Source organism: Aquabacterium sp. OR-4 (genome assembly GCF_025290835.2).
Lineage (GTDB): Bacteria > Pseudomonadota > Gammaproteobacteria > Burkholderiales > Burkholderiaceae_C > Pseudaquabacterium.
The window spans coordinates 169,592-225,110 of the sequence record NZ_JAOCQD020000002.1 but is presented as its reverse complement, the minus strand read 5'-3'; the positions used below and the strand labels follow the sequence as shown (position 1 = coordinate 225,110).

The window sequence follows — 55,519 nt, the reverse complement described above, 5'->3', positions numbered from 1 at the left end:
TCGCGGTCGCGCAGCTCGGGCAGCGGCCGGTCGGCGGGCAGGTCCAGCCGCGTCAGCCAGGCCTCGGCCAGGCGCTGGGGCAGCCAGTCGGCCAGGGCATTGCCCAGGTGCCGGCGCGAGCTCAGCTTGGCCTGGCGCAGTTCGGCCTCGATGTCGTGCTGGGGCAGCAGGTTCACCGTGATCGGCTCGCCCGCCTGCCAGTAGCTCGAGATCTGCAGCACGGCCGGGCCGCTGAGGCCGCGATGGGTGATCAGCAGGTCTTCAACAAAGCGCCCGGCGCCCTTGCCGCGACCGGTGCCGATCTCGACCGCCAGCGACAGGCCCGACAGCGCCGAGAACGGCGCCCAGGCTGCGGCGTCGAAGCTCAGCGGCACCAGGGCCGGGCGCGGCTCGACGATGCGCAGACCGAACTGCCTGGCCAGGCGCAGGCCGAAGTCGCTGGCACCGATCTTGGGCACCGGCAGGCCGCCGGTGGCAATCACCAGCTGCGGCGCGCTGACCGGGCCGCGCTCGGTGTCGAGCTCGAAGCCGGCCGCCACCTGGCGCACGGCGGCCACGCGGCAGGGCTGCCAGCGCTCCACCGCGCCGGCGCTGCATTCGGCCAGCAGCATCTGGATGATCTGCTCGGCCGAGTCGTCGCAGAACAGCTGGCCCTTGTGCTTCTCGTGGAAGGCGATGCCGTGGCGTTTGACCAGGTCGATGAAGTCGGCCGGTGTGTAGCGCGCCAGCGCCGAGCGGCAGAAATGCGGGTTGGCCGACAGAAACTGCGCCGGCGTGGCCTCGCGGTTGGTGAAGTTGCAGCGGCCACCACCCGAGATGCGGATCTTCTCGGCCACGCGCTCGGCATGGTCGATCAGCAGCACTTTCAGGCCGCGCTGACCGGCCATGCCGGCACAGAACAGGCCGGCTGCGCCGGCCCCCAGGACGATGGCATCGGCGCGGTGCATGGGGCCGGATTATCGCGGCGCCGCGCCCGGCTGCCGGCGGCACCCAGGGTTCAGGCGCGGCGGGCCTGCGGTGCGCTCAGGCGGTTCAGCGCGGCCATCAGCAGGGCCACCTGCTGCTCCAGCGGCGCCGGCGCGGGCTGGGCACCGGCAACCACGCTCTGCACATAGGTGGCGGTGGCGGCGGCCTCGTTGCTGCGCGGCAGGATCGGCAGCTCGGCCAGCACGCCTTCCTGTGCCGGGCACGAGTACTCGGGCATCGGGCGGCCGCCCAGCCAGGTGTCCATCTTCGGGCAGCGGCGCGGGTCGGCCACCGCCTCGCCCTCGGTGCCGCGCAGCACCATGATGTCGGCCGCCGTGCGCTCGGCCAGCGCCGACATCAGCGCGCCGAACTCGGGATGGGTGTAGCTGGTGACGCGCAGCACCGGCGCGCCGTGCACCGGCTGCAGCAACTTGGCCACGGTGTGGCCCGAGTTGCGCACGCCGACCACGCGGCGCACGTCCAGCAGGCGCTGCAGGGCCGGGTGCAGCACATCGGTGGCCATGTAGGCCGGCTCGTGGCGCGCCCAGCGCTCGTGCACCGCGGCCACGCTGTCGCAGGGCGGCAGCCCCAGGGCCTGGAACACCTCGCAGCTGGTGACGCGTGCCGGGTCGGCGCGCGGGCCGTGCACCAGCACCGCCGCGCCTTCCTGCGCCAGGCGCATGGCCAGCAGCGGCACCAGGTTGGGCAGCTTGCGCGCGCCGTTGATGCTGGGGATCACCACCACCGGGCGCTCAGGGGCCAGGGCCGGGATCGGCAGCGCGCGGGCGTCGAGCGCCTGGCAGAAGCCGACCAGCTCGTCCACCGTCTCGCCCTTCATGCGCATGGCCAGCGCGAAGGCGCCCAGCTCGAGGTCGCTGACCCGGCCATCGAGCACCTGGCCGAACAGATCGCTGGCCTGCGCGGCATCCAGCGGCCGCGAGCCCTCGGGGCCGCGGCCGATTTCCTTGATGTACTGCGCAATGCTCATTGGCTTGTCTCCCGGGTCGTCCCTGCTGTCAGGAACCGCAAGTTTCGGGCCGCAATGCTGCCGTGCTTTGCGCGGCCCGGCCTGCGCAGGGTCAAGCCGTGGCGCTGGCCTGCACCGGTGTGGTCGCCACCAGGCGCTTGAGCTGCGGCACGCACGAGCCGCACTGCGTGCCGCAGCGCAGCGCGCCCTGCAGCTGGGCCAGGCGGGCGGCCGGCGCGCCCTCGCAGCGGCCCAGCACCTGCACGATCTGCGGCTCGCTGATGTTCAGGCAGGTGCACACCTGGGCGCCGCGCGCGGCCATGGCCACCGGCGGCGTGGCGCTGGGGCTGAGCAGCAGGCGGCCATAGGCCTGCACCGGCATCTGCTCGTGCAGCAGGGCCCTGACCCAGGTCTGCGAGCTGAGCTGGCCGGCCAGCACGAAGGCCTGCAGGCGCTGGTCGTCGCCATCGCGGCGCAGGGCCATGGCGCGACGCTGGCCACGCTGGCGGTCCTCGTAGCGCAGGGCGTCGGGGCAGTCGGCGCCCAGGCCGAACAGCGCCTCCAGCTCGGCCAGCTGCTCGGGGGCGGGTGCGGCCTGGGCGGCGGCGCGCAGCTGCACGCCATGGCCGCCGTGGCCAAAGGGCACCACGCTGGCAAAGGCAAAACGCGGCAGCCAGGCGGTGAGCTGCTGGCGCAGCTGCAGCGCGCGGGCCTCGTCCAGCCACGCGGCGGCCAGCAGGCGCCAGGGCAGCTCCTGCCGTTCGATGGCCACGGCGGTGTGCTTCAGCTCGGGCTGCTTGCTGCGCGGGCAGAAGGCGCTGCTGGTCAGGCCGTTGATGCCGGCCATGGCCGCGCCGCCGTCGCTGCTGCCGCCCAGCACCTCGTCGCCCCAGTGCATGGCCACATGGGCCTGGCCGGGGGCCACCGTGTCGCTGGCCTGGGCCGGCAGCAGCAGGCGGCCGCGGCGCGAGCGCAGCGCCACCAGATCGCCCGGCTGCAGCGCCAGCCGCGCCATGTCCTGCGGGTGCAGGTCGACCACCGGCTCGGGCGCATGGCCGAACAGCCGGCCCAGCGTGCCGGTGCGGCTCATGCCGTGCCACTGGTCGCGCAGGCGGCCGGTGGTCAGGCTGATCGGGTATTGCGCATCGGGCGGCTCGGCCAGCGGCACGAAGGGCGTGTCGAAGAAGCGCGCCCGGCCATCGGGCGTGGCGTAGCGGTGGTCTTCGTAGAGCCGTGCGCGGCCCTGCGTGGCGCCTTCGGGCATGGGCCACTGCTGCGGGCCCTGCTGCTCGAGCACGGCGTAACTCAGGCCGGTGATGTCGAGGTCGCGGCCGCGGGTGGATTCGCGGTGCTCGCACCACACGCGCTCGGGCGTGGGGTAGTTGAACAGGCTGGGCTGGCCGGGGCGCAGCCGGGCCTCGAGGGCCAGGGCGATGTCGCGGGCGATCACCCAGTCGTGGCGCGCCTGGCCGGGGGCCGGCACGGCCGGCTGCACGCGGCTGATGCGCCGCTCGCTGTTGGTGACGGTGCCGTCTTTCTCGCCCCAGGTGGTGGCCGGCAGCAGCCAGTCGGCATGGCGGGCGGTGGCGGTGGTGGCAAAGGCCTCCTGCACGATCACCAGCTCGGCGCGGGCCAGTGCGCGGCGCACCAGGTTCAGGTCGGGCATCGACTGCGCCGGGTTGGTGCAGGCGATCCACAGCGCCTTGATCCGGCCGTCGGCGGCAGCCTCGAACATCTCCACCGCCGACTTGCCCGGCGTGGCCGGCACCGCAGGCACGCCCCACAACGCGGCCACCTCGGCGCGGTGCTGCGGGTCGGCCAGGTCGCGGTGGGCCGACAGCAGATTGGCCAGGCCGCCCACCTCGCGCCCGCCCATGGCATTGGGCTGGCCGGTCAGGCTGAACGGGCCGGCGCCGGGCTTGCCGATCTGGCCGCTGGCCAGGTGCAGGTTGATCAGCGCGGCGTTCTTGGCCGTGCCGCTGCTGCTTTGGTTCAGGCCCTGGCAGTACAGGCTGAGCGTGCGCCCGGCACTGGCAAACCAGCGCGCGGCAGTGGCCAGATCGGCCGGGCTCACGCCGGTGAGGCGCGCGGTCTCGTCGGGCGTGAAGCCCTGCACCCGGGCCTGCAGCGCGGCAAAGCCGCTGGTGTGCTCGGCGATGTGGCGGGCGTCGGTCCAGCCCTCGCGCAGCATCAGGTGCAGCAGGCCGTGAAACAGCGCGATGTCGCTGCCCGGCAGGATCTGCAGGTGCAGGTCGGCGGCGGCCGCGGTGTCGGTGCGGCGCGGGTCAACGACGATGAGCTTCTGCTGGGGCCGGGCCTGGCGGGCGTCTTCGAGCCGGCGGAACAGGATTGGGTGCGCCCAGGCCGGGTTGGCGCCGGCGACGAACACCGTGTCGGCCAGCGCCAGGTCGTCGTAGCAGGCCGGTGGCGCATCGGCGCCCAGCGTGGCCTTGTAGCCGGCCACCGCGCTGCTCATGCACAGGCGCGAGTTGGTGTCGATGTTGTTGGTGCCCAGCAGGCCCTTGGCCAGCTTGTTGAAGACGTAGTAGTCCTCGGTGAGCAGCTGGCCCGAGACATAGATGCCGATCGCGTCGGCGCCATGCGTGTCGACGATCTGCGCCAGCTGCTGCGCGATGGCGCCGGTGGCGGTGTCCCAGTCGCTGGGCTGTGGCGCGGCGTCGCGGCTCAGGCGCTGCATCGGCTGCAGCAGGCGCGCCTGCTGCTGCACGGCGGGGCTGGCGGTGAGGTGCAGGGTGCTGCCCTTGCTGCACAGGCGGCCGAAGTTGGCCGGGTGCTCGGGGTCACCGCGCACGCCGGTGATCTGCGCGCCCTGGCGCTCGATGATGACGCCGCAGCCGACGCCGCAATAGGGGCAGGTGCTGCGGGTGCTGTGGTTGCTGCTCATGGCGGGTCTCGCGGCGGGGAAGGGGCGGCTCAGGCGCAGGCCAGGCGCTGGCCCGATGGGTCGGTGGGGGTGCCGCTAGTGGCGGTGGCGGCGGCGCTGCCTTCGGCGCCGGCCGGCAAGGCGTCCGGCGTGGCGTTCTGCATGGCGTCCGGCGTGGCCGACTGGGTGGCGGCCACGACGCCGGCGCTGTGCTCGCCAAAGATCAGCCAGTCGCGCAGTGCGGCGATGTTGCGGCCCTCGCGCAGCAGGCGGAAGTACCAGCTGCCGTCGGCGGTGTCGCCGTACAGGCAGGCCCCCACCAGCTTGTCGTGGCGCAGCACCAGCTTCTTGTAGACCCCGGCCGGCGGATCGTGCAGCACGATCTCCTCGAAGCCCTGCTCGGCGCTGCCGCCCATGAAGTTGCCGGCCGAGAACAGATCGATGCCGGTGACCTTGAGCTTGGTGCTGGTGTGGCTGCCGCCGTAGCGGCCGATGCCCACCTCGGCCAGGTGCGTGGCGCACACCTGGCCCTGCTCGAACAGCGGCGCCACCAGGCCGTAGGCCACGCCGCGGTGCGCGGCGCATTCGCCCACCGCGTAGATGCGCGGGTCGGTCACGGTCTGCAGTGTGTCGTTGACGCTGATGCCGCCGCGGCCGTCCTGGGCGCAGTGCAGGCCGATCGAACGCGCCAGCGCGGTGTTGGGCCGGATGCCCGCGGCCATCACCACCAGGTCGGCTGGCAGCTCGCTGCCGTCCTTGAACCGCACGGCCGCCACGCGGCCGCTGGCGTCGCCCAGCAGGGCCTGGGTGTGGGTGCCGACCCGGAACGCCAGGCCGCGCGCCTCGAGGCTGCGGCGCAGCAGGCCGGCGGCCACCTCGTCGAGCTGGCGGTCCATCAGCCACGGCGCGATGTGCACCACCGTCACCTGCATGCCGCGCAGCGCCAGGCCGTTGGCGGCCTCCAGGCCCAGCAGGCCGCCACCGATCACCACCGCATGCCGGTGGGTGCGGGCGGTGTTGATCATGGTGTGGGTGTCGGCGATGTCGCGGTAGGCGATCACGCCGGCCAGGTCGTGCCCCGGCATCGGGGGCATGAAGGGCGTGCTGCCGGTGGCGATCAGCAGGCGGTCGTAGGGCGCCTGGGTGCCGTCGTCGGCCCACACCACGCGGCGCCGGCGATCGATCTGCGTGACCTTCTTGCCCAGGTGCAGCGTGATGCCGTGCTCGGCATACCAGCTCAGCGGGTTGAGCACGATCTCGTCGAGCGTCTGCTCACCGGCCAGCACCGGCGACAGCAGGATGCGGTTGTAGTTGGGGTGCGGCTCGGCGCCGAACACGGTGATGTCGTACAGGCCGGGCGCGATCTTCAGCAGCTCTTCCAGCGTGCGCACGCCGGCCATGCCATTGCCCACCAGCACCAGCCTCAAGCGGCGGCCCGGCGCCTCGGCCAGGTCCGCCGGCGTGTCCAGCGCCACGGCGGCGGGGCGGTCGGTCTGCGGCGCGCTCATTGCCAGCCCCTGCGCGCGGTGCCGATGGCGCACGACGCGGTGTGCGCGGCGCACGAGCCGTTATGTGCGGCGCGCATGCCGGTGGCAGCGGCGCACCGGGCCGGTGCTAGCGCAGCCGGCCGATGTAGCGCATGGCGGTGGTATCGGTCGGACTCGGTGCGGCCGGCGTGGCCGCTGGCGCCGGGCTGGCCACCGGCGGAGCGTCCAGCGTCACCATCTTCAGTGCGTCCATCAGCTCCAGGCCCAGCATCAGCACCTGCTCGTCGTCGGTGTCCAGCACCTGGGTCAAGGTCTCGCGCGCAAACTGCCGGTCGGTGGCGAAGCGCACCACATCGAATGCCTTGCCGTTGCGCGCTGACAGGGTGCGCAGTCGCGCAATCTTCAGCAGCGTGCCTTGTTCCATGGCCATGTCCTTCTGCAGATCGGTGCAAGCCCCGACCGCCTGACGAGACTAGCGTCGGCATGGGCTGTGCTGGTTTCTGAAAGCCGTGTCGGTTGTGATTCATCGCACGAGCGCACGCGTGCCATGCACGTCAGGTGCGTCACAGGAAGGGTGGGGTGGGATGCCGCGGGCGGCCCGTCTTCAGGCGCTTCGGCCCCGACTTGGCGGGGCCCGGATTGGCGGACATCGGTGGCCAGCTGGGCCTTGCCGCGGTCGACCGGGGATGCCCAGGCGCCTGCGCCAGGCAGTCCGCCGGAGCGGGCGGAAATTCGGGCCAGGCCTCCGGCAGATGCCGGAACGGGTGCGTCGTCACACCGTGGCGTTGCCGAAAGTGCCGCAACATCCGTGCCACCCAGGCCGGTGCGTGGCCGCGGCGCCACTGGGCGTGTCCTATGCTTGCACTTGTTTCCACGGCGATGGGCCCCCCGTCGCGATCGATCACCTCCGATGACGCTGCTGCTCGCTGCCCCTGACCTTGCCACCGCCCAGGCCCTCGAGCCGCTGTTGCGCCCCGCCGGCCTGACGGTGTGCGGCAGCTGTGAATGCCGCAACTTGGTGCGCGAGGTCGTGCGGCTCGCACCGGAAGCGGTCGCCGTGCAGGCCGACACCCTCGACCCCGAGACCCTGGCCGCCCTGCAGCTGCTGGCGCAGACCGCGCCACGCCCGCTGCTGCTGCTGGGTCCGGACCGCCTGCCCGACGATCTGGGCCCCTTGCTGCAGGCGCAGGTGCAGGCCTGGCTGCCCGGCCCGCCGCAGCCCCAGGCCGTGGCCGATGCCCTGCGCTGGGCCAGCCTGCGCTTTGCGCAGGCCCAACGACAGCAGACCGAGCTGCAGGCCGCCGCCACGCGCCTGGACGAGCGCAAGTGGGTCGACCGCGCCAAGGGCGTGCTGATGCAGCACCAGCAGCTCAGCGAGGAGCAGGCGTTCGCGGTGCTGCGCACGGCGTCCATGCATGCCAATCTGCGCCTGGGCGAAGTCTCGCGCGGGCTGATCGAGGCCGCCCAGGCCGCCGAGGCCGTCAACCGCGCCGGCCAGTTGCGCATGCTGTCGCAGCGCCTGGTCAAGGCCCTGGCGCTGCGTGCCATCGATGTGGAGCGCCATCGCGCCGACGAGTGGCTGGCCGACAGCGTGCAGCGCGTGAAGGCGGCGCTGGAGATGCTGGCCGGCCTGGGCCTGCGCGGGCCGGCGGCCGAGCGCCTGCAGGCCGTGCAGGTGGCCTGGCCCGCGCTGGAAGCCCTGGTGGCCGACAGCGCGGTGACCAGCCATCTGGCCCAGGTGGATGCGCTGGCCGAACAGCTGCTCGACGCCGCCGATGCGCTGACCGCCGCGCTCGAACACGCCAGCGCCCGGCCGCATCTGCATGTGGTCAATGTCTGCGGCCGCCAGCGCATGCTGCCGCAGCGCCTGGCCAAGCAGGCCCTGCTGGCCGGGCAGCTGCAGGGTGCGGCGGCCGATGCGCAGGCCGGTGCCGCGGTGCAGGCCATGCACGGCTTCGAGCAGGCTCTGGTGTGGCTGGAACAGGCACCGCTGAGCACGGCCGAGATCCGCGCCGTGCAGGCCCGTGCCCGTGGCCAGTGGCAGCGCATGCTCGACGCGGTGCGCCGCGCCGCGGCGGGCATCGAGCCGCACGAGGCGGCGCGCCAGCTGGCACGCGAAAGCGAGGCCTTGCTGGCCAGCTTCGAGGAGCTCACCGCGCTCTACCAGCACAGCATGCAGGGCCTGCTGGGCTGATGGTGCGGGGCCGGGCCAGAACTGGCCGGTCAAAGGGGGCTGAAGCCCGCTTCGCGGCCCCCTATGTTGCAGCGTGACGCGCTGCTGTTCTTCACACGAAATGCCGGGCAAACGCGCAGTTGTTCCCAGCGCGGCAGGCCCGGTGCAGGGGGCCTCGCTGGGTATGATTGAAGCTAGGGGTGCAGCCACGGCTGCGCTTGTCGAAGGGGCTCCGTGCTGCCCAGAATCGATTGACCCCGCGGTACGCCCAAGCCCATCGCCTGAATCGCTCGCCATGATCGCCGCCCCCTCCGTGTCCGACCGCGCCCTGCCGGTGGTCGATGCCGCCATCACCGCCTCGGTGCTCGGCATGCAGGCCCAGGCCCTGCAGGGCATGGCCCTGCAGCAGGGCTGGCCGCTGGCGGTCAAAGCCGCCGACGACGGCCGTTATCTGATGGCCAACGCCGCCTTCGCCGCGCTGATGGGCCGGCCGGTCGATGAGGTCACCGGCCGCAGCGACGCCGAGCTGTTCGAGCCCGTTGCCGTGCCGGCCCTGCGTGCCGCCGACCAGACCGCCCTGGCCCAGGGCGGGCTGTTCACCAGCGAGCACCGTTTCGAGCATCGCGGCGAACGCCGTGATTTCAACGTGCTGCGTGTGGCCGGCCAGGGTGCCGGCCGTGCGCTGGTGATGAGCCTGTGGCAAGACCAGGCCCCCGCGCGCCAGCGCGAGCAGCAACTGGCCCAGGCGCTCGCGCAACTCGAGCAACTGCAAAACGCCAACGAGCACCTGCGCCGCGAGGCCGGCGAGCAAAGCCTGCGCGATCTGGCCAGCGGCCTCAATACCCGCGCCCATTTCGACGACCAGATGCGCCGCGAGCTCGACCTGTCGGTGCGCGAGCACCGCGAGTTCGCGCTGGTGCACATGTCGCTCGATCCGGCCGGTGCGCGCGTGGCGGCGCTGGGCGAGCGCGCCCATACCTGCATCTGCGAGGCCATGGGCCGACTGCTGCGCGGCAACACCCGTGCAATGGACGCCTCGTGCCGGCTCGACGACCGCCACTTTGCGGTGCTGTTGTCGGGCGTGGGCCTGGCCACCGCCCACTCGCGCATGGAAGGTCTGCGCCGCCAATGCGCCACGCAGATCGTGCTGCTCGATGGCGAGCGACTGGAGTTCTCGGTGTCGATGGGCGTGGCCAGCTTTCCGCACACGGCCCATGGGCCCGATGAGCTGGTGGCCGCCTGCCAGTCGGCGCTGGCCGAGGCCCGTCGCCGCGGCGGCAACACCGTGGCGCTGGCCAGCATCCGCTTCGAGCCCAGCTGAGCCTTGCCGCCGCGGCCGGCGCGCCGGCGGCGCGGGTTGGGTCGGCCGCCCTCGGCTTCAGGCCGAGAAGGCGCGCCAGGCCATGTAGCTGGCCAGGCCATACAGCAGCACCGCGAACACGCGCTTGAGCTGCGCCACGTTCATGGCATGCGCCGTGCGCGCACCCAGCGGCGCCGTGAACACGCTGGCCAGCGCCAGGGTGGCCAGCGCCGGCAGCATCACATAGCCCAGCGTGCCGGGCAGCGGCGAAGGCAGGTTCCAGCCGGCCACGATGTAGCCCGCCGTGTTGGCCAGGGCGATCGGAAAACCCAGCGCCGCGCTGGTGGCTACGGCGTTGTGCATCGGCACGTTGCACCAGGTCATGAAGGGCACCGAAACGAAGGCGCCGCCGGCACCCACCAGGCCCGACACGAAACCGATGCCGGTGCCCACGGCCGCCGTGCCCGCGGCACCGGGCATCTGGCGGCTGGGCTTGGGCTTCTTGTTGCGCAGCATCTGCGTGGCCGAAAAGCCGACGAAGGCCGCGAACACCAGCGCCAGCCAATGGCCCTTGAGCAACGCAAACACGCCGGCGCCCGCCAGCAGGCCGCCGGCCACCAGGCCCGGGGCGAACTGCCGCACCAGTGGCCAGCGCACCGCGCCGCGCTGGTGGTGGGCACGCACGCTGGAGATCGAGGTGAACAGGATGGTGGCCATGGAGGTGGCGATGGCCATCTTCACGGCCATGCCCGCGGGCACGCCACGGCCGCTGAAGATCATGGTCAGAAAGGGCACCATCAGCATGCCGCCGCCAATGCCCAGCAGGCCCGCGAGAAAGCCGGTGACGCTGCCCAGCAGCAGCAGTTCAAGCACCAGGGTGGGATCGAGCAGGGTCAGGAACGACGGCATCAAGCTTCCAGCAAGGCGTTCACGCTGGCCCATTCGGCCGGCGTGACCGGGGTGATCGACAGGCGGCTGCCGCGCTGCAGCACCTGCATCGTGGCCAGTTGCGGCAGGGCGCGCATCTCGGTCAGCGCCAGCAGCCGGGTCTTGCGCAGCAGGCGCACATCCACGCATTGCCAGCGCGGGGCCTCGGGCCTCGACTTGGGGTCGTGGTAGGGGCTGGCGGGGTCGAACTGGCTGTCGTCGGCATGCGGCGCGCTGGCCACCTCGGCCAGGCCGGCAATGCCCGGCACGGGGCAGGACGAGTGGTAGAACAACACGCCATCGCCCACGCGCATCACATCGCGCATGAAGTTGCGGGCCTGGTAGTTGCGCACGCCGATCCAGGGCACACGGTGGCCGGGGGCACGCGCCAGGTCATCGATCGAGCACTCGGCGGGCTCGCTCTTCATCAGCCAGAAGGCGCGCATCGGCAGACAGCGGGGGGGAGGGGGGTGTCCGTTGCGCACCGGGAGCCGCATTCCTGAACCCTTATGGTCAGATTCAGGTGGGCGAGGTCAGCAAGGCTTCGGGTTCATCTGACGCGAGACGATCGCACCAGCTTCGCAATTTCCAAGCCCTAGCTCAACGAGCATCGGTTCAGGGAAATCAAGCCCCCAGCAACACAACGGACGAGTCCATTCTATGCCCCGTCCGGTGGCTTGGGCGAGTGCTTGACGCAGTGCGCGGCAGGGGCAATGGCGTGCAGCAGATCACGCGGCACCGGCTTGTGCCAGGGCGCTGTGGCGCAGGCTTCAGAGCAGGTGGCCGTCGTCGCCGAGGGCAGCGTCGATGCGCCGGATCAGCGGTGCCAGATCGAGGCTGGTGTGCTCGGCCGCCGAGCCCGCTGGGCCGGGCTGCGTGGCCGGGGCCGGCGCGCTGGCGCGCTCGGCCTGCTGGTAGGCCAGGTTCAGTGCGGTGAGCACGGCAATGCGCTCGCGCGCCTTGACCTTGCCGGCATCGCGGATGGCGCTCATCTCGCGGTCGACGATGGCCACGGCGTCGAGCAGCAGGCGCTCGCCGCCGGGCGGGCAGGCCAGCATGTAGCTCTGGCCCAGGATGGTGGCTTCGATCTGCTTCATGCGCGGGTCATTCCTGGCCGCTGGCGGGCAGCGCGTCGTCGAGCGTGGCGTTGCGGGCGGCCGGCGCCACCGGCACGGCCAGCGGTTCGGGCGGCAGGCGGTCGAGCAGGGCGTCGATGCGCGCACGCGCTGCGGCCAGGCGCGAGCGCAGGCTGTCGCGCTCGGTGCTCACGCCGTCGAGCTGCTGCTGCAGCAGCGCATTGGTGCGCTTCAACTCCTCATGCCGCAGCACGAGTCGTTCGATGCGGTCGGCAAGGTCTTCGAGACTGGACATGGACGCTGGGGTCGGCCCCGGGTTCAGGGAGTGTTGCTCGATTGTAGGCGTCGTGACAGCGTCGGCTGTTAGCATTCGGCCCACGTTGGTGCTTCGGGTCGTGCGTCGTCATGGCCCGGTTAAACGGGAAGCAGGAAGGTCTGCCGTCCTCCGGACGAGACCCAACCTGCGCTGCCCCCGCAACGGTAAGCGGACGGGGTTCGTGTCTGGCCAATCGGCTGGATCGGGCCCCCGCTCCTGTGTCGCATGCCACTGGTTCTTTGATGAGCCGGGAAGGCCACAGGGGTTGTCTCCGCCAGCCCGGATACCGGCCAACGAGGGGGTGTGCCGCGCCATGCGCGGCCCACCATGACGTGCTCGGCCGCGGGGAAGCGGCCAGGCACAGGCTGCTGCATTTCCTCGTTTCACATGTCCATCTGCTTGTCGGGCCATCGGGCCCCGTTCGTTCGCCTGCGTGCAACTTCCGTGGCGGCGCTGCTGTGCCTGGCTGCTTCGGCGGCATTGGCCCAGGCCTCACCATCGTCACCTTCTTCGGCGCAATCGGTGGTGGTCACCGCGGCGCGGGCGCCGCAGGCGGCGGCCGATGTGCTGGCCGATGTGTCGGTGCTCGACCGCAACGCCATCGAGCGCAGCGGCGCCATCAACCTGGGCGACCTGCTGGTGCGCCTGCCGGGGATGGAGCTGGCGCGCAACGGCGGCAGCGGCTCGACCACCAGCGTGTTCGTGCGCGGCAGCGAGACGCGGCATGTGGCGGTGTACATCGACGGCCTGCGGGTCGACGGCCAGAGCACCGGCGGCGCGCCGTGGGAGCTGCTGCCGCTGGACCTGGTGGAGCGCGTGGAAGTGTTGCGCGGCCCGGCCGCGGCGATCTACGGCTCTGACGCCATTGCCGGTGTGGTGCAGCTGTTCACCCGCCGCGAGGCTGGAAAAACCAGTGCCAGCGCCGCGCTGACGGCCGGCAGCGAGGGCCTGCTGCGCGGCCGCGCGGCGCTGTCCGGCAAGGCTGGTGCCTTGGACGGCGCGCTGTCGGTGATGGCCGAGCAGGCCGATGGCCTTGACGCCCGCCCGAGCCGCAACCCCGACCGCGATGGCTGGCGCCGGCAGGGCGTGCAGGCCGGTGTGGGGCTGGATCTGGCGCCGGGCCAGCGCCTCGATGCCCAATGGCTGAGCGGCCGGCTGCGTGCGCAGTACGACGGCACGGCCGGTGTCGACGATGTGTCGCGCCACAGCCTGCAAGTGGCCGGTGCCGGATGGAGCGGGCGCTGGGCCGATGGCTCGGTCACCCGGGCCCAGCTGGGCGAAACCCGCAACACCTATGAAACCCAGCCGTCGTACTACCGCACCGAGACCCAGCAGCGCCACTGGCTGCTGCAGCACGATCTGGCGCTGGGCGCCAACCAGCAGCTGGGTGCGCTGCTCGAGCGCCGCGAGGACGAGCTGCTGAACCCGTCCACCCAGTACAGCCCGACGCTGGCCGGCCAGCGCCACCAGGACGCGCTGGCCCTGAGCTGGCGCGCACGCTGGGGCAGCCAGCAATGGCAGGCCCATTGGCGGCATGACCGCGACAGCGAGTTCGGCAAGAAGCCCACCGCCAGCCTGGCCTGGGGCTGGGGCTTTGCGCCGACCTGGCGCGTGGGGCTCAGCGCGGCCAGCGCCTTTCGCGCGCCCACGCTGTTTCAGCGCTTCAGCGACTACGGCAACGCCAGCCTGAAGTCCGAGACCAGCCGCAACGTCGAGGCCAGCCTGCGCTGGCAGGCCGGCGCCAGCGAGGCCAGCCTGGTGGTGTTTCGCAACCGCGTGGGCAACCTGATCGACTGGACCGGCAGCGGCGACTGCAAGTCGCGTCTGGACGACCCCACCTGGGGCGGCTGCTACAACAACGTGGGCCGCGCGCGGCTGCAGGGCGTGACCCTGGCCGGCCTCACGCGCCTGGCCGGTGTGGCGCTGAGCGCCAGCCTCGACTACCACGACCCGCGCAATCTGGACACCGACCGCCTGCTGGCGCGCCGCGCCCGGGTGACCGGCACGCTGGCCGCCGACACCACGCTGGCCGGCTGGGAGCTGGGCCTGGACTGGCGCGCCAGCGGTCAGCGCTACGACATCGACAACAAGACCCTCGCCGGCTACGGCCTGCTGGGCCTGCGCGCCGAGCATGCGCTGATGGCCGGGCTGCGCATCGAGGTGCGCGTCGACAACCTGACCGACCAGCGCTACGAGACGGCGCGCACCTACGCCAGCAGCGGGCGCACGGGGCAGGTCGGCCTGCGCTGGACGCTCTGAGGGCCACCGGGCGATGAAGACCAAGGCCGTGCTGGTGGCTGCCCCGGCCTCGGGCCAGGGCAAGACCACCGTGGCCTGCGCGCTGGCGCGGCGCTTTGCCCGCGCCGGCCAGCGTGTGCGCGCCTTCAAGTGCGGGCCCGACTTTCTCGACCCCACCTGGCTGGCGCTGGCCAGCGCGGCGCCGGTGGATTCGCTGGACCTGTGGATCAATGGCGAGGCCGACTGTGCCCAACGCCTGAACGACGCGGCACAAGCGGCCGACCTGGTGGTGGTCGAAGGCGTGATGGGCCTGTACGACGGCCAGCCCAGCGCCGCCGACCTGGCGCGCCGCTTCGGCCTGCCGGTGCTGGCGGTGGTGGATGCCGGCGCCATGGCGGGCACCTTCGGAGCCATCGTGCATGGCCTGCGGCACTGGCCGGGGCCCGGGCGTGATGCCCAGGCGGCGCCGGCGCCGCTGCCATGGGCCGGTGTGCTGGCCAACCGCGTGGGCAGCGCCCGCCACGCGGCCATGCTGGCCGAGGCACTGGCCCCGGCCGATGCCTGGCGCGGCGCGCTGCCGCGCGATGCGGCGCTGGCCCTGCCCGAGCGCCACCTGGGCCTGGCCGCGGCGGCCGAGCTGCCCGATGCGCTGGCGCGGCTGGATGCCGCGGCCGATGCACTGGCCCGCACGGCACTGGCCACGCTGGAATCCCTGCCCGACTGGCCGGGCCCCGGCAGCGTGGCCGCGCCGGCCGCGCCGCCGCGCCTGCTGGCCGGGCGGCGCATCGCGATCGCGCGCGACGCCGCGTTTGCGTTCATCTACCCGGCCAACCTGCAGGTGCTGCAGGCGCTGGGTGCCGAGCTGAGCTTCTTCTCGCCGCTGGCCGGCCAGGCCCTGCCACCCTGCGATGCGCTGTGGCTGCCAGGCGGCTACCCCGAGCTGCATGCCGCGCGCCTGGCCGCCAACGATGCGCTGCGCGACCAGGTGGCCGCGCACCTGGCGCTGGGCCGGCCGCTGTGGGCCGAGTGCGGCGGCATGATGGCCCTGGCCGAGACCCTGGTCGATGGCCAGGGCGTGGCCCACCGCCTGTGGGATCTGCTGCCCGGCACGGCCACGCTGGGCCGGCGCATTGCCGCGCTGGGGCCGCAGGCGCTGCAGATCGGCGGCCGGCAACTGCGTGGCCACAGTTTTCACTGGTCGAGCTTCGAGTCGCCGTTGCGACCCTGGGCGCATACCGTTCCCGCCCGTGTGGCGGTGGGCCGCGATGCCGGCGGTGGTGGTGGCGGTGGTGGTGGCGGTGGCGAGCCGGTGTACCAGCAGGGCAGCCTGCGTGCCAGCTGGTTCCACCCGTGGTTTGCATCGGCGCCCGAGGCGGCGGCGCAGCTGTTTCTGCCCGGGGTGCTGGCATGACGGTGGCCGGGCTTCACGGTGTGGCGCGGGCCGTGCCGCACGAGCTGATCCTGGGCGGCGCGCGCAGCGGCAAGTCGCGCCGCGCCGAGCTGTGCGCGCGGGCCTGGCTGGCGCAATCGGCACAGCACCAGGCGCTGCTGCTGGCCACCGCCTGGGCGGGTGATGCCGAGATGGCCGCCCGCATTGCGCGCCACCAGGCCGACCGCGCCGAGCGCGTGCCGGCACTGGCCACGCTGGCGGTGCCGCGTGGCCTGCCGCAGGCGCTGGCCGCGCACAGCGCGCCGCAGCGCCTGCTGGTGGTCGACTGCCTGACCCTGTGGCTCAGCCAGTGCCTGATGCCGCCACCGGGCGAGCCGCCGCAGGATCTGGCCGCCGAACACGCCGCCTTGCTGGGCGCGCTGGCCGCGGCGCCCGGGCCGGTGGTGCTGGTGTCCAATGAAATCGGCCAGGGCGTGATGCCGCTGCAGCGCGCGGTGCGCGAGGTGGTGGACGCGCTGGGTGCGCTGCACCAGGCCGTGGCCGCGCTGTGCCCGCGCGTGACGCTGATGGTGGCCGGCCTGCCGCTCACCGTGAAAAACGAGGAGACCGCGCCATGGTGATGTCCAACCGCTGGCTGCGCCGCAGCCTGCTGCTGGCCGCGCTGGCCCTGCCGGGGCTGGGCCCGCTGGCGGCCAGTGCGGCGCCGCTGGAGATCCGCGACGACCGCGGCACGGTGCACCGCCTGGCCACGCCACCGCAGCGCATCGTCACCTTGCTGCCCTCGCTGACCGAGAGCGTGTGGGCCCTGGGCGGCGGCGCGCGCCTGGTGGGCGTGGACCGTTACAGCAACTGGCCCGAGGCCATTGCCAGGCTGCCGCGCCTGGGCGGGCTGGACGATGTGCAGATCGAGGCCATTGCCGCGCTGCGGCCCGATGTGGTGCTGGCCAGCACCTCGGCGCGCTCGCTCGACCGGCTGGAGGCCCTGGGCTTCACGGTCGTGCGGCTCAAGAGCGAGACCCAGGCCGATGTGCGCCGCAGCCTGGGCCTGCTGGCCCGCCTGCTGGGCACGCCGGCCGAGGGCGAGCGGGTGTGGGCCACGATCGATGCACGCATCGTGGCCGCCGCGCAGCGTGTGCCCGCGGCGCAGCGCGGCCAGCGGGTGTATTTCGAGATTGGCGGCGGGCCGTGGGCGGCCGGCACCAGCTCGTTCATGGGCGAGCTGCTGGCGCGGCTGGGCCTGGGCAACATCGTGCCGCCGGCGATGGGGCCGTTTCCCAAGCTCAACCCCGAGTACGTGCTGCGCGAGCGGCCCGACATCGTGATGGGGCCCCGCCGCGAGGCCGACGACATGGCCTCGCGCCCCGGCTGGGCCAGCCTGGCGGCGCTGCAGCAGCGCCAGCGCTGCGCCTTCGAGACGCCGCAGTACGAGCTGCTGATCCGCCCCGGCCCGCGCATGGGCGAGGCCGCCGAGGTGCTGGCCGATTGCCTGCAGGCGCTGCCGCCGCGGCGCGGGGGCGCGCGGCCATGAGCCTGAGCCTGGCCGCCCCGGTGGCGCTGGCGCCGCGCCACGGTGCCGCGGCGCTGCGCCGCCGCCTGGTGCTGGTGCTGGCCGGGCTGGTGGCGCTGGGCCTGCTGGCCGGCCTGGTGACCGGCAGCCAGGGCTTTGCGCCGCTGGCCACCTGGGCCGAGGCGCAGGCCTGGTGGCGGGCCGATGGCTCGCCGCTGGCCGACCAGGCGGCCCTGATCCTGGGCCAGATCCGCGCGCCGCGCACGCTGGGCGCGGCCCTGGTGGGCGCGCTGCTGGGCCTGGCCGGTGCGCTGGCGCAGGGCCTGTTCCGCAACCCGCTGGCCGATCCCTACCTGCTGGGCTCGGCCGCCGGGGCCGGCCTGGCGGTGGTGCTGGTACTGGCCGCGGCCACGCTGGCCGGCAGCGCCATCAGCCTGGCCACCGCGGCCTGGCTCGAGCGCGTGGGCCTGGTGGCCGCGGCCTTCATCGGGGCCTGGCTGGGCATCGGTCTGACGCTGCTGCTGGCGCGCGGCGCCGAACAATCGCTGCGCCTGCTGCTGGCCGGCGTGGTGCTGGGCGTGCTGCTGGGCGCGGTGAGCGACCTGATCACCACCATGGCGCCCGATGCGCTGCGCGGCAAGCAGGCCTTCATGCTGGGCAGCACCAGCTTCGTGGGCTGGCAGGGCTGCACGCTGATGGCGCTGGGCCTGGCCGCGCTGCTGGCCCTGGCCACCGCCCGCGCCCGCGTGCTGGACGCCCTGACCCTGGGCGAGGACAGCGCCCGCAGCCTGGGCCTGGCGCTGGGCCGCGAGCGCCTGTGGCTGGTGCTGGCGCTGGCCGGTGCCACCGGGCTGGCGGTGTCGCAGGTGGGCCTGGTGTCCTTTGTGGGCCTGGTGGCACCGCACCTGGTGCGCCGCCATGCGCCGGGCGCCCATGCCTGGCTGCTGGGCGCCAGCGCCCTGATGGGGGCGGTGCTGCTGCTCACCGCCGATGTGCTGTCGCGCGCACTGATCGCGCCGCAGGAGCTGCCGGTGGGCGTGCTCACCGCGGTGATTGGCGGCGTCTACCTGTTCGTGCTGCTGCGGCGGCGCGCGGCCTTGCCATGAGTTGGTTGCGCTGTTCTCCGGTGCGATTCGTGCGGCGCATGGCGCGCAGGGGTGCGCAGTGAGCCTCGAGCTGCAAACCCAGGGCCTGGGCCTGGTGCTGGGCGGCCGGCCGGTGCTGCAGGACCTGAGCCTGCGCATCGGCCGCGGCTGGACGGCCATCGTCGGCCCCAACGGCGCGGGCAAGAGCTCGCTGCTGCGCGCGCTGGCCGGCCTGTTGGCACCGGCCCAGGGCCAGGTGCTGTGCGATGGCCGGCCGCTGGCCGACTGGCCACCGCGCGAGCGTGCGCGCCGCATCGCCTGGCTGGCGCAGACTGGCCCGGCCGGCGAGGCCGGCGGCGATCTCGATGTGGCCGAGACCGTGGCGCTGGGCCGCATTGCCCGCCGCGGCCTGGCCGGCCCGCGCAGCACGGCCGAACTGGCCGAAGACCAGGCCGCCATCGCCCGCGCGATGGCGCTGACCGAATGCAGCGCCTGGGCCGCGCGGCCGCTGCAGGCGCTGTCGGGCGGCGAGCGCCAGCGTGTGCTGCTGGCGCGCGTGCTGGCCACCGACGCGCCGCTGCTGCTGCTCGACGAACCCACCACCCACCTCGACGCCCCGCACCAGGTGGCGCTGGCGCGGCTGTTTCGCCGCCTGGCGCCCGACCACGGCGTGGTGACCGTGCTGCACGATCTGCCGATCGCGCTGCATGCCGACCGCGTGCTGCTGCTGGCCGGTGGCCGGCTGATGGCCGATGGCCCGCCCACCGATGCGCAGCTGCACCGCAGCCTGGAGCAGGTGTTCGAGCAGGCGGTGTCGGTGCGCCTGGTTGACGGCCGGCCCCAGGTGGCGCTGTCACTCGACACGGCCTGAGGCCACGCGCCCGCGGCCGGCTCACTCCCCCCATTCCAACCCACGCAGGAGAACCCGATGCACATCGAACCCGGACTGGTTGACCCCGGCAAGCTCTGGCTGAGCCTGGCCACCGGCAGCGCCGCGCTGGCCGGCGCGGCCACGCTGATGTGGCAGACCGTGCAGCGCGAGGGCCTGGCCGGCCCGCTGCTGCGCACGTTGCTGGGCACGGCGGCCGTGCTGGCCTTCTTCGAGCTGCTGTGGCACCAGCCGGTGGGCGTGTCGGAGCTGCACCTGATCATGGGCAGCAGCCTGCTGCTGCTGCTGGGCGCGGCGCCGGCCGCGCTGGGCCTGGCGCTGGGCCTGCTGCTCCAGGGCCTGCTGTTTGCGCCGGCCGATCTGCCGCAGTACGGCATGAACGTCACCACGCTGCTGCTGCCGCTGCTGGCCACGGCCGCGCTGGCACGCCGCATCATCCCGGCCGGCACGGCCTATGTGGACATCGGCTATGGCCAGGCGCTGCGCCTGTCGCTGGCCTTCCAGGGCGGCATCGTCGCCTGGGTGGGCTTCTGGGCCTTGTATGGCGGCGGTCTGGGGGCCGAGAACCTGGCGCAGATCGGCCGCTTCGGCGCTGCCTACCTGGGCGTGGCGCTGCTGGAGCCGCTGGTGGATCTGGGCCTGCTGGCCCTGGCGCGCACGGCGCAGCGCCTGCCGCACGCGGGCCTGCTCGAGCCGCGCGTCTACCGCGCATCCTGAGCGTCCAGATCCGCCCGGAGAACCCCGACATGCAGATCGAGACGCCACCGCTGCTGCGCGACACGCCCAAGGCCCAGGGCCAGCGGCGCGGCCTGGTGATCGTGCACACCGGCAACGGCAAGGGCAAGAGCACGGCGGCCTTCGGCCTGGCCTTGCGCGCCCATGGCCGCGGCAAGGCGGTGAAGGTGTACCAGTTCATGAAGGTGCCGTCGGCGCGCTTCGGCGAGCACCGGCTGTTCGAGCAGCTGGGCATCCCGATCGAGGGCCTGGGCGACGGCTTCAGCTGGAAGAGCCGCGATCTCGAGCACAGCGCACAGCTGGCACGCGACGGCTGGCAGCGTGCCGAGGCCAGCATCCGCGGCGGCACGCAGTTCATGGTGGTGCTGGACGAGATCATGTACCCGCTGCGCTATGGCTGGATCGCGCTGGATCAGGTGCTGGCCTGCCTGCGCGAGCGGCCGCCCCAGGTGCACGTGGTGCTCACCGGCCGCCAGGCGCCCGACGAACTGGTGGCGGCCGCCGACACCGTGACCGAGATGCTCCAGCGCAAGCACCATTTCGAGGCCGGCGTGCCGGCGCAGCGCGGCATCGAGGATTGAACGTGCTGCCCGCGCTGTCCATGCCGGCGGCCGCCCGTGCCGCCCGGCCGGCGCGCGCGCTGCCGCTGGGCCTGGCCTGGGGGCTGGTGCAGTGCCTGGCCGCCGGTGCGGTGGCCGCGGCGCCGCCGCAGCGCATCGTCACGCTGGCGCCTTCGCTCACCGAGGCGGTGTGTGCGCTCGAGCGCTGCGCTGCGCTGGTGGGCGTGGATCGCCACAGCGACTGGCCGGCCGAGGCCGCCAGCCTGCCGCGTGTGGGCGGGCTGGAAGAAGCGCACCTCGAGCAGCTGGTGGCGCTGCGGCCCGATCTGGTGCTGCTGGGTCCGCGCAGCCGGGTGGCCGATCGCCTGCAGGCGCTGGGCGTGCCGGTGCTGCTGATCGATGCCCGCACCCACGCCGATCTGCGCCGCAGCCTGCTGCGCCTGGGCGAGGCGCTGGGCCGGCCGGCGCAGGCCCAGGCGCTGGTGCAGCGCATCGACAGCGGCCTGGCCGCGGCCGCGGCGCGGGTGCCGCCGCCCTGGCGCGGCCGGCGCGTCTACCTGGAGGTGGCGCCCGGTGTGGCGGCCGGGGCCGGCAGCTTCATCGGCGAGACGCTGGCGCGCCTGGGCCTGCACAACATTGCCGCGGCCGAGCCGGGGCTGTTTCCGCGCCTGAACCCCGAGCAGGTGCTGCGCGAGCGGCCCGAGCTGCTGATCGGCCAGCGCAGCGCGCTGGCCGAGGCGGCGCAGCGCCCCGGCTGGGCCGGCATGGGTGCGCTGCGCGACGGCCGGCTGTGCCTGCTGGACGAACGCCGCATGGATTTGCTGTCGCGCCCCGGCCCGCGCCTGGCCGAGGCCGCCCACATGCTGGTTGACTGCCTGCTGGCCCTGCCCAACCCGAACTGAAGCCGGCGCCTGCACCGCCCATCCACGCGCCGCGGCGCCAACCTGTCCACGCCACCATGCTGCACAAGATTCCCGCCACCATCGTCACCGGCTTTCTCGGCGCCGGCAAAACCACGCTGCTGCGCCATCTGCTCACGCACGCCGAGGGTCGGCGCATCGCGGTCATCGTCAACGAGTTCGGTGCGCTGGGCATCGACGGTGAACTGCTGCGCGGCTGCGGCATCGGCTGCGACGAACAAGGCCAGCCCGACGGGCGCCTGATCGAGCTGGCCAACGGCTGCCTGTGCTGCACCGTGCAGGAGGAGTTCGCGCCGGTGATGGCGCAACTGGCCGAGCGCCGCGGCGAGATTGATCACCTGGTGATCGAGACCAGCGGCCTGGCCCTGCCCAAGCCGCTGGTGCAGGCCTTTCAATGGCCGGCGCTGCGCCACGCCTTCACGGTGGACGCGGTGATCACCGTGGTGGACGCCCCCGCCGTGGCCGAAGGCCGCTTTGCCGACGACCCGCAGGCCGTGGCCGCCCAGCGCCTGGCCGACGAGCAGCTCGACCATGAGTCGCCGCTGGCCGAACTGTTTGCCGACCAGCTGGCCGCCGCCGACCTGGTGGTGCTGAACAAGACCGATGCGCTGCCGGCCGGGGCCTTGCTGACCGTGCAGGCCCTGGTGCAGGCCGAGGCGCCGGCCGGCGTCAAGCTGCTGCAGGCCCAGCATGGGCGCCTGTCACCCAGCCTGCTGCTGGGCCTGGGCCATGCCACCGAAGACCTGATCGACCGCCGCCGTACCCACCACGACGACGAGGACGACCATGACCACGACGACTTTGACTCGGTGGTGCTGCGGCCCGAGGTCAGCGCACGCGAGCCGCTGCTGGCCGCCTTGCAGGCGCTGGTGGCGCGCCACGACATCTACCGCGTGAAGGGCTTCGTGGCCTTGCCCGGTGCGGCCATGCGCTGGGTGGTGCAGGGTGCCGGCCGGCGTTTTGACGCGCAGTTCGACCGCCCCTGGCGCGCCGACGAGCCGCGCCTCAGCCAGCTGGTGCTGATCGGCGCCGGGCTGGATGCCACGCGGCTGGCAACCGAGCTGGCGGCCGAACTGGCGGCTGCCGATGCGGCCGGCGATGCGGCCGGCGGTGCGGCCGGTGATGCCGCGGCGCACCCGGGCTCCCCCGCGGGCCAGGCGGCCAGGCCCCGGGCCTGACCGCCAGCCAGCGACCGCCGCCCGTACCCGCCACACCCGCCACACCCCGCCATGCACCTGCTCAACGCCCGGCCGGCCGGCTACGTCGACGACGACGGGCGCGGCGTGCTGCGCGTGGCGCAAACGCCGGCCGAGGTGGTGGTGCTGAGTGCCGCCGACACCACGCTGGCCCTGCTGGCCGCGGCGGTGGAGCGCCTGCCGGCCGATTACCCCAGCGTGTGCCTGGCCAACCTGATGTGGCTGCGCCAGAACGCCTCGGTCGACCTGTACCTGGACGATGTGCTGCGCCATGCCCGCGTGGTGGTGATCGACCACCTGGGCAGCCCGGCCGACTGGGCCTACCTGGTGGCCCAGGCCAGCGCGCTGGCGCGCCGCCGGGGCCAGTGGCTGGCCTTGTTCTCGGGTGACTTTGGCGAGGATGCGCAGCTGCTGCTGCGCGGCACCGCCGCCGCCGACGATGCGCGCTGGCTGTGGCGCTGCCTGCGCGATGGCGGCACAGCGCATGCCGAGGCCTTCTTTGCGCTCATCGGCCAGGCCGCCTTCGGCCGTGGGCCGCGACCCGAGCTGCCGCCGCCGCTGCCGCCGGCGCTGCGCTACTGGCCGGCAGGGCAGGCGCAGGCCGTGCCGGCAGCCGGGCCACCGGGTGCGCCGGTGGCCTTGCTGGTGTTCTACCGCGCGCACCTGCAGGCCGGCAACACCGCCGCGTTCGATGTGCTGCTGCAGGCCTTGCAGGCCGCCGGGCTGGCCGTGCTGGCACTGGCCGTGGACAGCCTGAAGAACCCCGCCAGCCTGGCCACGCTGCGTGCGCTGGCCGCCACGCAGCGCGTGGACATCGTGCTCAATGCCACCGCCTTTGCGCTGGCCACGCCGGGTGGCGCGGCGGCCGAGGCGCTGGCCGGTGACGCGCCGGTGCTGCAGCTGGTGGTGGCCGGCTGCGAGCTGGCGCAGTGGCAGGACGATGCGCACGGCCTGCAGCCGCGCGACCTGGCCATGCAGATGGTGCTGCCCGAGGTGGACGGGCGCATCGCCACGCGGGCCATCAGCTTCAAGGCCGCGGTGGCGCACTGCGCGCGTGCGCAGATCGATCTGGTGCGCTACGAGCCGCAGCCCGAGCGCATTGCGTGGGTGGCCGAGCTGGCGCGGCGCTGGTGCGTGCTGCGCCGCCGCCCGCCGGCGCAGCGGCGCCTGGCCCTGGTGCTGGCCAACTACCCCAACGACGACGCGCGCCTGGCCAACGGCGTGGGCCTGGACACGCCGGCGGCCACGCTGGCCATCCTGCAGGCGCTGCAGCAGGCCGGTTATGCCACCGGCGCCTTGCCGGCCGACAGCCAGGCGCTGATGCAGCAGCTGTGCCAGGGCATCACCAACGACCTGCATGCCAACGATGCGCGCCCGGCCTGGCAAAGCCTGGCCCTGGCCGACTACCAGGCGGCCTTTGCCCGCCTGCCCGAGGCCAGCCGCGAGGCGGTCAACCGGCTGTGGGGCCCGCCCGAGGCCGACCCGATGCTGCGCCAGGGCCGCTTCATGATCGCGGGGCTGCGTCTGGGCCAGGTGTTCGTGGGCATCCAGCCGGCGCGCGGGCGCGACATCGACCAGCTGGTGCGCTACCACGACGCCGATCTGGTGCCGCCGCATGCCTACCTGGCCTTCTACCTGTGGCTGCGCCAGGGCTTCGCGGTGGATGCGCTGGTGCATGTGGGCAAACACGGCAACCTCGAATGGCTGCCGGGCAAGAGCGTGGCGCTGGGCCCGGCCTGCTGGCCCGACATCGTGCTGGGGCCCTTGCCGCACCTGTACCCGTTCATCGTCAACGATCCGGGCGAGGGCTGCCAGGCCAAGCGCCGCAGCCAGGCGGTGATCATCGACCACCTGATGCCGGCGCTGACCCGCGCCGAGAGCTATGGCCCGCTGCTGCAGCTCGAGCGCAGCATGGACGAGTATTGCGAGGCCTTGTCGCTCGACCCCCGCCGCGCGCAGCGCCTGCGCGGCCAGCTGCTGGACCAGGTGCTGCACAACGGCCTGCACCGCGAGCTGGGCTTCGAGGCGCCGGCCGACGAGGCCGCGCGCGCGGCGCTGCTCAGCCGCCTGGACGCCTACCTGTGCGAGATCAAGGAGAACCAGATCCGCGACGGCCTGCACATCTTCGGCCAGTCGCCGCAGGGCCGCCAGCGCCTGGACACGCTGCGCGCCCTGGCACGCTTTGACCGCGGCAGCGGGCCGGGCGCACGCAGCCTGCTGCGCGCGCTGGCCGACGATCTGGGCGTGCTCGGCGTGCAGGGCTTCGATCCGCTGGCGCCCGACTGGGCCACGCCCTGGCAGGGTCCGCGGCCGGCCGCCTTGCTGGCGCTGGACGACGCGCCCTGGCGCCACTGCGGCCACCTGCGCGAGCGGCTCGAGCTGCTGGCCGCGCAGCTCATCGAGCGCCATGTCGGCACGCCGGGCGGTGGGCCGGCCACGGCACCCGATGCCGCGGCCTGGCCGGCCAGCGCAGCGGTGCTGCAGGCCTTGCACGACACGCTGGCGCCCACGCTCGACGCCTGCGGCGCACAAGAGCTGACGCAACTGCTGGCCGGGCTGGACGGCCGCTTCGTGCCGCCCGGGCCCAGCGGGGCGCCGTCGCGCGGGCGGCCCGACGTGCTGCCCACGGGCCGCAACTTCTACGCCGTGGACACGCGCGCCGTGCCCACGCCCACCGCCTGGGCCATGGGCCTGGCCGCGGCGCAGCGCCTGATCGAGGGCCATCTGCAGGACCACGGCCGTCCGCCCGCCTGCGTGGGCCTGTCGGTGTGGGGCACCAGCACCATGCGCACCGGCGGCGAAGACCTGGCCCAGGCCCTGGCCCTGCTGGGCGTGCGCCCGCGCTGGGCCGAGGGCAGCGGCCGCGTGGTGGATGTCGAGCTGCTGCCGGTGGCCGTGCTGGGCCGGGCGCGGGTGGATGTCACGCTGCGCATCTCGGGCTTCTTCCGCGATGCCTTTCCCAATCTGGTGGATCTGTTCGATGCCGCGGTGCGTGCGGTGGTGGCGGTGAGCGAGGCCGACGAGGGCGACCACGACAACCCGGTGCGCGCGCGGGTGCGGGCCGAGGCCGCCGCCGGGCAGGCGGCCGGCATGGACGCCGACCAGGCGCTGCGCCAGGCGCAGTGGCGCGTGTTCGGGCCGCGCCTGGGCGGCTATGGCGCCGGCCTGCAGGAGCTGATCGCCAGCCGGCGCTGGCAAGGCCAGGGCGATCTGGCGCAGGCCTGGCTGCGCGCCGGCGCCTACGCCTACGGGCTGGACGGCCACGGCCTGGGCGCCGCGCCGGCGCTGGCCCAGCGCATGGCCGGCCTGGACACCGTGCTGCACAACCAGGACAACCGCGAGCACGACATCCTCGACTCGGACGACTACTACCAGTTCCAGGGCGGCATGGCCGCTGCGGTGGCGCAGCTCTCGGGCCGTGCGCCCGCGCTTTATCACGGCGACATGAGCACCCCCGGTGCGCCGCGCGTGCGCCCGCTGCGCGAGGAGATCGCCCGCGTGCTGCGCGCCCGCGCCGTCAACCCCAAGTGGCTGGCGGGTGTGCGCCGCCATGGCTACAAGGGCGCTTTCGAGATCGCGGCCACGGTCGACTACCTGTTCGCCTTCTCGGCCACCACCGGCCTGGTGGACGACCACCAGTACGCGCTGCTGGCCGAGGCCTATGTGTACGAGGACGAGACGCGCCAATTCCTCACACGCCACAACCCGCTGGCCCTGCGCAGCGTGGGCGAGCGCCTGCTCGAGGCCATGCAGCGCGGCCTGTGGCGCGAACCTGGCACGCACCGTGAGCGGCTGCGCGCGCATCTGCAGGCGCTGGAGAACACCCTGGAGGCTTCTTGAACCACGACACCGCCCCGGCCGCGGGCTATCCGTTCACCGCCCTGGTGGGCCAGGCCGCGCTGCAGCAGGCGCTGCTGCTGGCGGCGGTGGATCCGGCCATTGGCGGCGTGCTGATCAGCGGGCCGCGCGGCACCGCCAAGAGCACCGCCGCGCGCGCGCTGGCGCCGCTGCTGCCCGGGCCCGCGCCGGGGCGGGCGGCGCCCTTTGTCGAGCTGCCGCTGGCCGCCACGCTGGAGCAGCTGGTGGGCACGCTGGATGTCGACGAGGCCCTGCGCGAGAACCGGCTGCGCTTTCGCCCCGGTCTGCTGGCGCGTGCCGATGGCGGCGTGCTGTACGTCGACGAGGTCAACCTGCTGCCCGATGCGCTGGTGGACGCGCTGCTCGACGCCGCCGCCAGCGGCGTGCACACGGTCGAGCGCGACGGGCTGTCGCAGCGCCATGCCTCGCGCCTGGTGCTGGTGGGCACGATGAACCCCGAGGAAGGCGCGTTGCGCCCGCAACTGCTCGACCGGTTTGGCCTGGCGGTGCACCTGGCCAACCCGGCGGACGCGGCGGCGCGCCTGGCCATCGTGCAGGCCCGCCTGAGCTACGAGGCCGACCCGGCGGCTGCCCAGGCGCAGCACGCCGCCGCCCAGCACCAGCTGGCCAGCGCCGTGGCAGCGGCACGCCAGCGCCTGCCCACGCTGGCCTGGCCGGCCGAGGTGCTGCAGCACGCCACCCGGCTGGCCCATGCGGCGCAGGTGGATGGTCTGCGCGCCGATCTGGTGATGCTGCGTGCCGCCCGCGCACGGGCCGCGTTGCAGCAGTGCGCCAGCGTGAGCGTGCAGGACGTGGACGCCGTGGCCGCCCTGGCCCTGGCGCACCGGCGTGGCGAGGGCGCGGCGCCGCTGCCCGCCAGCGCGCCACCGGCAGCCGGCGCGCACCCGCCAGGCGCTGCGGGCTCGCCAGGCCCCGCGTCGGCGGCGACATCAGGTGCAGCGCCATCGCCGGCACCCGGTGCAGCGGCGGGCTCAGCGGCGGCATCAGCAGCGGCTGGATCTGCGGCTGGATCAGCCGCCGCATCGGCACCGGCATCCGCCGCCGCGTCGGGCGCGGTCCAGGGCAGGCCGCCGCAAGCGTGGCCCGGCGCGGCGGGCGTGGCCTCCAGCGACGCCCATTGGGGCGCCATGCCGCCGCGCGCCACCGGCCTGGCCGATCCGGGCCCGCTGGGCCGTCTGCTGGCCGCGGGCACCGCCGGCCCAAAAGCATGAGCCACCGCCGTGCCGATCCGGGCCAGGGGTCCGGGCCGTTGGCGCGGCGGTGGCCGGCCCCCCTGGCCTTGCCCGGCCCCGGCGCGCCGCCGCCTGCCCGGTGGCCAAGCGGCAGCGGGCAGGGCGCCCTGGCGGGCATCGATTGGCCGGCCACGCTGTATGCCAAGGGCCAGGCCCGGCTGCAGCCCGCGCACTGGCGCTGGCGCCGCACGCCACCGAGGCCGCCCCGGCTGCAGCTGATCTTGCTGGACTGCTCGGGCTCGATGCACCGCCAAGGCCGTCTGGCCCTGGCCAAGGGCTGGGTGTTGCGGCTGATGGCCCAGGCCACGCGCCGTGGCGATCGGCTGGCGCTGATCCGTTTTGGCGGGCAGGGCGCCGAGTGCCTGCTGGCCCCCCAGGCGGCGCGCCGCGCCATGGCGGTGGCCGTGCGCCCGCTGGGTGGTGGCGGTGGCACACCGCTGGCCCAGGCGCTGCAGCTGGCTGCCACGCTGTGTGCCGGCCCGGCGCAGGTTCCCAGCCACACCTGGCTGCTGAGCGACGGCGGCGCCGATGGCCCGGCGCTGCCGCCGCGGCCCCCCGGCCGCCTGCTCAGCGTGGTGGATTTCGACGACCCCTGGGCGCCGACCGGCCAGGCCGCCGCCTGGGTGGCCCACTGGGGCGCCAGCTGGCTGCACGCCGGCGCGGCGACCGGCACTACCGGTTCCGGCGCGGCGGCGTCCGGCGCCACCGGTTCCGGCCCTGTTCCCGCTCCATTCCCTGTTGCCGCGCCATGACCTTGCCCGACACCCCGACCCCCGCCCCCACCGAACTGCTGGTCTGCACCACCTGCCGCCCGGCCGACTGGCCGCGCGAGGGCGACGCCGCCGGCCAGCTGCTGCACGAGGCCGTGCAGGTGGCGCTGATGGATCAAGCCCAGCCGGCGCTGCGCCTGCGCGGCATCGCCTGCCTGGCGGCCTGCGGGCGCGGCTGCACGGCGGCGCTGCAGGCGCGCGGCAAGCTCACCTACCTGTTCGGTGATCTGCCGCCCGATGACCAGAGCGCATCGCAGCTGCTGGCCGTGGCCGCCCAGCACCAGGCCGCGGCCGATGGCCTGCTGCCCTGGGGCCAGCGCCCCGAGCGCCTGAAGCGCGGCCTGCTGGCGCGTCTGGTGCCGCTGGACGAATGATGAGCCTGCCTGCCTCGGGATGGGCCCTGGCGGCCGCGGTGGCGCTGGCCGCGGCGCTGGACTGGCGTTTTGGCGAGCCGCGCAATGCCTGGCATCCGGTGGCCTGGCTGGGCACGGCGGCGGGCTGGCTGGGCCGGCGCCTGCCGGCGGCACCGGCGGGCCGGGCCATCGCCGCCGGCGGCCTGGCCTGGGCGCTGGTGGTGGCGGTGGCCGCGGCGCTGGCCGCGGCGCTGCAATGGGCGCTGTGGCAACTGCCGCCGTGGGCCGCCGTGCCGCTGCTGGCGCTGGCGCTCAAGCCGGCCTTTGCCTGGCGCATGCTGCACGACGAGGTGGCTGCGGTGGAGGCCGCCTTTGCGCATGGTGGCCTGACTGCCGCGCGTGCGCGGCTGGCCCGGCTGTGCAGCCGCGAGGTGCAGGCCCTCGACGCCGAGGGGGTGCGCGAGACCGCCATCGAGACGCTGGCCGAGAACCTCAACGATTCGCTGGTGGCGCCGCTGTTCTGGCTGGCCGTGGCCGGCCTGCCCGGGGCCTGGGCCTGGCGCGCGGTGAACACGCTGGACGCCATGTGGGGCTACCGCAGCCCGCGCTGGCAATGGGCCGGCCGCTGCGCGGCGCGCGCCGACGATCTGCTGGGCTGGCTGCCGGCGCGCCTGAGCGCCGCGCTGCTGTGGCTGGCCGGCGGCGCGCGCGGCATCGCGCCCGCGGCCCTGCGGCGCGAAGCCGCGCGCACGCCGTCGCCCAATGGCGGCTGGCCGATGGGCGCCATGGCGCTGCGCCTGGATGTGCGCCTGGGCAAGCCGGGTGTCTACACCCTGCACGCCGCCGGCCGCGCGCCGCAGGCCACCGACACCCGGCAGGCCCTGGCCCTGGGCCGGCGGGCCGCCGTGCTGGCCTTTGTGCTGGCCGGCCTGGTGCTGGCCGGCAGCGGCGTGCTGCTGGGCCATGGCTGGCCTGTGGGCTTGGGGCTGGCGGCCGGCAGCGGGTGGCTGCGATGAGTGCCGCAGGCCACGCGCTGGCGCCGCAGCACCGCGTTCACGGCGGCCCCGATGGCGGCCCGCCGCTGCGGGTGGATGCGTCCACCAATGTCAATCCGCTGGGCCCGGCGCCGGGGGCGCTGGCGGCCGTGCGCGCCGCGCCGCGCCAGCGTTACCCCGATCCGGCCTACGCCGCCTTGCGCGAGCGCCTGGCCGCGCACCAGGGCGTGGCGCCGGCGCGCATCGCGGTCAGCGCCGGCGGCAGCGAGGGCATCTTTCGGCTCACGCTGGCGGCGCGCCTGGCCGGCGTGCAGCAGGTGGCCGCACCGCAACCGGGTTATGCCGATTACGCCGCCGCGGCCCAGGCCGCCGGCCTGCCGCTGCGCCACTGGCACGACCGCGCCAGCCTGCTGGCCCTGGCCGGTGCCGAGGCCGGCACGCTGCTGTGGGTCAATGATCCGGCCAACCCGGGCGGCGCGGTCTTCGAGGCCGAGGCCTGGCAGACCCTGCAGCAGGCGCTGCGCCCCGGGCACTGGCTGGCCCTCGACCTGGCCTATGCCGCGCTGCGCCTGGGCCCGCCCGCCGAGCCCGTGGCACTGCCCGCCGCCCTGGCCGCGCAGGCCTGGCAGGTGCACACGCCCAACAAGGCCCTGGGACTGCCCGGCGTGCGCGCCGGCTGGCTGCAGGCGCCGGCCGAGGCCCTGCCGGGTGGCGGCCTGGCCGGCGCCTGGGCCCAGGTGCAGGCGCTGGCGCCCAGCTGGGTGCTGTCGGCCGAGGGCGAGGCGCTGCTGGGCGCCTGGTGCGAGCCGGCCACCCAGGCCTGGCTGGCCGGCTGCCGGCCCACGCTGGCCGCCTGGCGCGCCGCGCTGGTGGCGGCACTGCAGGCTCGCGGCTGGGCACTGGCGCCCGGCACGGCGCCCTTTGTGCTGGGCCGCCCGCCCGGCACGGCCGAGGCCGTGATGGCCGGCCTGCGCCAGCTGCGCCAGCGCGGCCTGGCGCTGCGCTGCTGCCAGTCGTTCGGACTGCCCGGCTGGGTGCGCGTGGGCCTGCGCCCGCCCGCCGAGCAGGCGCTGTGGCTGGCGGCCTGGGATGCCGAGGCGGCCGCTGCCGCCGCGCCGCCCGGCCTGGGCGCTGACGGCCGCGCCCAGCCCGGCGCCGCGGCGCCGGCATGCACGCCGGCCGGGGCCATGCCATGAGCCGCGCCAAGGCCGTGGCCGTGCTTGGCTGCACCAGCGGCGCGGGCAAGAGCTGGATCACCACCGCGCTGTGCCGCTGGTATGCGCGGCGGGGCCTCGACGTGCGGCCGTTCAAGGCGCAGAACATGAGCAACCACGCCCGCGTGGTGGTGGCCGCCGATGGCCGCCAGGCCGAGATCGGCAGCGCCCAGTACTTCCAGGCCCTGGCCGCCGGCACCGCGCCCGAGCCGCGCCACAACCCGGTGCTGCTCAAGCCCGAGGCCGACACCCGCAGCCAGGTGGTGCTGATGGGCCAGCTGCGGCCCGATCTGGCGGCCATGCCCTGGCGCGAGCGCAGTGCGCTGCTGTGGCCCACCGCCCAGGCGGCGCTGCAATCGCTGCAGGCCGAGGCCGAGCTGCTGGTGATCGAAGGCGCCGGCTCGCCGGCCGAGATCAACCTGGCCGCGCACGACTATGTGAACACCTTCACCACCGTGCAGGCCGATGCCGCCGCGCTGCTGGTGGCCGACATCGACCGCGGCGGCGCCTTTGCCCACCTGCTGGGCACCACCGAGCTGGCGGACGCCGGCGTGCGCCAGCGCCTGCGCGGCTACCTGCTGAACAAGTTTCGTGGCGACGCGGCCTTGCTGGCGCCCGCACCCGAGTTGCTGCGCCAGCGCACCGGCCTGCCGGTGCTGGGCGTGCTGCCCCTGCTGCGCCAGCACGGCCTGCCCGAGGAGGATGCGGTGCCGCTGGGCTCACCCGCCAGCACCGGCCCGCGCGTGGTGCTGCTGTCCACGCCGCATGCCAGCAACCTGGACGAGTTCGAGCCCGTGGCCCGCGCCGGCCTGCCGCTGGTGGTGGTGCGTGATGGGCCCACGCTGCGTGCCGCGCTGGCCGCGCCCGGCGCCGTGCTGGTGCTGCCCGGCAGCAAGCACACGCGGGCCGATCTGGCCTGGGTGCGGCAGCAGGGCCTGGACGCGCCGATTGCGCAACACGTGGCCGCCGGCCAGCCGCTGCTGGCCGTGTGCGGCGCACTGCAATGGCTGGGCCGGGTGGTCGATGACCCGCTGGGCCAGGAAGGCGGCACGCCGGGGCAGGACGCCGGCCTGGGCCTGCTGCCGCTGCACACCCGCTTTGCCGCGCACAAGACGCTGCGCCAGGCGCGGCACCGCCTGGGCGCGCTGCAGGGCCCGTGGGCGGCGCTGAGCGGCCTGGCGGTGCTGGGCTACGAGATCCACCTGGGCCACAGCCAGGTCGATCGCCAGGGCGCCTTGCTCGATACCCTGCTGGATGCCGCCCCCGCTTCGCCCGGCCTGGGCTGGCAGCGGGGCCCCATCCTGGCCGTCTACCTGCACGGCCTGTTCGAGAACCCGGCCGTGCTGCAGGCCTTGTTCGGCCGCGCGCCCGAGCCGCTGGCCACGGTGTTTGACCGGCTGGCCGACACGCTGGACGAGCATGTGGGCGCCGCCACGCTGATGGGCCTGCTCGAGGCCCGTTGAACGCCCGCCGAGCATCCACTGAATGTCCACCGAATGTCCACTGACCCTGCGCTGAGCTTTCGCCGAACATCCGCCGAGCCGCTTGCCTCTCAAATGCCCGCCATGCACCCGACCCCGCCCACCGACGACCTGCCCGCCGACCTGTCCGCCGACCTGTCCACCCTGTGCGCGCGCATCCAGCCGCGCGATGCCGCGGCCCAGCCCGCATTGGCCGCGCGCCTGCGCCACCGCATCGACCACCTCACCAAGCCGCTGGGCGCACTCGGCCGGCTCGAGGCGCTGATGCTGCAGATCGGCCTGCTGCAGGGCAGCGCGCAACCCGCGCTGCACGCGCCGCAGCTGCTGGTGTTTGCGGCCGACCACGGCATCGCCGCCCAAGGCGTCTCGGCCTATCCGCAGGCGGTGACGGGCCAGATGGTGGCCAATATGCGTGGCGGCGGTGCGGCCATCAATGTGCTCGCGCGCCAGCATGGCCTGGCCTGGACCCTGGTGGATGCCGGCATCGCCAGCGCGCCGCCGGCCGGGCCCGATCTGGTGGCAGCCCGCCTGGGCGCCGGCACCGATGACGCGGCCAGCGGCCCGGCACTCGGCCGAGAGCGCGCGCTGGAGGGCCTGCGCCGCGGCGCCGCGCTGGTGGCCGCGCGCCCCGGCAATGCCGTGGTGCTGGGCGAGATGGGCATTGCCAACACCTCGGCCGCCGCGCTGCTGCTGGTGGCGCTGGCCGGCACGCCGCTCGATCAGGCCGTGGGCCGCGGCACGGGCCTGGACGACGCCGGCCTGGCGCACAAGCGCGCCGTGCTGCAGCGCGCGCTGGACCGCGTGGGCATCGCGCCCGGCCGGTTCAGCCCCATCCAGGCCCTGGCCGAGTTCGGCGGCTTCGAGATCGCGATGATGGCCGGCGCCATGCTGCAGGCCGCGGCCGAGCGCCGCCTGGTGCTGGTGGATGGCTTCATCGCCGGCGCCGCGGCGCTGGTGGCGCGCGGCCTGGCGCCATCGCTCACCGACGCCTGCGTGTTCGGCCACCGCGGTGCCGAGGCCGGCCATGCCGCCATGCTGCAGGCGCTGGACGCCCAGCCGCTGCTGGATCTGGGCCTGCGCCTGGGTGAAGGCTCGGGCGCGGCGCTGGCCTGGCCGCTGGTGGCCTCGGCTGTCGAGTTGCTGGCCGGCATGGCCAGTTTCGACTCGGCGGGCGTCAGCGGCCCTGCCGAGGCCTGATCGCCGCATGTTGCAGGCCCTGGTTCACGAACTGCGGCTGATCGCCGTGGCGCTGCAGTTCCTCACCCGCGTGCCGGTGCGGCTGGCCCGCTTCGACCCCGCCTGGCTGGCGCAGTGCACACGCCACTTTCCGCTGGTGGGCGCGGGCGTGGGGGCGTTTGGTGCGGCGGCGCTGGCGCTGGCCACGGCCCTGGGCGGCAGCCCGTGGGTGGCGGCCGTGGCGGCCACGGCGGCCACGGTGTGGCTGACCGGCGGTTTTCATGAAGACGGCCTGGCCGACACCTGCGACGGCCTGGGCGGCGCCGTGAGCCGCGAGCGCGCGCTGGTGATCATGAAGGACTCGCGCCTGGGCAGTTATGGCGCGCTGGGCCTGGTGCTGGTGCTGGCCGCCAAGCTGGCGCTGCTGGCGCAGCTGACCGGCCAGCACAGCGCCATGGCCGCGGCCGCTGCCCTGGTGCTGGCGCAGGCGGCCAGCCGCGCCGGCGCCGCCACGCTGCTGGCCACGCTGACCTATGCCGGCGACCCCGAGCACGCCAAGGCCAAGCCCCTGGCCCAGCGCATCGGCGCGGCCGGCCTGGCCACGGCCTGGGGCTGGACGCTGCTGGTGGCCGTGGCGCTGGGCGGTGGCCTGGCCGCAGGCGGCGTGCCGCTGGCCTTGCCAGCGCCCATGCCCTGGCGCGCCACGCTGGCGCTGCTGGCCGTGCTGCTGGTGGCCTGGCGCATGCGCGCCTGGCTGCTGCGCCGCCTGGGCGGCTTCACCGGCGACACGCTGGGTGCCACCCAGCAGTTCGCCGAACTGGCGGTGCTGGTCGTGGCCGCGGCCCAGCCGGTGTGGATGGCATGACGGCGCCGGGCGTGGCAGGCGAGGGCGCGCCAGCCCAGGCCGCGCCAACCCAGGCCGCGCCCTCGAGCCTGTGGCTGTGGCGCCATCCCCGCCCCGAGGGCGCGGCCGGCCGCTGCATCGGCCAGACCGATCTGCCGGTGCACCCCCGCCGCGCCAAGCGCCTGGCGCACCGCATCCGCACCGCGGCGCGCCGCCACGGCCTGCCGCGCGCGGTGTGGACCTCACCGCTGCGCCGCTGCGCCGACGTGGGCCGCTGGCTGGCGCGCTGGGGCTGGCGCCACCACATCGATGCGCGCTTGATGGAACTGCACTTCGGCGCCTGGGACGGCCAGCCCTGGCGCGACATCGCCTGGAGCGAGGTGCAGGCCTGGGAGGCCGATTTCACCGGCCATGCGCCGGGCGGCGGCGAGGCGCTGGCGGCCATGGCGTTGCGCGTGGCGGCCTGGGTGCAGGCGCCAGCGCCAGGCCGACCCCCTGAAGCGCCTGGCGCCCATGGGGGCGGTGCCCTGGCCGCCACCGAACCCCGCCTCGTGGTGGCCCATGCGGGCGTGATGCAGCTGCTGCAGCGGGCTGAGCGGCCCACCGATCCTGCCGTGCGGCTGGCCACACGCCTGTGCGCTGGACTGGACGCCGCCCACTGGCCGCGCCCGCCGCGCTACGGCGAGTGCCGCCAGGCGCGATTCGGGCCGGCCTGATCGGCGCATGGCCGCCCGCGCCGACCGCTGCCCGGCCTGTCAGGGCAGCAGATCAGCCACCTGGTTCCAGGCCTCGGCCGGGATGCGGCCTTCAAACTGCGCGGCCACCGCGCCCTGGCGATCAATGATCACGGTGTGCGGCAGGCGATCCGGGCTTCGCCATGGCCCCGGCATCTGCGCCTGCCCTTGCCAGAAGCTGAACACCGAGGCCTCGCCGGGGGCCAGGATCCGGCGCGCCCGGTCATAACGTTCCGCATCGGCGGGGCTGGCATCCAGGTTGACCAGCACCAGATCGAAGGGTGCGTCCTTCCAGCCGCGGGCGTTGATCCGCAGTTCGGGCAGCTTGTCGATGCAGACCGGGCAGGTGCTGCGCCACAGCACCACCATCACCACACGGCCGCGCCGCGCCGCCAGGTCGAAGCGCCGGCCGTCCAGCGTGGCCCCGCTGAAGGGCAGGGGGCTTGCCGGTGGCGGTGCAGCACCCAGGCTGGCGCTGGCCAGCAGCAGCGTGAACAGGAGCAGAAGCGGCTTCATGCGCAATGGGTCGCGGCGGGCGCCGATTCCTTACAAGTCGCCCGCCGCGGCTTCAAGCCGGCAGCTTGCGCCCCATGTCGCACCACGCTCGCACCTGACAGACCCCGCACTTGGGCGAGCGCGCCGTGCACACATAGCGCCCGTGCAATATCAGCCAGTGGTGCGCATCGCGCCGATACGGCGCCGGCACGCGCTTGTCGAGCTGCAGCTCCACCGCCAGCGGCGTCTTGCCCGGGGCTAGCCCGGTGCGGTTGCCGACGCGGAAGATGTGTGTGTCGACCGCCATCGTGGGCTCGCCGAAGGCCACGTTGAGCACCACGTTGGCGGTCTTGCGGCCCACGCCTGGCAGGGCTTCCAGCGCCACGCGGCTGCGCGGCACCTGGCCGCCGTGCTGCTCGATCAGGATGCGGCAGGTCTGGATCAGGTGCCGGGCCTTGCTGCGGTAGAGGCCGATGGTCTTGATGTGATCGGCCAGGCGCTCCTCGCCCAGCGCCAGCAGGGCCTGCGGCGTGCTGGCCATGGGAAACAGCCGGCGCGTGGCCTTGTTGACGCTCACGTCGGTGGCCTGGGCCGACAGCAGCACGGCGGCCAGCAGCTCGAACACGCTGGTGTACTCCAGCTCGCTGGCCGGCTGCGGGTTGGCCGCGGCCAGTGTGGCGAAGAAGGGCGTGATGTCGGCAGATTTCATGAACCAGCTCAGGAGGTGGAGGTCAGTCGGGCGCGCAGCAGCGGCAGGATCTGCACGCCCACGATGCTGGCCAGGATCAGGCCGCAGCCGAGCAGGCCCACGGCGCTGAGCCGGTCGCCCAGGAACCACGCGCCAAACAAGGCGGCAAACACGGTTTCCGAGCTGAGCACGATGGCCGCGTCGGCCGGCGGCGCGTGGCGCTGGCCCACCACCTGGATGGTGAAGCCCACGCCCACCGACAGCACGCCGGTGTAGGCAATGGCGCCGGCCGCGCTGGCCAGGCCTTGCAGCGTGATCGGCTCGAGCGCCAGGCCGGCAGCGCTGGCGGCCAGGCCGCACACCAAAAATTGCCCGCAGGCCAGGCCGTAGGCGCCGCGCAGCTTGTTGGCCACCTGGCCCACCAGCAGCACATGCACGGCCCAGGGCAGGGCGCTGGCCAGCACCCACAGGTCGCCCGGGCTGAAGGCACCCAGCGAGCCCCCGGTCAGTAGCCAGGTGCCGCCCAGGCAGCCGGCGGCTGCCGGCCACACGCTCCAGTGCGGCGCCTGGCGTTGAAAAAACCAGGCCAGCAGCGGCACCAGGGGCACGTACAGCGCGGTCAGAAAGCCGGCGTTGGTGACCGTGGTGCTCATCAGGCCGATCTGCTGCATCACCACGCCGGTGCACAGCAGCGCGCCCAGCAGGGCGATCCAGCGCAGCTCGGGCACGCCCAGCGCATGGCCCTGGGCCTGCAGCGCGCGGCGCTCGCGCCAGGCCAGCGGCGCCACCACCAGCGCGCCCAGCAGAAAGCGCACGCCGGTAAAGCCGAGCGGGCCCACGCCCGCCATGCCCAGCACCTGGCCCACGAAGGCCGAGCCCCAGATCACCGCGGCCAGCAGCAGCAGCGCGTTGGCTTGAAGGCGCGACATGTCAGGCTCGCCCGGCCGCCCGGCGGGCCTGATGCGCCGCCTTGGCGGGCGGTGAATGCCATGCGTGTGGCGGCCGGTTCATCTCAGCCCTGGTCTGCCGCGCGGCGCGCGCGGGCGCGCGCCAGTGCCGCCTCGATCACCGCGCGCTTGCGGTCGATCACCACCGGGTCGGTGTGTTGGGTGTGGGCCGGCAGATCGGCCAGCTTGGCGGCGGCCTTGGCTTCCAGGCGCGCGTCGTGCTCGTGCTTGTGGCGGGCGCGGCGGGCGTTGCGCTGGGTGTAGGCGGCCTGGGCGGTGGCGGCCTCGGCCGCGCTCCAGGCCTGCCAGCCGGTGCGCTCGCCGCTGACCGGCACCAGGCGGATGCAGTCCACCGGGCAGGCCGGCACGCACAGCTCGCAGCCGGTGCAGTCGGCGTCGATCACCGTGTGCATGCGCTTGTGGGTGCCGCTGATGCAGTCGACCGGGCAGGCCTTGATGCACAGCGTGCAGCCGATGCACCAGGCCTCGTCGATCACGGCCAGCAGGCGCGGGCCTTCGGCGCCGCATTCCGCGTCCAGCGGCTGCACCGCCTGGCCGGTCAGCGCGGCCAGCCGCGCCACGCCTTCGGCACCACCGGGCGGGCAGCGGTTGATGGCCTCGCGGCCGCCGGCAATCGCCTGGGCATAGCTGCGGCAATCGGGGTAGCCGCAGCGGGTGCACTGGGTCTGCGGCAGCAGCGCGTCGATCTGCTCGGCCAATGAAGAACCCCGCTCGGTGGCGGGGTTCGGCGCGATGGCTCGCGGGGGGATGGGGGCGGTGGACTGCACCGCCCGGATTATCCGCGCGGCTTGCGCGTGGCGCGGGCCGTGGGGCGGTTGGCGGCCGGGGCCGGCGCGGTTGCCGCCGCGCGCGGGCTGCGCGTGCGGGCCGGCGCGGCAGCGGCCACCGGGGCCTCGGCGGCCACCGGGGCGGTGGGCTTGGAGGCGGTCTTGGCCGTCTTGACCGGCGTGGCCTTGCGCACCGTGATCTTGCGCGCCGGTGCCTCGGCGGCCACGGCTGCGGGGGCATCCACGGCGATGCGGTCGATCTCGTAGTCGCCGCTCAGCTCGTCGGGGGTGGGCGTGTGGTCGAGCCGGCCCTCGGGGCTGTTGAAGGTCAGGATGAAGGCCTTGATCTCCGGGTACACCTTCTCGCGCCAGCGGCGGCCCGAGAAGATGCCGTAGTGGCCGGCGCCGGCCACGTCGTAGTGGAACTGGCGGCTCTTGGGCACGCCGCTGCACAGGTCGTGCGCGGCGCGGGTCTGGCCGGCGCCCGAGATGTCGTCGAGCTCGCCTTCCACGGTGAGCAGGGCGCTGGTGGTGATGTCCTGCGGGCGCACGTAGGTGCCGTCGTCGGCCTGCCAGGTGCCGTTGACCAGGGCGAAATCCTGGAACACGGTCTTGATCGTCTCGAGGTAGTACTCGGCCGGCATGTCGAGCACGGCGTTGTACTCGTCGTAGAACTGGCGATGCGCGTCGGTCGAATCGTCATCGCCGCGGATCAGGTCCTGGAAGTAGTCGTAGTGCGCGCTCAGGTGGCGGTCGGGGTTCATCGCCACGAAGCCGGTGTGCTGCAGAAAGCCCGGGTAGACGCGCCGGCCGGCGCCAGCAAAGTTCGGCGGCACGCGGTAGATCACGTTGTTCTCGAACCACTCGAAGCTCTTGTTCATCGCCAGGTTGTTCACCGCGGTGGGCGAACGGCGGGCGTCGATCGGGCCGCCCATCATCGTCAGCGTGCGCGGCGTGAACTCGCCCTTGGTGGCCAGCAGCGACACGGCGGCCAGCACCGGCACGGTGGGCTGGCACACCGAGATCACATTGACCTCGGGGCCCAGGTGGCGGATGAAGTCCTGCACGTAGCTGACGTAGTCGTTGAGGTGGAACGGTCCCGCCTCGGCCGGCACCTGGCGCGCATCGACCCAGTCGGTGATGTACACCTTGTGGTCGCGCAGCAGCTGGCGCACGGTGTCGCGCAGCAGGGTGCTGTGGTGGCCCGACAGCGGCGCCACCACCAGCACCACCGGCTGGCTCTTCATCTTCTCAAGCACCACCGGATCGTCCGAATAGCGCTTGAAGCGGATCAGGCGGCAGAACGGCAGCACGATCGGGTACTGCTCCTGCACGGCCACGTCCACGCCGTCCACCGGCACGGTGCGGATGCCGAACTCGGGCTTCTCGTAATCCTTGGCCAGACGGTGGATCAGGTCGAAACCGGCGGCCACGCGCTGCGCCATCGGCGTGTGCGTGAAGGGCGAGAGCGGATGGTTGTAGAGCTTGGCCGAGGCGCTGGCGAACTCGGAAAACGGCGCCATCAGTGCACGCTGGGTCTCGTAGATCTGATAAAGCATGGCGGGATGGACTCCAGTCAGACGGCGGTGCGTCGGGGGCTCGGGCGAGCGCTGTCATCTTGTGCTGCAGCCCCTGAACCCGACCTGACGGCGGGTGCAAAGTTTTGTGCACTGCAGCATTGTGAATGTTACTCCGAGCATCGTGCGGCTGCATAGGCCGAGCCGGCTACGGAAAAACACGTAACTTCGCACCGCAGTTCGGCTTTCCTGTCGCCTGGGCGACAAGCCTGTGCCCAAACGACACAGCCCGGCGGGGCCGGGCTGTGCAGGGTGGCTGGCGCCGGATGTGGCGCTGCAGCAAAAAAAGGGCGTCAGTGTGGGGCAGCGGCCCCTCAGAGCACCGCGGCGATGGCGGCCACCACCTTGTCGATGTTCTGGGTGTTGAGTGCGGCCACGCAGATGCGGCCCGAATCGACGCCGTACACGCCGAACTCGCTGCGCAGGCGCTCCATCTGCGGCTTGCTCAGGCCCGAGTAGCTGAACATGCCGCGCTGGCGCACGATGAAGCCGAAATCCTGCTTTACACCGGCGGCCACCAGCTTCTCGGCCAGCAGCGTGCGCATCTGCTTGATGCGCTGGCGCATGGCGGCCAGCTCCTGCTCCCACTGCGCGCGCAGCGCAGGCGTGTCGAGCACCGTGGCCACCACCTGGGCGCCATGGGTGGGCGGGTTGCTGTAGTTGGTGCGGATGGCGATCTTGAGCTGCGACAGCACGCGGGCGGTCTCGTCCTTGCTGGCGCACACCACGCTGAGCGCACCCACGCGCTCGCCGTACAGGCTGAAGCTCTTGGAGAACGAGGTGGCGACGAAGAAGTTCTCGACGCCGCTGTCCAGGAACTGCTGGATCACCGCGCCGTCTTCGGCGATGCCGTCGCCAAAGCCCTGGTAGGCCATGTCGAGAAAGGCCACCAGGCTGCGTGCCTTGACGGTGGCGATCACCTGCGCCCACTGCGCCGGGGTGATGTCGTAGCCGGTCGGGTTGTGGCAGCAGGCATGCAGCACCACCACGGTGCCGGCGGCGGCAGCGTTCAGGTCGGCCAGCATGGCGTCGAACTTCACGCCCCGGTTGGCGGCGTCGTAGTAGCTGTAGGTGCCCACCTCGAAGCCGGCGTTGGTGAACAGCGCGCGGTGGTTCTCCCAGCTCGGGTCGCTGATCAGCACCTGGGCGGCGGGGTTCAGCTTCTTCAGGAAATCGGCGCCCACCTTCAGGCCGCCGGTGCCGCCGAGCGCCTGGATGGTGGCCACGCGGCCGTCGGCCAGCACGGCCGAATCGGCGCCGAACACCAGGCGCTGCACGGCCTTGTCATAGGCGGCGATGCCGTCGATGGGCAGGTAGCCGCGCGGCTTGGCCGCTTCGGTGAGCTGGGTTTCGGCGGCCTTCACGCAGGCCAGCAGCGGCAGCTTGCCGGCGTCGTCGAAGTACACGCCGACGCCGAGGTTGACCTTGTCGGCGCGGGTGTCGGCGGCAAATTGTTCGTTCAGACCCAGGATCGGGTCACGCGGGGCCATCTCGACGGCGGCGAAGAAGCTCATGGAGGTGTGGTTCCTGTCAGGACGGTGGCAGCAGGGAAGGGCGGTTCACGGCGGCTTGCGGCAGCGGCACCCACGTGGAATGCCGCACTGCGGTACGCTGTTGGATTGGCCGGCGCGCGCCACCCAGCGCCGCAGCCAGCCCGCGATTTTAGAGCCAGTGACCCATTTGCCCCAGGGAAACCCCGATGTCCGATCTTGCCGACCTGTCTGCCGCGGAAGATGCCTCGCCCATGCCATCGGGCGAAGGCCAGTTCGTCACGTTCCCGGGCTCGCCGTTCCAGCTGTTCCAGCCCTATCCGCCGGCCGGTGACCAGCCCGCCGCCATCGACCAGCTGTGCGAGGGCATAGCCGACGGCCTGGCCTACCAGACCCTGCTGGGCGTGACCGGCTCGGGCAAGACCTTCACGATGGCCAATGTGATCGCCCGCATGGGCCGGCCGGCCATCGTGTTTGCGCCCAACAAGACGCTGGCCGCCCAGCTGTACAGCGAGTTCCGCGAGTTCTTTCCCAAGAACGCGGTGGAGTACTTCGTCTCGTACTACGACTACTACCAGCCCGAGGCCTATGTGCCGCAGCGCGACCTGTTCATCGAGAAGGACAGCTCGATCAACGAGCACATCGAGCAGATGCGGCTGTCGGCCACCAAGAGCGTGCTGGAGCGGCGCGACACCATCATCGTGGCCTCGGTCAGCGCCATCTACGGCATCGGCAAGCCCGAGGACTACACGCAGATGCGCTTCATCGTGCGCGTGGGCGACAAGATCGGCCAGCGCGATGCCATCGCGCAGCTGATCCGCATGCAGTACAGCCGCAACGACGTCGACTTCAGCCGCGGCAGCTTCCGCGTGCGCGGTGACACCATCGACGTGTTTCCGGCCGAGCACAGCGAGCTGGCCATCCGCATCGAGCTGTTCGACGACGAGATCGAATCGCTGAGCCTGCTCGACCCGCTGACCGGCCGCATCCGCCAGAAGATTCCGCGCTTCGTCATCTACCCCAGCAGCCACTACGTGACGCCGCGCGAGCGCGTGCTGAGCGCCATCGACACCATCAAGCTCGAGCTGCGCGAGCGGCTGGATGAGCTGGTCAAGGGCGGCAAGCTGGTCGAGGCCCAGCGGCTCGAGCAGCGCACCCGCTTCGACCTCGAGATGCTGCAGGAGGTGGGCCACTGCAAGGGCATCGAGAACTACACCCGGCACCTGAGCGGCGCCAAGCCCGGTGACCCGCCACCCACCATGGTCGACTACATGCCGCGCGACGCGCTGATGTTCCTGGACGAGAGCCATGTGCTGATCGGCCAGCTGGGCGGCATGTTCAACGGCGACCGGGCGCGCAAGACGGTGCTGGTGGAGTACGGCTTTCGCCTGCCCAGCGCGCTCGACAACCGGCCGCTGAAGTTCGACGAGTTCGAGACCAAGATGCGCCAGTGCGTGTTCGTCTCGGCCACGCCGGCCGACTATGAAAAGACCCATGCCGGCGCGGTGGTGGAGCAGGTGGTGCGGCCCACCGGCCTGGTCGACCCCATCGTCGACGTGCGGCCGGCCGCGCAGCAGGTGGACGACGTGCTGCAGGAGATCCGCAACACGGTCTTGAAGGGCGAGCGGGTGCTGATCACCACGCTGACCAAGCGCATGGCCGAGCAGCTCACCGACTACCTCACCGACAACGGCGTCAAGGTGCGCTACCTGCACAGCGACATCGACACGGTCGAGCGCGTGGAGATCCTGCGCGACCTGCGCCTGGGCACCTTCGATGTGCTGGTGGGCATCAACCTGCTGCGCGAAGGCATCGACATCCCCGAGGTCAGCCTGGTGGCCATCCTCGATGCCGACAAGGAAGGCTTTCTGCGTGCCGAGCGCAGCCTGATCCAGACCATCGGCCGCGCCGCGCGCAATGCCAACGGCCGCGCCATCCTCTACGCCGACAAGATCACCGAGTCGATGCGCCGCGCGATGGACGAAACCGCCCGCCGCCGCGCCAAGCAGACCGAGTTCAATGCCGAGCACGGCATCACGCCGCGCACGGTGATGAAGCAGGTCAAGGAGCTGATCGACGGCGTGGTCTCACAGGCCGACGACAAGACCAAGGTGCAGGGCCTGATGGACGCGGTGGAGACCGAAGGCCTGAGCGAGAAAGACCTGGCCAAGCGCATCAAGGCGCTGGAAAAGCAGATGATCGAGCACGCCAAGAACCTCGAGTTCGAGAAGGCCGCCCGTGTGCGCGACCAGCTGGCGCTGCTGCGCGAGCAGGTGTTCGGTGCCGGCGGCGCACACGACGTCAACGTGGTGCCGCTGGCCAAGGCCTGAGGCGCGCGCGTTCAGCCCTTTTTGCGCTGCAGCGCATCGGGCCCGATCTGCTCGATCGGCGGCATGCCCTGCGGATAGCTGCGGTAATGCTTGTCGGCCAGCAGCGTGGGGTAGCGCTCGATGCTGAGCACGCGCTTGACGGCGCGGCGCAGCTTCAGCACGCCGCGCAGCACGGCGTTCAGGGCGGGTGAGGGCTCGGCCAACATCGCCGCGCGGCGCAACTGCGGCCGCACCAGGCAGGCCGCCGCCGGCTTGACCAGGCCACGCAGCGGCGCCGGCAGCCAGGCCGCCATGATGGCCACGGTGGCATCGGCCACGCGGCGGCAGGCCTCGTCTGGCTGGAACTCGCGCGCCTCGTAGGCCGCCACAAAGGCGTCGAAGGCCGGCTTGCTGGCCGGGATGTCGACCAGGCCCATGCGCTGGCCGATGCCGTGCCAGTAGTGGAACCAGGCCTCGCATTCGTGCGGCGTGAACGCGCGCCAGCCGAACTGCGCCATCCAGTCGATCGGAAAGTCGATGAAGGTCCACAGCACGAACAGGAAGTCTTCGTTCGGGATGCGGTAGTGGCTGTGGATGTGGTTCATGCGCGCGATGGCGCGGGCGCCGGGGTCGCCATCCCAGCCGGCTTCCATGAAGTTGGCGATCAGCAGGTTGGTGTCGTCGTAGCGTTTCTGGCCCTGGCGCGCGAACTGCGCCGTGCGGTCCAGCAGGCGCGCCACCGAGCGGCTGCCATAGGTGTGGAACAGCGCGATCTCGAGCGCCCGCGTCATGTCGAACGGAAACTCGTAGGCCGACAGCAGAAAGACGATGCGCTGGCAGTCGCGCCGGGCATCCAGCCGGGCGATCTCGCCACGCACGCCGGGGTGGTGCAGCACACCGAGCGGGCGGCGGTAGCGCGGGCCGATGTCGGCCCCCGGCACGGCGCCGGCCATCGCGCCGGCGGCATGAAAGGGGCAGCCCGGCGCGGCACCCGGGGCGGTGGTGTGCGCAGCGGCGCCGGCGGCGCTGCCGGGCTCGAGCGATGGCGAACGGGACGGACTCACCGGGGCACCTCCAGACTGCAGCGCAGCCCGATGGAGCCGGCCTGCGGGCCGCACTGTAGGCGCGCGCCAGCGGCAGCGGAATCGTCCGATCCGACGAACGCGCGCCCGGCTGTGGGCCGGGCGCGCAGCGGCGGTCAGGCCGCGTGCATCAGGTGCATCAGGTGCATCAGGTGCGGAAGATGCGCACCGCCTGCGCCACCACCTCGGCCTGGCCGTTCAGTGACGAGGCCGCGGCGGCCAGCTCTTCCACCATCGCCGCGTTCTGCTGGGTCAGGTTGTCGAGCTCCGACACCGCGCTGTTGACCTGGCTCACGCCCTTGCTCTGCTCGCTGCCGGCCTGGCTGATCTCGGCAATCAGCGCATGCACGCGCTGCACGGCGTCGGCCGTGCGGCGGGTGGATTCGCCGGTGTTGGCGGCCAGCTTGGTGCCCAGCTCGACCTTGGTGACCGCGTCCTCGACCAGCACCTTGATCTCGCGGGCGGCGGTGCTGGTGCGCTGCGCCAGCGCGCGCACCTCCGAGGCCACCACCGCAAAGCCGCGGCCGGCCTCGCCGGCGCGTGCGGCCTCGACCGCCGCGTTCAGCGCCAGGATGTTGGTCTGGAACGAGATGCCGTCGATGGTGCCGATGATCTCGCCGATGCGCTGCGAGCTGCTGCGGATCTCGTCCATGCGGCCGGCCATGTCGCGTGCGGCGTCGCCGCTGTCGGTGGCGGCGGTGGTGGCCTCCTGGGCCAGTTCGGTGGCGGCGCGTGCGGTGTCGGCGGTCTGGCGGATGGTGCCGGTGATCTCTTCCAGCGACGCGGCGGTCTGCTGCAGGTTGCTGGCCTGTGACTCGGTGCGCTGGCCCAGGTCGGCGTTGCCGCGCGAGATCTCGCCCGAGGCCAGACTGATGCCCTCGACCTCGCGCCGCACGTCACCCACGATGGCCTGCAGGTTGACGTTCAGCTGGGTCAGCCCGCGGGCCAGCTGGCCGACCTCGTCGTTGTGCTGCGAGGCCAGTTTCTGCGACAAGTCACCCGCCGACATGCGCCGGGCCACGGTGATGGCATTGCGCAGCGGCGCCAGCGCCATGTTGCGCAGCTGCCAGGCCACGGCACTGCCCAGCACCAGGGCGCCGGTCATCGAGGCCGCAACGCCCCACTGCGACAGCAGCTCGGCCAGCGTGGCCGTGCCCAGCGTGCCGGCCAGCGCGGTGAGGCTCAGCTTCATGCCCAGGCTGGGCTGGGTGATGCGGCGCACCATGCCCGGCCAGCCCGAGACGGCCAGATCGCCCTTGTGCAGCTTCAGGCCGCCACCGCCGTTGCCGCGCATGCGCTCGTACAGGCGCTCGGCGGCCTGCACCTCGGCACGCGAGGGCACGGTGCGCACCGACATGTAGCTGGTGACCGCGCCGTTCTCCAGCACCGGCGTCACATTGGCGCGCACCCAGTAGTGGTCGCCGTTCTTGCGGCGGTTCTTCACCAGCGCCGTCCAGGGCTCGCCGGCCTTCAGCGTGGCCCACATGTCGCGAAAGGCCTCGGGCGGCATGTCGGGGTGGCGGATCAGGTTGTGCGGCTGGCCCAGCAGTTCCTCACTGCTGTAGCCGCTGACCTCGATGAAGGCCGGGTTGCAGTAGCGGATGTGGCTCTGCAGATCGGTGCAGGACACCAGCGTGCTGCCTTCCGGCAGCAGGTACTCGCGTTGGGAGACGAAACCGTTGTCGCGCATGGGGGAGCCTGGGGTTGGATGGGTGACACGACCGCGGGGTTCATGCGCAGTCCGTGTTACGTTTTCGTCGATACCCCCCTGCGCTTGAAGTGGGATCTGTAGGGGAACCTTGATGCTCGCCGCGGGGAGGCCTTGGGGAAGACCCGCAGCCGCCTGGGCTATCCTCGGCCCATGTTGAAGCGCCTCTTCAAGCGTGGGCCCGAGCCGCAGTGCGCGGTCTTGATGGTCTGCATGGGTAACATCTGCCGTTCGCCGATGGCCGAGGCCGTGCTGCGCGGCAAGCTCGAGCAGGCCGGCCTGGCCGGCCGGGTGCGGGTGGATTCGGCCGGCACCCTGGGCCATCACCGCGGTGCGGCACCCGACCGGCGCGCGGTGGCCCAGGCCGCGCGGCGCGGCTGGCAGCTCGAAGGCCAGAAGGCGCGGCCGGTGGCCGATGCCGACTTTGAACGCTTCGACCTGCTGCTGGCCATGGACGCCGGCAACCTGGCCGATCTGCAAAAGCGCTGTCCACCGGCGCTCGCCGAACGCCTGGGCCTGCTGCTCGACCACGCGCCCTGGCTGGGCGAGCGTGAGGTGCCCGATCCGTATTACGGCGCCGTGGCAGGGTTCGACCACGCGCTCGACCTGATCGAGCCGGCCTGCGACGGCCTGCTGGCGGTGCTGCGCCGCCGCCTCGGCACCACGGGCTGACGGCCGCTTGCGGCCGCGCCGCAGGGCGCTGGCGCCCGCTCAATGCCGACAAGATTAGTCGGATACTGATATACTCGACCCCAGCAGTCGGGATACCGATCGCAGCTTCCGGTCACCCCGTCGGTTATACCGGTTGCGCCGCACGCGGGCAGAACCGGTGTCGTGCCGCGCCGCCCGTCCGGCTTTCAGGAGAACTCCATGCGTCTGACCACCAAGGGCCGTTTCGCCGTCACGGCGATGATCGATCTGGCACTGCGCTCGAACAACGGGCCGGTGGCTCTGGCCGCCATCAGCCAACGCCAGCAGATCTCGCTGTCGTACCTCGAGCAGCTGTTCGGCAAGCTGCGTCGCCACGAGCTGGTGGAAAGCACGCGCGGCCCGGGCGGTGGCTATTCGCTGGGCCGCAAGGCCGACGAGATCACCGTGGCCGACATCATCGTGGCGGTCGATGAACCCATCGACGCCACCGGCTGCGCCGGCAAGGAAAACTGCATGGGCGACGAGGCCGGCCGCTGCATGACCCACGACCTGTGGGCCAGCCTGAACCAGAAAATGATCGAGTACCTCGATTCGATCTCGCTGCGCAAGCTGGTCGACGACCAGCTGGCCAAGGGCGTGTCGGTGGAAGAGGTGCCGATCAAGCGCGCGATCTCCAGCGTGCCGGTGGTCAAGCCGATCAAGGTGACCGCGCCGAACTCGGTGTTCGCGCTCGGCTCGGCCTTGTCCAAGTGAGCCTGCTGGCGTCCTGATCTTTCCGTTACCCGCATTCTTCGTGGCCATGACCCCGCATCTCCCGATCTACCTCGATTACGGCGCCACCACGCCCTGCGATCCCCGTGTCGTCGACGCCATGATTCCCTGGCTGCGCGAGCATTTCGGCAACCCGGCCAGCCGCAGCCACGCCTGGGGCTGGGAGGCCGAAGAGGCCGTCGAGCGCGCCCGCGTGCAGGTGGCCGAGCTGGTGGGCGCCGATCCGCGCGAAATCGTCTGGACCTCCGGCGCCACCGAGAGCATCAACCTCGCCCTGAAGGGCGCGGCGCAGTTCTACAAGGGCCGCGGCAAGCACATCATCACGGTCAAGACCGAGCACAAGGCCGTGCTCGACTCGGTGCGCGAGCTCGAGCGCCAGGGCTTCGATGCCACCTACCTGGATGTCGAGCCCGACGGTCTGCTCGACCTGGCCAAGCTCGAGGCGGCGATCCGCCCCGACACCATCCTGATTTCGGTGATGTTCGTCAACAACGAGATCGGCGTGGTGCAGGACGTCACCGCCATCGGCAATCTCTGCCGCAGCAAGGGCATCGTGTTCCATGTGGACGCGGCCCAGGCCACCGGCAAGCTGCCGATCGATCTGGCCACGCTGCCGATCGATCTGATGAGCCTGGCCTCGCACAAGACCTACGGCCCCAAGGGCATCGGCGCGCTGTACGTGCGACGCAAGCCGCGGGTGCGCCTGGAGGCGCAGATGCATGGCGGAGGCCATGAGCGCGGCATGCGCTCGGGCACGCTGCCCACGCACCAGATCGTGGGCATGGGTGAGGCCTTCCGCATCGCGCGTGCCGAGATGGGCACCGAGATCGAGCGCATCCGCATGCTGCACAACAAGCTGGTGGCCGGGCTGACCCAGATGGAGCAGGTGTTCATCAACGGCGACATGGCCCGCCGCGTGCCGCACAACCTGAACATCAGCTTCAACTTCGTCGAGGGCGAGTCGCTCATCATGGGCGTCAAGGGCATCGCGGTCAGCTCGGGTTCGGCCTGCACCTCGGCCAGCCTCGAGCCCAGCTATGTGCTGCGCGCACTCGGCCGCAGCGATGAGCTGGCGCATTCGTCGCTGCGCATCACCATCGGCCGCTTCACCACCGAAGACGACATCGACCAGGCCGTGGCCATGCTGCAGGACCGCGTGGCGCGGCTGCGCGAGCTGTCGCCGCTGTGGGAGATGTACCGCGACGGCGTGGATCTCAATTCGATCCAGTGGTCGGCCCACTGATTCAGGAGCATTGGACATGGCATACAGCGAAAAGGTCGTCGACCACTACGAGAACCCGCGCAACGTCGGCAGCTTCGACAAGGGCGACGACGATGTCGGCACCGGCATGGTCGGCGCGCCGGCCTGCGGCGACGTGATGAAGCTGCAGATCAAGGTCAACCCCGACACCGGGCTGATCGAGGACGCGCGCTTCAAGACCTATGGCTGCGGCTCGGCCATTGCCAGCAGCTCGCTGGTGACCGAGTGGGTCAAGGGCAAGAGCCTGGACCAGGCGCTTTCTATCAAGAACACCCACATCGCCGAAGAGCTGGCGCTGCCGCCGGTCAAGATCCACTGCAGCATCCTGGCCGAAGACGCGATCAAGGCCGCGGTGGACGACTACCGCGCCCGCCACGCCGAACCGGCTGCCGCCGACCTGTCGGCCGACGCCGCCGCAGCAGCAGCCCAGCCGGTGGCCGAGAAGGCGATCTGAGCGCCATGGCCGTCACCCTCACCGAAGCCGCGGCGCGGCATGTCACGCGCTACATCAGCCGGCGCGGCAAGGGCGTGGGCGTGCGTCTGGGCGTCAAGACCACCGGCTGCTCGGGCCTGGCCTACAAGCTGGAGTACGCCGACGACGTGGCCCCCGAAGACCATGTCTTCGAGGACCACGGCGTGAAGGTGCTGATCGATCCCAAGAGCCTGCCCTACCTGGATGGCACCGAGCTCGACTTCGTGCGCGAAGGCTTGAACGAAGGTTTCAAGTTCCACAATCCGCGCGAGAAAGACCGCTGCGGCTGCGGCGAGTCGTTCCGCGTGTGAGTGGACACCCCGGGGCGCCGATGGCGCCCCGTGGCCTGCCTGCTGCCACCGCGTGGCGCCGCCGAGGGCCCGCGCCAGCCGCCGCCGTGGTGGCTGCGCAGATGTTTGCCACCCTGTGCCGAATGTGCCGAATGTGATCAATGCCGACGTCGTGATCCGGCCCGAGCGAGCCGACCAGCCGGACGTGATGGCCTTGCTGGACGCGCTGGACACCTACCTGAACAGCCTGTACGACCCGGCGGACAACCACATCCTCGGCGTGCAGGCGCTGTTGGCACCGGATGTGCTTTTCCTGGTGGCGCGCCACCGTGGACAGGCCGTGGCGTGCGGGGCGGCGCGGCGCATGCCGGGCGAGGCACACACCGACGGCCAGGCCTATGGCGAGATCAAGCGCATGTATGTCGATCCGGCGGCGCGCGGGCAGGGCCTGGCGTTGGCCTTGATCGAGGCCCTCGAAGCGCATCTGCGCCAGCAAGGCATTGCGCAGGCCTTGCTGGAGACCGGTGCCGCGCAGCAGGAGGCCGTGCGCCTTTACCAGCGCTGCGGCTACCGCCCGCGGGCGGCCTTTGGCGGCTACCCGGACAACGGCCTGTCCGTGTTCTACGGCAAGAGGCTGTGACCGCCATGCGCATCGAAGACGACGATTTCATCCTGTTCGGCCTGCCGCGCCGCCATGCGCTGGTGCGGGCCGATCTCGACAGCCGCTGGCGCGCGCTGCAGGCCGAGGTGCATCCCGACCGCTTTGCCGCCCAGGGCGCGGCGGCGCAGCGTGTGGCCATGCAGTGGGCCGTGCGCGTGAACGAGGCCTACCAGCGCCTGAAAGACCCGCTGGCGCGCGGCGCCTACCTGTGCGAGCTGGCCGGTGCGCCGGTGGATGCCGAGAACAACACGGCCATGCCGCCGGCCTTTCTGATGCAGCAGATGGAATGGCGTGAGGCCCTCGACGAGGCCCGCGGCGCCGCGGCCGTTGAACGCATCGACGAGCAGGTGGCCGCGCAGGAAGGCACGCTGCTGGCCCAGCTGGCACGCCAGCTCGACGAGGCCGGCGACGCGCCCGCCGCCGCCCAGACTGTGCGGGCGCTGATGTTCGTGAAGCGCTTTCGCGACGACATCGGCCGCCGCCTGGAGGCGCTCGACGCCTGAACCCGCGCCCGGCCGCCGGCCCGAGCGACACCCCGACAACAACGACAAGACCCGACCCCGCCCATGGCCCTGCTGCAGATCTCCGAACCCGGTCAGGCACCCGACCCGCACCAGCGCCGCATTGCCGTGGGCATCGACCTGGGCACCACGCATTCGCTGGTGGCCGCGGTGCGCCATGGCGTGGCCGAATGCCTGCCCGATGCGCAGGGCCGCGTGATCCTGCCGTCGGCCGTGCGCTACACCGATGCGCCGGGCGGGCAGGGCCGGCAGATCGGTGCCGAGGCCCTGGCCATGCAGGCCGAAGACCCCGAGAACACCATCGTCTCGGCCAAGCGCTTCATGGGCCGGCGGCTGGCCGATGTGGCCGATGCCGCGCAGCTGCCCTACCAGTTTGTCGACCGCCCCGGCATGCTGGGCCTGGCCACGCGCCAGGGCGTGAAGACGCCGGTGGAGGTGTCGGCCGAGATCCTGGCCACGCTGCGCTTTCGCGCCGAGGACAGCTTCGACGACGAGCTGTTCGGCGCCGTGATCACCGTGCCGGCCTATTTTGACGACGCCCAGCGCCAGGCCACCAAGGACGCCGCCCAGCTGGCCGGCCTGAACGTGCTGCGCCTGATCAACGAGCCCACCGCCGCGGCCGTGGCCTACGGGCTCGACAACGGCAGCGAAGGCCTCTACGCGGTCTACGACCTGGGCGGCGGCACCTTCGACATCAGCCTGCTGCGCCTGCACCGCGGCGTGTTCGAGGTGGTGGCCACCGGTGGCGACGCCGCGCTGGGTGGCGACGACTTCGACCGCGCCGTGGCCGACTGGGCCCTGGCCCAGGCCGGCGTGGTGGCAGCCAGCGCGCATGACAAGCGCGCCGTGCTGGTGGCCGCCCGTGCCGCGAAAGAGGCGCTGACCGACGCGCCCGAGACCACGCTGCGCTGCCCGCTGGCCGGCGGCGAGATCGCCGTGGCGCTGAGCCGCGAGCGCTTCGACGCGCTGACCCGCCCGCTGGTCGAGCGCACGCTGGCCGGCGTGCGCAAGGTGCTGCGCGACGCCCGGCTGAAGAAGGACGAGGTGCAGGGCGTGGTGATGGTCGGCGGCTCGACCCGCATGCCGGCGGTGCGCGCCGCGGTGGCCGAGCTGTTCGGCCGGCCGCCGCTGGTCAACCTCAACCCCGACGAGGTGGTGGCCGTGGGCGCGGCGATCCAGGCCCATGCCCTGGCCGGCCACGCCTCGGGCCAGACCGATGGCCTGCTGCTGCTGGATGTGATTCCGCTGTCACTGGGCCTCGAGACCATGGGGGGGCTGGCCGAGCGCATCATCGAGCGCAACACCACCATCCCGGTGGCCAAGGCGCAGGACTTCACCACCTTCAAGGACGGCCAGACCGCGATGGCCATCCACGTGGTGCAGGGCGAGCGCGAGCTGGTGGCCGATTGCCGCAGCCTTGCGCGCTTCGAGCTGCGCGGCATTCCGCCCATGGTGGCCGGGGCCGCGCGCATCCGGGTCACGTTCCAGGTGGATGCCGATGGCCTGCTCAGCGTGGCGGCGCGCGAGCTGACCTCGGGCGTCGAGGCGGCGGTGGTGGTCAAGCCCAGCTATGGCCTGGCCGACGACGAGATCGCCAACATGCTGCGCGACGGTTTTGCCAGTGCCGAGGCCGACATGGCCGCCCGCGCCTTGAACGAAAGCCGGGTGGAGGCCGAACGCATGACCCTGGCCACGCGCAGCGCGCTGGCCGCCGATGGCGAGCTGCTCAGCGCCGCCGAGCAGGCCGAGATCGAGGCCTTGCTGGCCGCCCTGGCGCACACCGCCCAGGGCAGCGACCATGCGGCCATCGACAGCGCGGTCGAGGCCCTGGCCCAGGGCACCGAGGGTTTTGCCGCCGCGCGCATGAACCGCGGTATCCAGGCCGCGTTGACCGGCCGCAGCATCGATCAGCTCTGATCCCCGACCACCCCCCAGCCTTTGCGAGCCGCGTACCGATGCCCGTCATCAAGATTCTTCCCCATGTCGCGCTGTGCCCGCAGGGCACCCAGATCACCGCGCCGCGCGGCACCTCGATCTGCGAGGCCCTGCTCGACCACGGCATCGCGCTGGAGCATGCCTGCGACATGAGCTGCGCCTGCACCACCTGCCATGTGATCGTGCGCGAGGGCTTTCGCAGCCTGAATGCGATGGACGAGGCCGAGGAAGACCTGCTCGACCGCGCCTGGGGCCTGGAGGCCGACTCGCGCCTGGCCTGTCAGGCCATCGTGGCCGATGCCGATCTGACCGTGGAAATTCCCAAGTACACGATCAATCACGCCCGCGAGAACCACTGAGCCTGCGCCGGCGGCGCGTGCCGGGCCTCGGGTCAAGGGCCGGCGGCAGCGCGCGGCCGGCGTGCCTGGGCTAGACGCCGGCGCCCAGGCCGATGAAGCCGGCCTCGGCCCCGGTGGCCAGCTGGCGCAGCGTGCAGCGCGCCTGCTGGCCGCGGGCCAGTGGCTGCGGCTGCACGGCATAGCCGGCGGGCAGGCCGCCCAGCAGCAGGGCGCCCAGGTCGGTGCAGTTGCCCTGCGGCGCGCATTTGTCGGGCTGCGGCTGGTGGCCGGTGATCTGGCAGGCGGCCTGGTTCAGCGCCATGGCCGAGCTGGCGGCGCTGGCCATGGCGTCCAGCGTGGCGGCCTGGGCGTCGGCATGCAGCTGTACAAAGTGTGGCGCCGCGGCCGCCGATGCCAGCCCCAGCAGCGTGATCGCAGCTACCTGCTCGACCAGCGCAAAGCCGCGCGCGGCGCGGCGGGAACCATGAAATCGGCAAAAACGAAACATGGCCCGAAGTGTGCGCCAGCGGCCTGCAACGCGGGTGGGCGCACCCCGTGCTCACGGGTCCCCCGGTTGTGGGGGATGGGCCGCGAAACTATTCCTGCCGCGGAAACACCAGGATCATCGTGGCCGGGATGCGGCCGTCGGTGTCGCGCGGCAGCACCGGCGTGCGGTCGATGGCGCGCAGCACGGTGTCGTCCCAGGCGGTGTTGCCGCTGCTCTTGACGATGCGCCGGCCCAGCACCGAGCCATCGGGCGCGCAGCGCACCTCGACCTCGGCCACCGGATTGCCGCGCACCTCGGTGGTGAGCACGATGTTGGGCTTGATGCGCGCCTTGATGCGGCCGGCATAGGCCGCCGACGGCGCCGAATCCACCGCGGCCGTGCCGCTGCCGCTGCCTGAGCCGGTGGCGCCGGCGTCGCTGAGCATGCGTTTGAGGTTGGCCTCGCGCTGCTTGGCCACGCGCTCGGCTTCGGCCTGCGCTTCGCGCTGCTCAGCGGCGTCCTTGTCCTTGCGCGCCTTGTCGTCGCGCTGCTTGTCGTCGCGCGCCTTTTTCTCGGCAGCTTCTTTTTTCTCGGCGGCTTCCTTCTTGTCGGCCGCAGCCTTCTTCTCGTCGGCCTTCTTGTCCGCGGCCTTTTTCTCGGCGGCCTTCTTCTCCGCAGCCAGTTTCTCGGCGGCCTCGCGCTCGGCCGCCTGGCGCTGCAGGTTCTCGCGCTTGCGCGCGGCTTCGGCCTCGGCCTGCTCGCGGGCCTTCTCGCGCTGCCTGGCGAGGGCGATGTCGGCATCGCGCTGGGCCTGCAGCTCGGCCGCGGTGGGCGCGGGTGGGGCTGGCGTCGGGGGCGGTGCGGGCGAGGGCTCCGGTGCAGGTGCGGTGCCGCGGGTGGGGGTGGGGCCACCGGCGGCGTGGCCTCGGGCGGTGGCGCGGGCGTTGCGGCCTGCGGCACGGCCGACCACAGCTCGGCCGACACCACCGGCGGCGTCGGTGGCAGCTTCCAGTGGAGGGCCAGCGCCAGTGCCGCCACCAGGCCGCCATGGGCCAGCAGCGCCAGCGCGGCACCCAGGCCCATGCCACCGGGCTGGCGCGGCAGCAGCGGGTCGTTGGCCGTGAGGCCCATCGCCGCCATGTCAGCCGCCCTGGCGCACCGCCAGGCCAACGCGGGCGATGCCGTTGCGCTGCAGCGTGTCCATGGCACGCACCACGGCGTCGTACTTGACGTTCTTGTCGGCCGAGATCACCACCGGCACCTGGGCATCACCGGCCTGCAGCTTCTTCACCTCGGCGGCCAGGCGGCTGATGGCCACCGGCTGCGGCTCGCCGCCATCCAGGCGCAGGCGCAGCTTCTCGTCGCTGCCCACCACCACCTCCACCACGTGCGGCGGCTGGGTCTTGGCCTTGCCCACGCTGGGCAGGTCGACCAGGCCGGTGGTGATCAGCGGCGCGCTGACCATGAAGATGATCAGCAGCACCAGCATCACGTCGATGAAGGGCACCATGTTCATCTCGGCCATCGCGCGGCGTCGCGCGCGGCCGCCTCGGGGGGCTACGGCTGCCATGGCGGGCGCCCCGCTCAGCGGCCTGCCGGTGCGCCCGGGGCTGGCGCCGGGGCACCTGCATTGCGCTGCAGGATGTTGGAGAACTCGTCGGTAAAGCTCTCGAGCTGGATCGCGATGCGGTCGATGTCGCGCGCGAAGCGGTTGTAGGCGATGACCGCCGGAATGGCCGCGAACAGGCCGATGG

At 72.8% G+C, this 55,519-nt stretch carries 51 protein-coding genes, 2 pseudogenes and 1 riboswitch (2 of these 54 cut by a window edge); of the genes and pseudogenes, 32 read left to right on the top strand and 21 right to left on the bottom strand.

The annotated features are described in order from the left end of the window. The 5 genes and pseudogenes from N4G63_RS13185 to N4G63_RS13165 form a co-directional block, all read right to left on the bottom strand. Positions 1–947 carry the 5' portion of a BaiN/RdsA family NAD(P)/FAD-dependent oxidoreductase gene (locus N4G63_RS13185; RefSeq protein ID WP_314599794.1) on the bottom strand. It extends 268 nt beyond the left edge of the window, so the window shows 947 of its 1,215 coding nt (coding positions 1–947); its start codon is at positions 945–947; its stop codon lies off the left edge, out of view. Between the two features lie 50 nt (positions 948–997). After that, positions 998–1,954, bottom strand: coding sequence for a DNA-binding protein YbiB (gene ybiB / locus N4G63_RS13180; protein WP_260785934.1), 957 nt, complete (start codon positions 1,952–1,954; stop codon positions 998–1,000). Positions 1,955–2,045: 91 nt separating this feature from the next. Further along, positions 2,046–4,838, bottom strand: a complete 2,793-nt coding sequence (locus tag N4G63_RS13175) for a nitrate reductase (protein ID WP_260785933.1) — start codon at positions 4,836–4,838, stop codon at positions 2,046–2,048. A gap of 83 nt (positions 4,839–4,921) precedes the next feature. Next, positions 4,922–6,217: pseudogene (locus tag N4G63_RS13170) on the bottom strand (NAD(P)/FAD-dependent oxidoreductase); the annotation flags it as partial. Between the two features lie 214 nt (positions 6,218–6,431). Beyond that, entirely contained in the window at positions 6,432–6,734 is a 303-nt protein-coding gene (locus N4G63_RS13165) for a hypothetical protein (protein WP_260785932.1), read from the bottom strand. A gap of 480 nt (positions 6,735–7,214) precedes the next feature. On the opposite strand from N4G63_RS13165, the gene N4G63_RS13160 reads away from it, so the two are divergent. Together N4G63_RS13160 and N4G63_RS13155 are read left to right on the top strand one after the other, a co-directional pair. After that, positions 7,215–8,498: an ANTAR domain-containing protein gene (locus N4G63_RS13160; protein WP_260785931.1), complete on the top strand. Its 1,284-nt coding sequence runs from the start codon at positions 7,215–7,217 to the stop codon at positions 8,496–8,498. Positions 8,499–8,772: 274 nt separating this feature from the next. Further along, on the top strand, positions 8,773–9,798 hold the full coding sequence (locus N4G63_RS13155; protein ID WP_260785930.1) for a sensor domain-containing diguanylate cyclase: 1,026 nt from the start codon (positions 8,773–8,775) through the stop codon (positions 9,796–9,798). 57 nt (positions 9,799–9,855) lie between these two features. Here the strand turns inward: N4G63_RS13155 and N4G63_RS13150 are convergent, their stop codons facing one another. The 4 genes from N4G63_RS13150 to N4G63_RS13135 all read right to left on the bottom strand — a co-directional run bounded on the left by N4G63_RS13150 (position 9,856) and on the right by N4G63_RS13135 (position 12,075). Then, the gene (locus tag N4G63_RS13150) at positions 9,856–10,686 is read right to left on the bottom strand and encodes a sulfite exporter TauE/SafE family protein (protein ID WP_260785929.1); all 831 of its coding nucleotides are present in this window, start codon (positions 10,684–10,686) and stop codon (positions 9,856–9,858) included. Further along, the gene (locus N4G63_RS13145) at positions 10,686–11,150 is read right to left on the bottom strand and encodes an EVE domain-containing protein (protein WP_260785928.1); all 465 of its coding nucleotides are present in this window, start codon (positions 11,148–11,150) and stop codon (positions 10,686–10,688) included. Before N4G63_RS13145 ends, N4G63_RS13150 begins: the two co-directional genes overlap by 1 nt. 324 nt (positions 11,151–11,474) lie before the next feature. Further along, on the bottom strand, positions 11,475–11,801 hold the full coding sequence (locus N4G63_RS13140) for a cell division protein ZapA (protein ID WP_260785927.1): 327 nt from the start codon (positions 11,799–11,801) through the stop codon (positions 11,475–11,477). Between the two features lie 7 nt (positions 11,802–11,808). Next, complete coding sequence (locus tag N4G63_RS13135; protein ID WP_260785926.1) at positions 11,809–12,075, bottom strand: coiled-coil domain-containing protein; 267 nt, start codon at positions 12,073–12,075, stop codon at positions 11,809–11,811. Positions 12,076–12,144: 69 nt separating this feature from the next. Then, positions 12,145–12,405, top strand: a riboswitch (cobalamin riboswitch). 135 nt (positions 12,406–12,540) lie between these two features. On the opposite strand from N4G63_RS13135, the gene N4G63_RS13130 reads away from it, so the two are divergent. The 20 genes and pseudogenes from N4G63_RS13130 to N4G63_RS13035 all read left to right on the top strand — a co-directional run bounded on the left by N4G63_RS13130 (position 12,541) and on the right by N4G63_RS13035 (position 35,276). Continuing rightward, a complete protein-coding gene (locus N4G63_RS13130) occupies positions 12,541–14,355 on the top strand; it encodes a TonB-dependent receptor domain-containing protein (protein ID WP_260785925.1) in 1,815 nt (604 codons plus the stop codon). 13 nt (positions 14,356–14,368) lie between these two features. Then, positions 14,369–15,745, top strand: a complete 1,377-nt coding sequence (locus N4G63_RS13125; RefSeq protein WP_260785924.1) for a cobyrinic acid a,c-diamide synthase CobB — start codon at positions 14,369–14,371, stop codon at positions 15,743–15,745. Further along, positions 15,742–16,344, top strand: coding sequence for a bifunctional adenosylcobinamide kinase/adenosylcobinamide-phosphate guanylyltransferase (locus N4G63_RS13120; RefSeq protein ID WP_443112055.1), 603 nt, complete (start codon positions 15,742–15,744; stop codon positions 16,342–16,344). The genes N4G63_RS13125 and N4G63_RS13120 overlap by 4 nt, the downstream gene beginning before the upstream one ends. Further along, positions 16,338–17,252, top strand: a complete 915-nt coding sequence (locus N4G63_RS13115; RefSeq protein WP_314599792.1) for an ABC transporter substrate-binding protein — start codon at positions 16,338–16,340, stop codon at positions 17,250–17,252. Before N4G63_RS13120 ends, N4G63_RS13115 begins: the two co-directional genes overlap by 7 nt. Beyond that, the gene (locus N4G63_RS13110) at positions 17,249–18,337 is read left to right on the top strand and encodes a FecCD family ABC transporter permease (protein ID WP_260785922.1); all 1,089 of its coding nucleotides are present in this window, start codon (positions 17,249–17,251) and stop codon (positions 18,335–18,337) included. The genes N4G63_RS13115 and N4G63_RS13110 overlap by 4 nt, the downstream gene beginning before the upstream one ends. Positions 18,338–18,395: 58 nt before the next feature. Next, positions 18,396–19,187: an ABC transporter ATP-binding protein gene (locus tag N4G63_RS13105; RefSeq protein WP_260785921.1), complete on the top strand. Its 792-nt coding sequence runs from the start codon at positions 18,396–18,398 to the stop codon at positions 19,185–19,187. Positions 19,188–19,244: 57 nt separating this feature from the next. After that, positions 19,245–19,922, top strand: a complete 678-nt coding sequence (locus N4G63_RS13100) for an energy-coupling factor ABC transporter permease (protein ID WP_260785920.1) — start codon at positions 19,245–19,247, stop codon at positions 19,920–19,922. A gap of 29 nt (positions 19,923–19,951) precedes the next feature. Continuing rightward, entirely contained in the window at positions 19,952–20,521 is a 570-nt protein-coding gene (cobO, locus tag N4G63_RS13095; protein ID WP_260785919.1) for a cob(I)yrinic acid a,c-diamide adenosyltransferase, read from the top strand. 2 nt (positions 20,522–20,523) lie between these two features. After that, entirely contained in the window at positions 20,524–21,402 is an 879-nt protein-coding gene (locus N4G63_RS13090) for an ABC transporter substrate-binding protein (RefSeq protein WP_314599791.1), read from the top strand. Positions 21,403–21,458: 56 nt separating this feature from the next. Next, a pseudogene (gene cobW / locus N4G63_RS13085) lies at positions 21,459–22,502 on the top strand (cobalamin biosynthesis protein CobW); the annotation flags it as partial. Between the two features lie 147 nt (positions 22,503–22,649). After that, positions 22,650–26,456 carry a cobaltochelatase subunit CobN gene (gene cobN / locus N4G63_RS13080; protein ID WP_314599790.1) on the top strand — a complete coding sequence of 1,269 codons (3,807 nt, stop codon included), beginning with the start codon at positions 22,650–22,652 and terminating at the stop codon, positions 26,454–26,456. Next, entirely contained in the window at positions 26,453–27,706 is a 1,254-nt protein-coding gene (locus tag N4G63_RS13075; RefSeq protein ID WP_314599789.1) for a magnesium chelatase ATPase subunit I, read from the top strand. The genes cobN and N4G63_RS13075 overlap by 4 nt, the downstream gene beginning before the upstream one ends. Positions 27,707–27,774: 68 nt before the next feature. Beyond that, on the top strand, positions 27,775–28,479 hold the full coding sequence (locus N4G63_RS13070) for a vWA domain-containing protein (protein ID WP_314599788.1): 705 nt from the start codon (positions 27,775–27,777) through the stop codon (positions 28,477–28,479). Further along, a complete protein-coding gene (locus N4G63_RS13065) occupies positions 28,476–28,871 on the top strand; it encodes a DUF1636 family protein (RefSeq protein ID WP_260785914.1) in 396 nt (131 codons plus the stop codon). The genes N4G63_RS13070 and N4G63_RS13065 overlap by 4 nt, the downstream gene beginning before the upstream one ends. Then, positions 28,871–29,866: an adenosylcobinamide-phosphate synthase CbiB gene (gene cbiB, locus N4G63_RS13060; protein WP_260785913.1), complete on the top strand. Its 996-nt coding sequence runs from the start codon at positions 28,871–28,873 to the stop codon at positions 29,864–29,866. The genes N4G63_RS13065 and cbiB overlap by 1 nt, the downstream gene beginning before the upstream one ends. Beyond that, a complete protein-coding gene (locus N4G63_RS13055) occupies positions 29,863–31,041 on the top strand; it encodes an aminotransferase class I/II-fold pyridoxal phosphate-dependent enzyme (RefSeq protein WP_260785912.1) in 1,179 nt (392 codons plus the stop codon). The genes cbiB and N4G63_RS13055 overlap by 4 nt, the downstream gene beginning before the upstream one ends. Then, a complete protein-coding gene (locus tag N4G63_RS13050) occupies positions 31,038–32,522 on the top strand; it encodes a cobyric acid synthase (RefSeq protein WP_260785911.1) in 1,485 nt (494 codons plus the stop codon). The genes N4G63_RS13055 and N4G63_RS13050 overlap by 4 nt, the downstream gene beginning before the upstream one ends. A 102-nt stretch (positions 32,523–32,624) precedes the next feature. Further along, positions 32,625–33,737 carry a nicotinate-nucleotide--dimethylbenzimidazole phosphoribosyltransferase gene (gene cobT / locus N4G63_RS13045; RefSeq protein WP_314599787.1) on the top strand — a complete coding sequence of 371 codons (1,113 nt, stop codon included), beginning with the start codon at positions 32,625–32,627 and terminating at the stop codon, positions 33,735–33,737. A 7-nt stretch (positions 33,738–33,744) separates the two neighbouring features. Next, complete coding sequence (cobS, locus tag N4G63_RS13040) at positions 33,745–34,581, top strand: adenosylcobinamide-GDP ribazoletransferase (RefSeq protein ID WP_260785909.1); 837 nt, start codon at positions 33,745–33,747, stop codon at positions 34,579–34,581. Then, complete coding sequence (locus tag N4G63_RS13035; protein WP_314599786.1) at positions 34,578–35,276, top strand: histidine phosphatase family protein; 699 nt, start codon at positions 34,578–34,580, stop codon at positions 35,274–35,276. The genes cobS and N4G63_RS13035 overlap by 4 nt, the downstream gene beginning before the upstream one ends. A 39-nt stretch (positions 35,277–35,315) precedes the next feature. Here N4G63_RS13035 and N4G63_RS13030 read toward each other — a convergent pair whose 3' ends face one another. From N4G63_RS13030 to N4G63_RS13005, 6 genes are all read right to left on the bottom strand, one after another. Then, a complete protein-coding gene (locus N4G63_RS13030) occupies positions 35,316–35,810 on the bottom strand; it encodes a TlpA disulfide reductase family protein (protein ID WP_260785907.1) in 495 nt (164 codons plus the stop codon). Positions 35,811–35,862: 52 nt separating this feature from the next. Next, positions 35,863–36,498, bottom strand: a complete 636-nt coding sequence (nth, locus tag N4G63_RS13025) for an endonuclease III (protein WP_260785906.1) — start codon at positions 36,496–36,498, stop codon at positions 35,863–35,865. An 8-nt stretch (positions 36,499–36,506) separates the two neighbouring features. Continuing rightward, on the bottom strand, positions 36,507–37,406 hold the full coding sequence (locus tag N4G63_RS13020; protein WP_260785905.1) for a DMT family transporter: 900 nt from the start codon (positions 37,404–37,406) through the stop codon (positions 36,507–36,509). An 83-nt stretch (positions 37,407–37,489) separates the two neighbouring features. Beyond that, entirely contained in the window at positions 37,490–38,143 is a 654-nt protein-coding gene (rsxB, locus tag N4G63_RS13015) for an electron transport complex subunit RsxB (protein WP_260785904.1), read from the bottom strand. Between the two features lie 77 nt (positions 38,144–38,220). Beyond that, on the bottom strand, positions 38,221–39,771 hold the full coding sequence (locus N4G63_RS13010) for a polyhydroxyalkanoate depolymerase (RefSeq protein ID WP_260785903.1): 1,551 nt from the start codon (positions 39,769–39,771) through the stop codon (positions 38,221–38,223). Positions 39,772–40,103: 332 nt separating this feature from the next. Further along, the gene (locus N4G63_RS13005; protein ID WP_260785902.1) at positions 40,104–41,303 is read right to left on the bottom strand and encodes an amino acid aminotransferase; all 1,200 of its coding nucleotides are present in this window, start codon (positions 41,301–41,303) and stop codon (positions 40,104–40,106) included. A 185-nt stretch (positions 41,304–41,488) separates the two neighbouring features. On the opposite strand from N4G63_RS13005, the gene uvrB reads away from it, so the two are divergent. Further along, positions 41,489–43,609 (top strand): excinuclease ABC subunit UvrB, encoded by a 2,121-nt coding sequence (gene uvrB, locus N4G63_RS13000; RefSeq protein WP_314599785.1) that lies wholly within the window; start codon positions 41,489–41,491, stop codon positions 43,607–43,609. An 11-nt stretch (positions 43,610–43,620) separates the two neighbouring features. Here the strand turns inward: uvrB and N4G63_RS12995 are convergent, their stop codons facing one another. Together N4G63_RS12995 and N4G63_RS12990 are read right to left on the bottom strand one after the other, a co-directional pair. Then, entirely contained in the window at positions 43,621–44,652 is a 1,032-nt protein-coding gene (locus tag N4G63_RS12995; RefSeq protein ID WP_314599784.1) for an oxygenase MpaB family protein, read from the bottom strand. Positions 44,653–44,818: 166 nt separating this feature from the next. Beyond that, complete coding sequence (locus N4G63_RS12990) at positions 44,819–46,360, bottom strand: methyl-accepting chemotaxis protein (RefSeq protein ID WP_260785900.1); 1,542 nt, start codon at positions 46,358–46,360, stop codon at positions 44,819–44,821. A gap of 171 nt (positions 46,361–46,531) precedes the next feature. Between N4G63_RS12990 and N4G63_RS12985 the strand changes: the two genes are divergently transcribed. The 9 genes from N4G63_RS12985 to fdx all read left to right on the top strand — a co-directional run bounded on the left by N4G63_RS12985 (position 46,532) and on the right by fdx (position 53,299). Beyond that, positions 46,532–47,050 (top strand): low molecular weight protein-tyrosine-phosphatase, encoded by a 519-nt coding sequence (locus tag N4G63_RS12985; RefSeq protein ID WP_314599783.1) that lies wholly within the window; start codon positions 46,532–46,534, stop codon positions 47,048–47,050. 198 nt (positions 47,051–47,248) lie between these two features. Next, on the top strand, positions 47,249–47,782 hold the full coding sequence (gene iscR / locus N4G63_RS12980; RefSeq protein WP_260785899.1) for a Fe-S cluster assembly transcriptional regulator IscR: 534 nt from the start codon (positions 47,249–47,251) through the stop codon (positions 47,780–47,782). 40 nt (positions 47,783–47,822) lie between these two features. Next, positions 47,823–49,043 (top strand): IscS subfamily cysteine desulfurase, encoded by a 1,221-nt coding sequence (locus N4G63_RS12975; RefSeq protein ID WP_314599782.1) that lies wholly within the window; start codon positions 47,823–47,825, stop codon positions 49,041–49,043. 16 nt (positions 49,044–49,059) lie between these two features. Continuing rightward, positions 49,060–49,515 (top strand): Fe-S cluster assembly scaffold IscU, encoded by a 456-nt coding sequence (gene iscU, locus N4G63_RS12970; RefSeq protein ID WP_314599781.1) that lies wholly within the window; start codon positions 49,060–49,062, stop codon positions 49,513–49,515. A 5-nt stretch (positions 49,516–49,520) separates the two neighbouring features. Then, the gene (iscA, locus tag N4G63_RS12965; RefSeq protein ID WP_260785898.1) at positions 49,521–49,844 is read left to right on the top strand and encodes an iron-sulfur cluster assembly protein IscA; all 324 of its coding nucleotides are present in this window, start codon (positions 49,521–49,523) and stop codon (positions 49,842–49,844) included. Between the two features lie 124 nt (positions 49,845–49,968). Then, positions 49,969–50,463 carry a GNAT family N-acetyltransferase gene (locus N4G63_RS12960; RefSeq protein WP_260785897.1) on the top strand — a complete coding sequence of 165 codons (495 nt, stop codon included), beginning with the start codon at positions 49,969–49,971 and terminating at the stop codon, positions 50,461–50,463. Positions 50,464–50,468: 5 nt separating this feature from the next. After that, the gene (hscB, locus tag N4G63_RS12955) at positions 50,469–50,987 is read left to right on the top strand and encodes a Fe-S protein assembly co-chaperone HscB (RefSeq protein WP_260785896.1); all 519 of its coding nucleotides are present in this window, start codon (positions 50,469–50,471) and stop codon (positions 50,985–50,987) included. 63 nt (positions 50,988–51,050) lie between these two features. Then, entirely contained in the window at positions 51,051–52,922 is a 1,872-nt protein-coding gene (gene hscA, locus N4G63_RS12950; protein ID WP_260785895.1) for a Fe-S protein assembly chaperone HscA, read from the top strand. Positions 52,923–52,960: 38 nt separating this feature from the next. Then, a complete protein-coding gene (gene fdx, locus N4G63_RS12945; protein WP_260785894.1) occupies positions 52,961–53,299 on the top strand; it encodes an ISC system 2Fe-2S type ferredoxin in 339 nt (112 codons plus the stop codon). A 70-nt stretch (positions 53,300–53,369) separates the two neighbouring features. Here the strand turns inward: fdx and N4G63_RS12940 are convergent, their stop codons facing one another. The 4 genes from N4G63_RS12940 to tolQ all read right to left on the bottom strand — a co-directional run. Beyond that, on the bottom strand, positions 53,370–53,786 hold the full coding sequence (locus N4G63_RS12940; protein WP_260785893.1) for a hypothetical protein: 417 nt from the start codon (positions 53,784–53,786) through the stop codon (positions 53,370–53,372). 88 nt (positions 53,787–53,874) lie between these two features. Beyond that, positions 53,875–54,735, bottom strand: a complete 861-nt coding sequence (tolA, locus tag N4G63_RS12935) for a cell envelope integrity protein TolA (RefSeq protein ID WP_314599780.1) — start codon at positions 54,733–54,735, stop codon at positions 53,875–53,877. Between the two features lie 171 nt (positions 54,736–54,906). Further along, a complete protein-coding gene (locus N4G63_RS12930; protein ID WP_314599779.1) occupies positions 54,907–55,335 on the bottom strand; it encodes a biopolymer transporter ExbD in 429 nt (142 codons plus the stop codon). Between the two features lie 14 nt (positions 55,336–55,349). Continuing rightward, positions 55,350–55,519: the final stretch of a protein TolQ gene (gene tolQ / locus N4G63_RS12925; protein ID WP_260785890.1), read on the bottom strand. The gene runs 532 nt beyond the window's last position; 170 of the gene's 702 nt are visible here — the last part of the coding sequence; the start codon falls outside the window, past its right edge; its stop codon occupies positions 55,350–55,352.

Bases quoted from the DNA above. Each gene is read 5' to 3' on its own strand.
- N4G63_RS13160 (WP_260785931.1), top strand. From the start codon at position 7,215: ATGACGCTGCTGCTCGCTGCCCCTGACCTTGCCACCGCCCAGGCCCTC.
- N4G63_RS13055 (WP_260785912.1), top strand. From the start codon at position 29,863: ATGAGTGCCGCAGGCCACGCGCTGGCGCCGCAGCACCGCGTTCACGGC.
- cobT (WP_314599787.1), top strand. From the start codon at position 32,625: ATGCACCCGACCCCGCCCACCGACGACCTGCCCGCCGACCTGTCCGCC.
- iscR (WP_260785899.1), top strand. From the start codon at position 47,249: ATGCGTCTGACCACCAAGGGCCGTTTCGCCGTCACGGCGATGATCGAT.
- N4G63_RS13035 (WP_314599786.1), top strand. From the start codon at position 34,578: ATGACGGCGCCGGGCGTGGCAGGCGAGGGCGCGCCAGCCCAGGCCGCG.
- iscA (WP_260785898.1), top strand. From the start codon at position 49,521: ATGGCCGTCACCCTCACCGAAGCCGCGGCGCGGCATGTCACGCGCTAC.
- ybiB (WP_260785934.1), bottom strand. From the start codon at position 1,954: ATGAGCATTGCGCAGTACATCAAGGAAATCGGCCGCGGCCCCGAGGGC.
- N4G63_RS13155 (WP_260785930.1), top strand. From the start codon at position 8,773: ATGATCGCCGCCCCCTCCGTGTCCGACCGCGCCCTGCCGGTGGTCGAT.
- N4G63_RS12940 (WP_260785893.1), bottom strand. From the start codon at position 53,786: ATGTTTCGTTTTTGCCGATTTCATGGTTCCCGCCGCGCCGCGCGCGGC.
- N4G63_RS13135 (WP_260785926.1), bottom strand. From the start codon at position 12,075: ATGTCCAGTCTCGAAGACCTTGCCGACCGCATCGAACGACTCGTGCTG.
- cobN (WP_314599790.1), top strand. From the start codon at position 22,650: ATGCACCTGCTCAACGCCCGGCCGGCCGGCTACGTCGACGACGACGGG.
- nth (WP_260785906.1), bottom strand. From the start codon at position 36,498: ATGAAATCTGCCGACATCACGCCCTTCTTCGCCACACTGGCCGCGGCC.
- N4G63_RS13050 (WP_260785911.1), top strand. From the start codon at position 31,038: ATGAGCCGCGCCAAGGCCGTGGCCGTGCTTGGCTGCACCAGCGGCGCG.
- N4G63_RS12985 (WP_314599783.1), top strand. From the start codon at position 46,532: ATGTTGAAGCGCCTCTTCAAGCGTGGGCCCGAGCCGCAGTGCGCGGTC.
- N4G63_RS13125 (WP_260785924.1), top strand. From the start codon at position 14,369: ATGAAGACCAAGGCCGTGCTGGTGGCTGCCCCGGCCTCGGGCCAGGGC.
- N4G63_RS13175 (WP_260785933.1), bottom strand. From the start codon at position 4,838: ATGAGCAGCAACCACAGCACCCGCAGCACCTGCCCCTATTGCGGCGTC.
- hscB (WP_260785896.1), top strand. From the start codon at position 50,469: ATGCGCATCGAAGACGACGATTTCATCCTGTTCGGCCTGCCGCGCCGC.
- N4G63_RS13100 (WP_260785920.1), top strand. From the start codon at position 19,245: ATGCACATCGAACCCGGACTGGTTGACCCCGGCAAGCTCTGGCTGAGC.
- N4G63_RS12930 (WP_314599779.1), bottom strand. From the start codon at position 55,335: ATGGCAGCCGTAGCCCCCCGAGGCGGCCGCGCGCGACGCCGCGCGATG.
- fdx (WP_260785894.1), top strand. From the start codon at position 52,961: ATGCCCGTCATCAAGATTCTTCCCCATGTCGCGCTGTGCCCGCAGGGC.
- N4G63_RS13150 (WP_260785929.1), bottom strand. From the start codon at position 10,686: ATGCCGTCGTTCCTGACCCTGCTCGATCCCACCCTGGTGCTTGAACTG.
- N4G63_RS13165 (WP_260785932.1), bottom strand. From the start codon at position 6,734: ATGGCCATGGAACAAGGCACGCTGCTGAAGATTGCGCGACTGCGCACC.
- cobO (WP_260785919.1), top strand. From the start codon at position 19,952: ATGCAGATCGAGACGCCACCGCTGCTGCGCGACACGCCCAAGGCCCAG.
- N4G63_RS13020 (WP_260785905.1), bottom strand. From the start codon at position 37,406: ATGTCGCGCCTTCAAGCCAACGCGCTGCTGCTGCTGGCCGCGGTGATC.
- N4G63_RS13115 (WP_314599792.1), top strand. From the start codon at position 16,338: ATGGTGATGTCCAACCGCTGGCTGCGCCGCAGCCTGCTGCTGGCCGCG.
- uvrB (WP_314599785.1), top strand. From the start codon at position 41,489: ATGTCCGATCTTGCCGACCTGTCTGCCGCGGAAGATGCCTCGCCCATG.
- N4G63_RS13145 (WP_260785928.1), bottom strand. From the start codon at position 11,150: ATGCGCGCCTTCTGGCTGATGAAGAGCGAGCCCGCCGAGTGCTCGATC.
- N4G63_RS12990 (WP_260785900.1), bottom strand. From the start codon at position 46,360: ATGCGCGACAACGGTTTCGTCTCCCAACGCGAGTACCTGCTGCCGGAA.
- cbiB (WP_260785913.1), top strand. From the start codon at position 28,871: ATGAGCCTGCCTGCCTCGGGATGGGCCCTGGCGGCCGCGGTGGCGCTG.
- N4G63_RS13140 (WP_260785927.1), bottom strand. From the start codon at position 11,801: ATGAAGCAGATCGAAGCCACCATCCTGGGCCAGAGCTACATGCTGGCC.
- N4G63_RS13110 (WP_260785922.1), top strand. From the start codon at position 17,249: ATGAGCCTGAGCCTGGCCGCCCCGGTGGCGCTGGCGCCGCGCCACGGT.
- hscA (WP_260785895.1), top strand. From the start codon at position 51,051: ATGGCCCTGCTGCAGATCTCCGAACCCGGTCAGGCACCCGACCCGCAC.
- iscU (WP_314599781.1), top strand. From the start codon at position 49,060: ATGGCATACAGCGAAAAGGTCGTCGACCACTACGAGAACCCGCGCAAC.
- cobS (WP_260785909.1), top strand. From the start codon at position 33,745: ATGTTGCAGGCCCTGGTTCACGAACTGCGGCTGATCGCCGTGGCGCTG.
- N4G63_RS13010 (WP_260785903.1), bottom strand. From the start codon at position 39,771: ATGCTTTATCAGATCTACGAGACCCAGCGTGCACTGATGGCGCCGTTT.
- N4G63_RS13005 (WP_260785902.1), bottom strand. From the start codon at position 41,303: ATGAGCTTCTTCGCCGCCGTCGAGATGGCCCCGCGTGACCCGATCCTG.
- N4G63_RS13030 (WP_260785907.1), bottom strand. From the start codon at position 35,810: ATGAAGCCGCTTCTGCTCCTGTTCACGCTGCTGCTGGCCAGCGCCAGC.
- N4G63_RS13065 (WP_260785914.1), top strand. From the start codon at position 28,476: ATGACCTTGCCCGACACCCCGACCCCCGCCCCCACCGAACTGCTGGTC.
- N4G63_RS13120 (WP_443112055.1), top strand. From the start codon at position 15,742: ATGACGGTGGCCGGGCTTCACGGTGTGGCGCGGGCCGTGCCGCACGAG.